The sequence below is a fragment of the Streptomyces sp. S063 genome (assembly GCF_002832675.1).
Lineage (GTDB): Bacteria > Actinomycetota > Actinomycetes > Streptomycetales > Streptomycetaceae > Streptomyces > Streptomyces sindenensis.
The window spans coordinates 7466270-7523940 of sequence record NZ_CP021707.1; the positions used below are offsets into that span (position 1 = coordinate 7466270).

43 protein-coding genes and 7 pseudogenes (2 of these 50 running past the window's edge) are annotated in these 57671 nt (G+C 67.5%); 32 read left to right on the top strand and 18 right to left on the bottom strand.

Annotated elements, in window-relative coordinates:
• The 6 genes from CCZ36_RS33935 to cas6e all read left to right on the top strand — a co-directional run.
• A protein-coding gene (locus CCZ36_RS33935) for a CRISPR-associated endonuclease Cas3'' (RefSeq protein ID WP_128819304.1) crosses the window boundary here: on the top strand, positions 1-26 show its 3' portion. The gene continues 2854 nt to the left of window position 1, outside the view; 26 of the gene's 2880 nt are visible here — the last part of the coding sequence; its start codon lies beyond the left edge, outside the window; the stop codon is at positions 24-26.
• A 322-nt stretch (positions 27-348) separates the two neighbouring features.
• On the top strand, positions 349-1914 hold the full coding sequence (gene casA / locus CCZ36_RS33940) for a type I-E CRISPR-associated protein Cse1/CasA (protein WP_237302788.1): 1566 nt from the start codon (positions 349-351) through the stop codon (positions 1912-1914).
• Positions 1914-2582 carry a type I-E CRISPR-associated protein Cse2/CasB gene (locus CCZ36_RS33945; RefSeq protein WP_128819305.1) on the top strand — a complete coding sequence of 223 codons (669 nt, stop codon included), beginning with the start codon at positions 1914-1916 and terminating at the stop codon, positions 2580-2582. Before casA ends, CCZ36_RS33945 begins: the two co-directional genes overlap by 1 nt.
• A 234-nt stretch (positions 2583-2816) precedes the next feature.
• A complete protein-coding gene (cas7e, locus tag CCZ36_RS33950; protein WP_128819306.1) occupies positions 2817-3974 on the top strand; it encodes a type I-E CRISPR-associated protein Cas7/Cse4/CasC in 1158 nt (385 codons plus the stop codon).
• Positions 3971-4780 carry a type I-E CRISPR-associated protein Cas5/CasD gene (cas5e, locus tag CCZ36_RS33955; protein WP_128819307.1) on the top strand — a complete coding sequence of 270 codons (810 nt, stop codon included), beginning with the start codon at positions 3971-3973 and terminating at the stop codon, positions 4778-4780. The genes cas7e and cas5e overlap by 4 nt, the downstream gene beginning before the upstream one ends.
• A complete protein-coding gene (gene cas6e / locus CCZ36_RS33960) occupies positions 4777-5421 on the top strand; it encodes a type I-E CRISPR-associated protein Cas6/Cse3/CasE (RefSeq protein WP_128819308.1) in 645 nt (214 codons plus the stop codon). Before cas5e ends, cas6e begins: the two co-directional genes overlap by 4 nt.
• A 298-nt stretch (positions 5422-5719) precedes the next feature.
• Here cas6e and CCZ36_RS34985 read toward each other — a convergent pair whose 3' ends face one another.
• Entirely contained in the window at positions 5720-5932 is a 213-nt protein-coding gene (locus CCZ36_RS34985) for a hypothetical protein (protein ID WP_164873587.1), read from the bottom strand.
• A gap of 323 nt (positions 5933-6255) precedes the next feature.
• On the opposite strand from CCZ36_RS34985, the gene CCZ36_RS33965 reads away from it, so the two are divergent.
• The gene (locus tag CCZ36_RS33965; protein WP_164873588.1) at positions 6256-6993 is read left to right on the top strand and encodes a Mu transposase C-terminal domain-containing protein; all 738 of its coding nucleotides are present in this window, start codon (positions 6256-6258) and stop codon (positions 6991-6993) included.
• The gene (locus CCZ36_RS33970) at positions 6990-7790 is read left to right on the top strand and encodes an AAA family ATPase (RefSeq protein WP_128819310.1); all 801 of its coding nucleotides are present in this window, start codon (positions 6990-6992) and stop codon (positions 7788-7790) included. The genes CCZ36_RS33965 and CCZ36_RS33970 overlap by 4 nt, the downstream gene beginning before the upstream one ends.
• Before the next feature lie 242 nt (positions 7791-8032).
• Here CCZ36_RS33970 and CCZ36_RS33975 read toward each other — a convergent pair.
• Positions 8033-8463: pseudogene (locus tag CCZ36_RS33975) on the bottom strand (transposase); the annotation flags it as partial.
• Positions 8464-8746: 283 nt separating this feature from the next.
• On the opposite strand from CCZ36_RS33975, the gene CCZ36_RS33985 reads away from it, so the two are divergent.
• Positions 8747-9868, top strand: coding sequence for a DUF4037 domain-containing protein (locus CCZ36_RS33985; protein ID WP_128819311.1), 1122 nt, complete (start codon positions 8747-8749; stop codon positions 9866-9868).
• Between the two features lie 36 nt (positions 9869-9904).
• Here CCZ36_RS33985 and CCZ36_RS33990 read toward each other — a convergent pair.
• Positions 9905-10618 (bottom strand): annotated as a pseudogene (locus CCZ36_RS33990) (transposase family protein).
• Between the two features lie 404 nt (positions 10619-11022).
• Here CCZ36_RS33990 and CCZ36_RS36205 point away from each other — a divergent pair.
• The 4 genes and pseudogenes from CCZ36_RS36205 to CCZ36_RS34005 all read left to right on the top strand — a co-directional run bounded on the left by CCZ36_RS36205 (position 11023) and on the right by CCZ36_RS34005 (position 14813).
• Positions 11023-12258 carry a NucA/NucB deoxyribonuclease domain-containing protein gene (locus CCZ36_RS36205; RefSeq protein WP_164873589.1) on the top strand — a complete coding sequence of 412 codons (1236 nt, stop codon included), beginning with the start codon at positions 11023-11025 and terminating at the stop codon, positions 12256-12258.
• 112 nt (positions 12259-12370) lie between these two features.
• Positions 12371-13021 (top strand): DUF6461 domain-containing protein, encoded by a 651-nt coding sequence (locus CCZ36_RS37085; RefSeq protein WP_443069855.1) that lies wholly within the window; start codon positions 12371-12373, stop codon positions 13019-13021.
• Between the two features lie 222 nt (positions 13022-13243).
• Positions 13244-13936 (top strand): annotated as a pseudogene (locus CCZ36_RS34000) (transposase family protein).
• Positions 13937-14130: 194 nt separating this feature from the next.
• A pseudogene (locus tag CCZ36_RS34005) lies at positions 14131-14813 on the top strand (alpha/beta fold hydrolase).
• A 21-nt stretch (positions 14814-14834) separates the two neighbouring features.
• Here the strand turns inward: CCZ36_RS34005 and CCZ36_RS35160 are convergent.
• Positions 14835-15416, bottom strand: a pseudogene (locus CCZ36_RS35160) (transposase); the annotation flags it as partial.
• A 48-nt stretch (positions 15417-15464) separates the two neighbouring features.
• Here CCZ36_RS35160 and CCZ36_RS35165 point away from each other — a divergent pair.
• Together CCZ36_RS35165 and CCZ36_RS34015 are read left to right on the top strand one after the other, a co-directional pair.
• Positions 15465-15671, top strand: a pseudogene (locus tag CCZ36_RS35165) (hypothetical protein); the annotation flags it as partial.
• 223 nt (positions 15672-15894) lie between these two features.
• On the top strand, positions 15895-16470 hold the full coding sequence (locus CCZ36_RS34015) for a hypothetical protein (protein WP_128819313.1): 576 nt from the start codon (positions 15895-15897) through the stop codon (positions 16468-16470).
• A gap of 115 nt (positions 16471-16585) precedes the next feature.
• Here CCZ36_RS34015 and CCZ36_RS34020 read toward each other — a convergent pair whose 3' ends face one another.
• Positions 16586-17095 (bottom strand): ATP-binding protein, encoded by a 510-nt coding sequence (locus tag CCZ36_RS34020; RefSeq protein ID WP_128819314.1) that lies wholly within the window; start codon positions 17093-17095, stop codon positions 16586-16588.
• 179 nt (positions 17096-17274) lie between these two features.
• Between CCZ36_RS34020 and CCZ36_RS34025 the strand changes: the two genes are divergently transcribed.
• Both CCZ36_RS34025 and CCZ36_RS34030 read left to right on the top strand, forming a co-directional pair.
• Complete coding sequence (locus CCZ36_RS34025) at positions 17275-17508, top strand: DUF397 domain-containing protein (RefSeq protein ID WP_069734961.1); 234 nt, start codon at positions 17275-17277, stop codon at positions 17506-17508.
• Positions 17509-17601: 93 nt separating this feature from the next.
• The gene (locus CCZ36_RS34030) at positions 17602-18534 is read left to right on the top strand and encodes a helix-turn-helix domain-containing protein (protein ID WP_128819315.1); all 933 of its coding nucleotides are present in this window, start codon (positions 17602-17604) and stop codon (positions 18532-18534) included.
• 16 nt (positions 18535-18550) lie between these two features.
• On the opposite strand, the gene CCZ36_RS34035 is transcribed toward CCZ36_RS34030, so the two are convergent.
• From CCZ36_RS34035 to CCZ36_RS34045, 3 genes are all read right to left on the bottom strand, one after another.
• A complete protein-coding gene (locus tag CCZ36_RS34035; RefSeq protein WP_128819316.1) occupies positions 18551-19372 on the bottom strand; it encodes an SAM-dependent methyltransferase in 822 nt (273 codons plus the stop codon).
• Between the two features lie 126 nt (positions 19373-19498).
• Complete coding sequence (locus CCZ36_RS34040) at positions 19499-19903, bottom strand: hypothetical protein (protein WP_237302789.1); 405 nt, start codon at positions 19901-19903, stop codon at positions 19499-19501.
• Positions 19904-19995: 92 nt separating this feature from the next.
• Positions 19996-21060: a helix-turn-helix domain-containing protein gene (locus CCZ36_RS34045; RefSeq protein ID WP_128819318.1), complete on the bottom strand. Its 1065-nt coding sequence runs from the start codon at positions 21058-21060 to the stop codon at positions 19996-19998.
• A gap of 944 nt (positions 21061-22004) precedes the next feature.
• On the opposite strand from CCZ36_RS34045, the gene CCZ36_RS34050 reads away from it, so the two are divergent.
• Positions 22005-22676 (top strand): HNH endonuclease family protein, encoded by a 672-nt coding sequence (locus CCZ36_RS34050; RefSeq protein WP_128819319.1) that lies wholly within the window; start codon positions 22005-22007, stop codon positions 22674-22676.
• Positions 22677-22967: 291 nt separating this feature from the next.
• Here CCZ36_RS34050 and CCZ36_RS34055 read toward each other — a convergent pair whose 3' ends face one another.
• The 3 genes from CCZ36_RS34055 to CCZ36_RS36210 all read right to left on the bottom strand — a co-directional run bounded on the left by CCZ36_RS34055 (position 22968) and on the right by CCZ36_RS36210 (position 25357).
• Positions 22968-23921 carry a hypothetical protein gene (locus CCZ36_RS34055; protein WP_128819320.1) on the bottom strand — a complete coding sequence of 318 codons (954 nt, stop codon included), beginning with the start codon at positions 23919-23921 and terminating at the stop codon, positions 22968-22970.
• Positions 23918-24490, bottom strand: coding sequence for an RNA polymerase sigma factor (locus CCZ36_RS34060; protein ID WP_030720052.1), 573 nt, complete (start codon positions 24488-24490; stop codon positions 23918-23920). Before CCZ36_RS34060 ends, CCZ36_RS34055 begins: the two co-directional genes overlap by 4 nt.
• A 489-nt stretch (positions 24491-24979) precedes the next feature.
• The gene (locus tag CCZ36_RS36210) at positions 24980-25357 is read right to left on the bottom strand and encodes a hypothetical protein (RefSeq protein WP_237302790.1); all 378 of its coding nucleotides are present in this window, start codon (positions 25355-25357) and stop codon (positions 24980-24982) included.
• Between the two features lie 863 nt (positions 25358-26220).
• Here CCZ36_RS36210 and CCZ36_RS34070 point away from each other — a divergent pair.
• From CCZ36_RS34070 to CCZ36_RS34080, 3 genes and pseudogenes are all read left to right on the top strand, one after another.
• The gene (locus tag CCZ36_RS34070; RefSeq protein ID WP_128808754.1) at positions 26221-26484 is read left to right on the top strand and encodes a helix-turn-helix transcriptional regulator; all 264 of its coding nucleotides are present in this window, start codon (positions 26221-26223) and stop codon (positions 26482-26484) included.
• Between the two features lie 156 nt (positions 26485-26640).
• Positions 26641-27498 carry a DUF6083 domain-containing protein gene (locus CCZ36_RS34075; RefSeq protein WP_128819321.1) on the top strand — a complete coding sequence of 286 codons (858 nt, stop codon included), beginning with the start codon at positions 26641-26643 and terminating at the stop codon, positions 27496-27498.
• Positions 27499-27574: 76 nt separating this feature from the next.
• A pseudogene (locus CCZ36_RS34080) lies at positions 27575-29043 on the top strand (UvrD-helicase domain-containing protein).
• Between the two features lie 969 nt (positions 29044-30012).
• Here CCZ36_RS34080 and CCZ36_RS34085 read toward each other — a convergent pair.
• From CCZ36_RS34085 to tap, 4 genes are all read right to left on the bottom strand, one after another.
• Positions 30013-36990: a polymorphic toxin-type HINT domain-containing protein gene (locus tag CCZ36_RS34085; RefSeq protein ID WP_443069833.1), complete on the bottom strand. Its 6978-nt coding sequence runs from the start codon at positions 36988-36990 to the stop codon at positions 30013-30015.
• A gap of 136 nt (positions 36991-37126) precedes the next feature.
• The gene (locus tag CCZ36_RS34090) at positions 37127-40429 is read right to left on the bottom strand and encodes a LamG-like jellyroll fold domain-containing protein (protein WP_443069834.1); all 3303 of its coding nucleotides are present in this window, start codon (positions 40427-40429) and stop codon (positions 37127-37129) included.
• Between the two features lie 1499 nt (positions 40430-41928).
• Positions 41929-42486 (bottom strand): telomere-protecting terminal protein Tpg, encoded by a 558-nt coding sequence (gene tpg, locus CCZ36_RS34095; protein ID WP_128819322.1) that lies wholly within the window; start codon positions 42484-42486, stop codon positions 41929-41931.
• Between the two features lie 12 nt (positions 42487-42498).
• A complete protein-coding gene (gene tap, locus CCZ36_RS34100) occupies positions 42499-44709 on the bottom strand; it encodes a telomere-associated protein Tap (protein WP_128819323.1) in 2211 nt (736 codons plus the stop codon).
• A 107-nt stretch (positions 44710-44816) separates the two neighbouring features.
• Here tap and CCZ36_RS34105 point away from each other — a divergent pair, with 107 nt between their 5' ends.
• The 9 genes from CCZ36_RS34105 to CCZ36_RS36225 all read left to right on the top strand — a co-directional run bounded on the left by CCZ36_RS34105 (position 44817) and on the right by CCZ36_RS36225 (position 51486).
• On the top strand, positions 44817-45296 hold the full coding sequence (locus tag CCZ36_RS34105) for a diadenosine tetraphosphate hydrolase (protein ID WP_128819324.1): 480 nt from the start codon (positions 44817-44819) through the stop codon (positions 45294-45296).
• Between the two features lie 138 nt (positions 45297-45434).
• Positions 45435-46082, top strand: a complete 648-nt coding sequence (locus CCZ36_RS34110; protein ID WP_237302793.1) for a DEAD/DEAH box helicase family protein — start codon at positions 45435-45437, stop codon at positions 46080-46082.
• 30 nt (positions 46083-46112) lie between these two features.
• Positions 46113-46993, top strand: a protein-coding gene (locus CCZ36_RS34115) for an IS5 family transposase (RefSeq protein ID WP_128818106.1) whose coding sequence is annotated in 2 segments (ribosomal slippage) — positions 46113-46473 and positions 46473-46993 — 882 coding nt in all. Because the reading frame shifts where the segments join, the coding sequence is not laid out codon by codon here.
• A gap of 99 nt (positions 46994-47092) precedes the next feature.
• The gene (locus CCZ36_RS36215; protein WP_237302880.1) at positions 47093-47539 is read left to right on the top strand and encodes a hypothetical protein; all 447 of its coding nucleotides are present in this window, start codon (positions 47093-47095) and stop codon (positions 47537-47539) included.
• On the top strand, positions 47536-48552 hold the full coding sequence (locus tag CCZ36_RS36220; RefSeq protein ID WP_237302872.1) for a helicase associated domain-containing protein: 1017 nt from the start codon (positions 47536-47538) through the stop codon (positions 48550-48552). The genes CCZ36_RS36215 and CCZ36_RS36220 overlap by 4 nt, the downstream gene beginning before the upstream one ends.
• A 431-nt stretch (positions 48553-48983) precedes the next feature.
• On the top strand, positions 48984-49709 hold the full coding sequence (locus CCZ36_RS34125; RefSeq protein ID WP_237302794.1) for an HNH endonuclease family protein: 726 nt from the start codon (positions 48984-48986) through the stop codon (positions 49707-49709).
• A 243-nt stretch (positions 49710-49952) separates the two neighbouring features.
• Positions 49953-50279 (top strand): hypothetical protein, encoded by a 327-nt coding sequence (locus CCZ36_RS34130; RefSeq protein ID WP_128819326.1) that lies wholly within the window; start codon positions 49953-49955, stop codon positions 50277-50279.
• Positions 50280-50704: 425 nt separating this feature from the next.
• A complete protein-coding gene (locus CCZ36_RS34135) occupies positions 50705-51226 on the top strand; it encodes a hypothetical protein (RefSeq protein ID WP_237302795.1) in 522 nt (173 codons plus the stop codon).
• An 11-nt stretch (positions 51227-51237) separates the two neighbouring features.
• Positions 51238-51486, top strand: a complete 249-nt coding sequence (locus tag CCZ36_RS36225; RefSeq protein ID WP_237302796.1) for a hypothetical protein — start codon at positions 51238-51240, stop codon at positions 51484-51486.
• 11 nt (positions 51487-51497) lie between these two features.
• On the opposite strand, the gene CCZ36_RS34140 is transcribed toward CCZ36_RS36225, so the two are convergent.
• The 3 genes from CCZ36_RS34140 to CCZ36_RS36230 form a co-directional block, all read right to left on the bottom strand.
• Positions 51498-51713, bottom strand: coding sequence for a DUF6207 family protein (locus tag CCZ36_RS34140; RefSeq protein WP_128819327.1), 216 nt, complete (start codon positions 51711-51713; stop codon positions 51498-51500).
• Positions 51714-51870: 157 nt separating this feature from the next.
• Positions 51871-53970: a HEAT repeat domain-containing protein gene (locus CCZ36_RS34145; RefSeq protein WP_237302797.1), complete on the bottom strand. Its 2100-nt coding sequence runs from the start codon at positions 53968-53970 to the stop codon at positions 51871-51873.
• 570 nt (positions 53971-54540) lie between these two features.
• Entirely contained in the window at positions 54541-55383 is an 843-nt protein-coding gene (locus CCZ36_RS36230; protein ID WP_237302798.1) for a hypothetical protein, read from the bottom strand.
• 92 nt (positions 55384-55475) lie between these two features.
• On the opposite strand from CCZ36_RS36230, the gene CCZ36_RS34155 reads away from it, so the two are divergent.
• Complete coding sequence (locus CCZ36_RS34155) at positions 55476-56582, top strand: hypothetical protein (protein WP_128819329.1); 1107 nt, start codon at positions 55476-55478, stop codon at positions 56580-56582.
• A gap of 407 nt (positions 56583-56989) precedes the next feature.
• On the top strand, positions 56990-57671 hold the start of the coding sequence (locus CCZ36_RS34160) for an IS1380 family transposase (RefSeq protein ID WP_128819330.1). It continues 695 nt past the right edge of the window; the window shows 682 of its 1377 coding nt (coding positions 1-682); the start codon lies at positions 56990-56992; its stop codon lies off the right edge, out of view.

A 57671-nucleotide genomic window follows, 5' to 3' on the forward strand; every position in this document is an offset into this window, starting at 1 on the left:
GCCTCATCCACCACAAGCAGCAATGATCACCGTGCGTGAAGACCACCAGCGAAACTATTACGCCACTACTTGATCGTCGTACTTTCTCACCGGCAGTGAGGTGCCGTCGCGACGTGATTCGCTGTGCTCACGCACCGCCGAACACCCGGCCGCACATCGCACACCGTTCCGCCCCACAAGGGCCCGGTGACGACCCATGCCGCAGACGCCTCGCGCGCAACTGCTCGCGGACACCCTGCTGCCGCCTCCACCACACGGAGAACCCCGAGATCTTCTTGAGACCGGCTGCCGACCTCTCCTGCGGGCCCGCTTCCGCCGCACCCGCCTCATCACCGAAAAGACCTCCCAGTGCCATCATCACCCTCCTCCGCCGCTACGTTCAGCGCAGCCGACGACCCCTGGATCGACACCCGCACCGGCCCTCACTACAGCCAACGAGGCCTGCGGGACCTGTTCCTGAACGCCCACACCATCGACGACCTCGCCCTGCCCCACCCCCCGGCAGCCTCAGCTCTCCTGCGGATCGCGACCGCCATCACGGCCCGGATCACCGGCCTGGACGATCCTGAACTCACCGCCTCCCAGTGGAACGCCCTGCGCCGTACCTGCCTGAAGCAGGGCCGGTTCACCCCGGACGCCGTCCACGCCTACTTCGACCAACACGCCTGGGACGCATTCGACTTGGTCCGGCCCTGGCTGCAGGAGCCCGCGCTGCGCACCCAGTGCGACCACAGCAGCGGCATCAACACCTTCGTGCCCGGGCGCCCCGCCGGGAACAACCTGGCCTGGTTCAGCCCACACGGCCACCACACCGCCGAGCCCGTGCCCACCGCCGAAGCGCTGCAGATCCTGCTCATCCACCACTACTACGGCCGCTCGGGCCAGTGCACCCCCCGCACCGTGGACGGGGTCACCACCGGAAGCCAGAACAGCGGGCCCCTGCGCTCCAGCGTCTCCTTCCACCCTCTGGGCCGCACCCTGCACGAAACGCTTCTGGCCGGTGTGCCGGCCTTCACCGGCGACGAACAACTGCCAGGCACCGACGCCTGCCCCTGGGAAGAGACAACTCCCAGCCCGCAGAACCCGTCAACTCTGGTGACCTGGCCCGGCCGGCTACTGACCGGACAGAGCCAGCACGCGATCCTCCTCGTGCCCGGTCCCGGCGGGAGCACCGTCACCGACGCCTACCTCACCTGGGCCACCAAAGAGCCCGAGGAAGCCGAGGAGCCCAAAGAGCCCGAGATCAGCACTGATCCCTACCTCTCCTACCGGTTCATCACCGAACGCAAGAGCGTCACCCGGCGCCGCACCAAGAACCGCGCTGATGCGTCCCGCGCGTGGTGGCGGGAACTGGACACACTGGTCCTAGCCCCAGACGAACACGGCACATATGCCCGACCGGCCGTCTTCGACACCCTCAACGACCTTCCTGAGGACCTGCGGCGCAGTCTGCGGATCCGCGTCCACGGATTCGATCAGGACGGCAAGGTCATCGACCGCCAGTGGTACACCGCGATCACCCCGCCGCTGCTGAACTGGACCCAAGAACACGACCCGGCCAAAGCCCAGCGCATCGCCGAGTGCTGCCGGGAAGCCGAACAGACCGCACAACGGCTCGCGACCGTCGCAAAGAAGGCCTGGAAGACCGCCACCCACAGCGGAACCTCCAAGACCACGTGGGCGAACAAGGCCCTGGCCCGGTACTGGCCGAAGGCCGAGACAGTGTTCTGGCGGCTGCTGGACGAGCCCGAGACCGACGCACCCGCCGCCTTCGCGGCCGCGGCCGCGGCCGCTCTGCGGGACGTCACCGAAGCCGCCCGGATCCGCCACAACTCCGCAGCCCACGCCGTCGCCCATGCCGTCAAGGGCCTCCACCGCCGACGGCGGCCCTCAGCACCCCGAAAGACCGCCTGATGCCCACCACCGCCGAACACCGTGCCTCCTGCGACGAGTTCGTCACCCACATCCACGACCTGTGCGCCGAACCCGGTACCCGCGTCCGCCTAAGCCGGGGGAGAGGCCGACCCGTCGAGGAATGCGCCCCCATGGACCGCTATCTGGCCCGACGTACCGCGCACCGGGCCGGGCGCCGCGCCTACTACACCGTCGCCAGCCTCATCGCGACAGCAGGCCCCCAGACCCACACCCCAGGGGTGCGCCCCGAACCGGAAGACCCCACCGTCCTCATCACCGCAGGAGAAAACGCCGCCGGCACTCCCGGCGCCCCTCTCGTTGCCCCCACAAAACCGGCCCCCGCTCCGTCGGCACCCGACGCCGCCACATGGTTCGCCCGGCCGAACCTCGGCGCCACCCTCGCCGCCGCCGTCCGCACCGCCGGACACAGCGCCGGCCGCACCGAGGACACTCTGAGCGTCCTCACCCGCCTGAGCGACGACCAACTGCACCGCCGCCTGCCCTCCACCGTCACACGGCTCCTCAAGGACAACGTCACCCCCGACTGGGGGTCCTCCTCTACGACCTGGTGCAGCGCCCCTACCAACGTGACCAGGTCGGACTGCGCTGGCGCGACGCCTTCTACCTCGCCACCCCCGAACCCCGGCGCCCCTGATCCTCCCGCCTGAGAGCAGCCCCGCTGCTGCCTGCCGGTAGCCACCGGCCAGACACCCCTGGCGCAGGCCCCGGGCGGTTCCCGTCCCGACGTCCGCCCGGCCCCGGGACTCGGACCACCCCCGCCCAGGCCCACCACCTCCGCCAGCACAGCACAGACAGGCCTTGGCCCTCCCTGTAGCCCACGACTCCGTACTCCGCGGAGCGTCCCTGCGGCATGCCCGTCGCCTCACCGAAAGAGCTCTCCCATGCACGAGCCGGCCCGCTTTCTCGACCTGCACATCCTGCATCCCGTGACCGCGGCGAACCTTAACCGAGACGCCGACAACGACCCCAAGACCCTTTCCTACGGGAACGCGACAAGGGCCCTCGTTTCCCCCCAGGCGTGGAAGCGCCCCATCCGCCTCAACGTCGAACGGGATCTGGGGGAGCACGCCGTCCGCACCCGCATGGTGCCGCCCCTCGTCGCCCGGAAACTGCAAGAAGCCCAGTGGCCCGAGGACCTTGCCGCGTTCGCCTCCGCCCAGATCGTTCACTCCGCCAAGGGCGGAGGTCTCAAGCACAACGCCAAGGACGGCAACCGCACCCAGGCCATGCTCTACCTCCCCGCCGGCGTCATCGACGACCTTGTCGCCCTGTGCGAAAAGCACCGTACGGAACTGGAGGAAGCCCTCGCCGCCCACAACCCCAAAGACGACATCAGCCCGGTCCTGCCTACAAAGGACCTCGCCGCGCACCTGACCAGCCGCACCGCGAGCATCAACCTCTTCGGACGGATGCTCGCCGAACTCCCCACCGGTCACGTCGAAGCAGCCGTTCAGATGGCTCCCGCCTTCTCCGTCCACCGCAGCGATCCGCAGCCGGACTTTTTCACCGCAGTCGAGGACCTGCCCATGGGAGGCGACAGGGGCAGCGCCCATCTGGAGACCGCGTTCCTCACCACCAGCGTCTTCTACCGGTTCGCGACCATCAACATCACCGACCTCCACCACAACCTCGGACCAAGTACTCCCACCGATACCGTCACCAGCCTTGTCGAGCTCTTCGTCCGCCACTTCATCCTCAGCATGCCCGGCGGCAAGAAGACCTCCACCGCACCCCACACCCTCCCCGACCTCGTCCATTACACCGTCCGCGACCGCCGCTCCGTCTCCTACGGCGCCGCCTTCGAACAGCCCGTCAAAGCCGCCCCGCAAGGCGGCTACGCCACCCCCGCGCGCCAGGCGCTCACCAACTACGCCACCACCGTCAGCCGCCTGCTCGGCACCCGCCACCTCATCGCCCACGGCCACACCAGCACCACCAACAAACCCATCAAGACCCTCGGCACCCACCACACCTCCTTCGACGACCTCGCCGTCGCCTGCGCCACCGCAGCAACCACCACCCCCGCGGGCCGGCCGTGACCGGGCTCATCCTGCGCCTGGCCGGCCTGCTCCAGTCCTCCGGCGAACGCGGCGTCTTCCACTACCGCGACACCTGCGCCTTCCCCACCCGCTCCCAGCTCATCGGCATGTTCGCCGCTGCCCAGGGCCGCCCCCGCGAACACGCCCTCGACCCCTACCCCCACCTGCAGTCACCCAATGACACCACCGCCCCCAGCCACCGCGACCTCACCATCACCATCCGCATCGACCAGCCCGGCACCCTCTACCGCGACTTCCACACCGTCGGCGGCGGCTACCCCCGCGAAGAAGGCATCCTCACCGGCAACGGAAAGCGCCGCAAACAATCCACCGCCACCCTGGTGTCCCAACGCGACTACCTCACCGGCGCCGTCTTCACCATCGCCGTCCAGGGACCCGCCGCGCTCACCGACCACATCGCCGAAACCCTTCAGCGCCCCCGCTTCGGACTGTTCCTCGGCCGCCGCGCCTGCCTCCCCGACGAACCCCTCGTCCTCAACCCCCACAGCCCCGACCCCATCACCGAACTCCTCACCCGCACCCCCCTCACCCGCACCCCGGCACCACCACCCACCGCCACACACCTCCCCACCACCTTCGTCTGGGAACACCCGCCCCCGGGCGCCGACCCCACCACCCCGCCCGACCGGGAAAGCACCAGCGAACCCGTCAACCTCACCAGCCATGCACGACGCCACCTGCCCCGCCGCTTGTGGATGACCACCGAACGCCTCCCCGCACACCTCCACGCCGGGCCCCGGCCGCTCGACACCCTCACCGCGTACATGCACGGAGAACCCGCATGACCAGCCTCACCCGCATCGCCCTCAACCCGCACAACCGGGCAGTCAGAGCCGACCTCGCCGACGTCGACAGCCTCCACAAGACCCTCATGCGCCTGGCCCCCGACCACAACAGCCCCACCCCCCGTGCCGCCGCGGGCCTGCTGTTCCGCACCGAGTCCGGGCCGGACCCCACCCTCCTCGTCCAGACGGCCCATGTACCCGACCTCAGCGCCCTGCCCGCCGACTACGGCACCGCCCGGACCGTCGACCTGACCCCCCTGCTGAACTCCCTCACCCCCGGGCGCACCGTCCGCTACCGCATCACCGCCGCCCCCACCATCGCCCGCTCCGCCGGCAACCCCAACCGCCACCCCGTCACCGGGAAACGCCGCGGCAAGATCACCCACCTCACCGGCGACGACGCCATCACCTGGTGGCAGACCCGTGCCCAAGCCGTCGGACTTCAGCCCGCCACCGTCTCCGGCCTCCCCAGGCCCTTCCCCCGCACCAGCCCCACCCCCACCTCCCCCCACTTCACCCTCACCCAGTTCGACGGCATCGCCCGCATCACCGACACCACCCTGCTCACCCACGCCCTGACAACCGGCATCGGCAGAGCCAAAAGCTACGGAGCCGGCCTCCTCTCCCTCGCCCTCACCTGACCCCAGCCAGAAACCACGCCCAGTCATGCCACCTGCCCCTGACCTCAACTCCCTGCGCGCGGCCGCCATCCACCGCCTCTACACCCTCGAGCAGTCAGAACAGCTCACCCGCACCCGGATCATCGGCGTCGCCGACGCCTTCGGCGTCGACCCCCGCACCGTCGACCGCTGGCTCGCCAACGCCCGCGCCAACAACGGCACCTACCAACCCCCAGGCCGCACCAGCTTCACCCTCACCCCGCACATGCTCGACGCGATCGCCCGCTGGCGCGGCAACGCCACCGCCGCGTGGAAGGAACTACGCGCCGAAGGCCACCCCGTCCCCTCCCTGCCCACCTTCCACCGCGCCACGAACAGAGCCCTCACCCCCGGCATGCGCGCCGGCCTCCGCCACGGCGAGAAAGCACGGCGAGCGTTCGACGTAGCCGGCGAACGCGACCGACACCACCGCAACTACGCATGGGAAACCGACCACGTCGAAGCCAGCGTCAAAGTCCGCGTCGAAGGCCACATCCGCAAACCCTGGATCACCTTCTTCATCGACTGCGCCACCTCAGCCATCTGCGGCCTCGCCATCACACCGCAACGCCCCAGCCGCGAAGCCGTCCTCGTCGCCATCCGCGACGCCGTCCTCATCGACGAACACCACGGCCCCTTCGGCGGCATCCCCACCTACCTGCGCGTCGACGGCGGCAAAGAATTCCTCTGCGCCACCGTCAAGGAAGCCCTCGGCGCCCTGAGCACCACCATCATCGAACTGCCCCCCTTCACCCCGAAGGCAAACCCAACGTCGAAGCCGTCAACGGCGCCATCAAGAAAACCCTGTTCGCCGGCATGCCCGGCTACACCCACGCCCCCACCCTCCGCGGCGGCAAACCCGTCGACCCCGACCAGCCCCTGCTCCCCTTCGAAGAGTTCGTCCGCCTGGTCCTCGAATGGGTCCAGCGCTGGAACCACGAGAACACCCCCAAGAGCCTCAACGGCCACACCCCCCGCGAGGCCTGGGACGCCGACCCCGCCCTCATCGACACCGTCTCCACCGAAGCCCTCCACACCTACACCCTGGAGCGCCACGGCCGACCCCTGACCATCAACAACGGCGGTGTCCGCTGGCGCAAACGCAACTACATCGCCGACTGGATGCACGGCCGCGTCGGCGAAAAGGTCCACCTGCGCTACCTCCCGCACCACGACCACCGCGTCGAGCTCTACGACCCCCAGACAGGCCGCCACCTCGGCCACGCCGTCATGGCCCAGCAAGCCACCCCCGAGCAGGGCCTCAGCCTCAAACGCGCCCGAGCCCGCCAAGCCGACCGCCTGCGCACCAAGCTCCAGAAAGCCGAGAAGAACCGCAACATTCGCTACGCAGCCGTAACCCGCCCCGCACCCCCCACACCCCTGGACGCGATGCCCGAAGAAGAAGCACTCGAACACCTGCGGAACCTCGACGGATTCGACCCCGCCGCAGAAGCACTCCCCGACCTCATCGAGCTCCCCGAACCCGACGCCGGCCTGACCCTGCCCATCAACCCCCACACCCCGCCACCGACCGAACCCAAGGACCAGCCGTGAGCACCCCCGCCACCTCACCCCGCCCCACCCAGCTCCCACCGCCCAGCCAGGACCACTTCGCCGGACTCACCGGAGCCAACGCCATGGCCACCCGAGGCATGGCCGAGACCGAAGCCCGCATCCTCAAAGCCATGAAGCACAACGCCATGGTCTGCATCCACGGACACGTCGGCCTCGGCAAAACCTTCGCCGTCCACAACATCCTGCGCCGCCGCGCACCCGACACCACTGTCCGGCTGCGCTACAACAGCGGCGCCAACATGAACGAAATCCGCACACAGCTCTGGACCCGCCTCGGCCTGCCAGGAGAACCACCCCAGGCCGCCGGCCCCTGCGACCAGCAGATCCGCGACGCACTCGAAGCAGAACCCCGCATCCTGCTCATCGACGAAGCACAAGGACTCGGAACGAAACCACTGGAGTACTTCCGCACCCTCTGGGGAGACGACGCCCGCCGCGCCGCCATCATCCTCGTCGGCAGCGGCAACACCCGCCAGAAGATCCTCAACAATCCCGCCCTGCACTCCCGGATCCTGGACTGGTACCAGTTCAGCCCGCTCACACCTACCGAGGTCCAGGCCACGATCCCCGCCTACCAGAAGATCTGGGCCGCAGCACCACCCGAACTGATCCTGTACGCCGACGACATGGTCGGCCACGGATCATTCCGTAACTGGGCAAGGATCACCCTCCACCTCCACGACGCCCTGGAGGAAAACCCGAATCTCACCCTCAACAAGGACCTCATCCGCTGGGTACTCAGCCGCATCGACCCCACCACCCGCCATACTCCATAGCGCAACTGAAGAGTGTTGCCGAAGGCCGGACTTCGGCAACACCCTTGAGACGGCGGGTCGTCCATCTGGTTGCTCGGGCCGAGCGGGGTCGCGCGCAAGGCAGGCAGCCTGGCGGCGCCTTCGGCTCCGGACCAGGATCTCGCTCAAGGTCAGCAGACACAGAAGTCGCACCGACCGGCCGTCGGTGGCGGCGGCTTCCAGCGAGGTGTGGGGCCAGGGTGTCCGCCCGGCGGGCGGGCCGTTCACCCGGTGATGGCGAGGTTATGCAGTCGATCATGGCGTGGTGGACGCCGTCGCCCTTGAGTCGGCAGTCGCGCAGAATCTTCCGGCTCTTCATGCGGGTGAAGACATGCTCAACGCGGACTCTGACCTGCTTGTTGGAGCTGTTGTGTGCCTTTTTCCAGGGCGGGAGTTCGGCCTGGCCTTTCGTGCGGCGATGTGGCATCACCAGCTCGGTGCCGAGATGGCCGCCTTCCGCGATGGTCGTCGTCTTGCCCACCGCTACCTTCGCACCGGATTCCGCCCATGCTCTGCAGTCGTTACGGTCTCCGGGGAGCAGCCGGCCGACCCCGGCGACGAGGGTGGAGTAGCGGTAGTTCTTCGATTGCTCGGCCACCGCGTGGTCTCGGGTGGGCACCAGGGTGCCGTCCGCGATGAGCACGGTGTCCTTCGAACAAGATCATCTCAGCGAGTGCGAGCCAACCTGTCAGAACTGCTACCCACGCCCAAGGGCCTTGCTGAACCGGTGAGCTTCTTCAGCGTTGCAACTCCAGGGTGAGGTGTCGGCGTACACCTGAACGTCCCCACCCGCGTACGGATGAATGCGGTCGGCTTCTGGTGCCGGGCGGCGGGTTGCCTTTCGCGGATTGAGCCGGCCGTACGCGTAGTCGGCCGTGGTCTGCCTGGAGTGGAAAAGCCTTCGACCGGGCCTGCGCCGATCCGGCACGCTCCTCAGCATGACCACGCCGTCCTTCATCCCCGGACTGGAACTCTCCCGTCGCTTCTACCTGGAAGCCGTACGGCCCCTGTTGGACGAAGCCGTCCCCGGGATGCCGCACTCCGCCGCCCGTCTCGGCAGTGGCTCGGAAGTCCTCGGGTTCGACACCCCCCGCTCCGCCGACCACGAGTGGGGGCCCCGCCTGCAGGTCTTCCTGCCCCCGCAAGACGTCACCCGTCACGGAACGAGGATCACGGAACTACTCTCCGAACGCCTGCCGAAGACCTTCAGCGGCTACCCGACGCACTTCGCCGCCACTGACGAATCGGGGATCGGGGTCATGCGGACAACCGACGGGCCGGTGCATCACCGAGTCGAAGTCACCGGCCCGAGCGCCTGGTTCACCACGCAACTGGGCTTCGACCCGGGCGAGGACATCAACTTGACGGACTGGCTGGCCACCCCCACCCAGCGCCTTGCCGAGGTCACTGCCGGTGCCGTCTTCCACGACGGACTCGGCCACCTCGTACCGGCCCGAGCCGCCCTCGACTGGTACCCCCATGATCTCTGGCTCTACCTGCTCGCCTGCCAGTGGCAACGCATCTCCCAGGAAGAAGCCTTTGTCGGACGCTGCGGCGAAGTGGGCGACGAACTCGGCTCCGCCGTCGTCGCCGCCCGACTGGTGCGCGATCTGATGCGACTCTGTCTGCTCATGGACCGCCGCTACCCGCCATACAGCAAATGGACCGGCAGTGCCTTCGCCCGTACCCCCCAGGCACCCGCCCTCACCCCGGTCCTCACCGCGACCCTAGCCGCCACCGACTGGCACACCCGCGAACATCGCCTCGCGCGCGCCTACGAGACCGTCGCGGCCGCACACAACCAACTCGGCCTCTCCGACCCTGTCGACCCCACCACGCGGCCCTACCACGACAGGCCGTTTCAGGTCCTGCACGCCGAACGCTTCGCCGCGGCGCTGACCACCCGCATCGCCGACCCGGCCATCCGCGCCCTGCCAACGATCGGTGCCGTCGACCAGTTCATCGACAGCACCGACGTCCTCAGCCGTCCGGAACTGACACGCGCGGCCATCCGCGCAATGATCAGCCCTCCCCCTGAGAACTCCGCCTCCAGCCAATAGAGGGAGAGCGCAAAGCGGCCTAACCATTGGGGACGTTCATCTGTACACAGCTAAGGAGCAAAGACCGTACGCCGACATGAGGACGGCCTTGGCGATTGACGTCATGCGGTTGGGGCTGCATCGGGACCTGCGGAAGATCCGCCAGGACTTCAGGCGGGCTACGCCGCGTTCGACGGGTGCCCGTCTGGCTGCCAGGGCACGGTTGCGGGTCTTCTCGGTGGGGGCCAGTTCCTGCAGGGGCCGGCGTTTGATGCCTGTGGTCAGCTACGGGCCGGCGCCCTGGTAGGCGAGATCGGCCAGGATCGGGACGCCCTGGCGCTCGCAGATCCGGATGATCCGGTGGGTGCGGGCGGCGGTCAGGTCGTGGGTGCGGCCCGGCAGGGCGGGCGAGAGCCACAGCAGCCGGCCGCCGGGGTCGGTGACGACCTGCACGTTCACACCATGGCGCCGGTGTTTGTGGGAGTAGTCGGCCCGGCCGTCGCCGACCCGGTCGCATTCGGCGAGGGTGCCGTCGAGCAGGACGAAGTCGGGTTCGTGCTCGCGCAGCGTCTTGAGCAGGCCCGGTGCACGTGCGGCGAGCAGGTCGACGACCGCGCTGGTGTAGGCGTGGGCGGTGGACTCGCTGATCCCGAACCCGGCGGCGATCTCTGCGAGCGTGGTGTGCTCGCGCAGGTACACCAGTGCCACCATCGCGCGCTGTGACGGACGGAGCTTGCAGCGCCGGTCGCCCTCACGGGTGACGATCAGCATGGTGACCCACTCCACGAGTGCATGCGGCAGGTCGAGTGCGGCAGGTCGAGTGCGGCAGGATGAACGACCAACGAGGCCCCCGAGCAACGTGATTGAGACGTCAGACATCTCGATTAACAGCCCGGGGGCCTCGCTCGTTGCGCTTCACGGACCGTCACCCGATCGGTGGCCACATCGAAGAAGCTCAGTAGGCCGGCAGCCTGTGGCGCCCGATAGGGATGGACCCACCAGGATCAGGACCAAGATCGCTGGTTTCAAGTCACTTTGTATCGAACTGAGATCCGATTGATGACGCTCCGATAGTGTCGACGCCGCCTTGCCGATGCGAGGTTCCAATCCGATTGCTACGTGGGGGGACAGTGCGGGAGCGAAAAATTGCTGTCATTATGACGATATTTCTCGCCATGATGACGACCCTGATTTTTTCAGGGCAGGCACAGGCAAAGGAAACGAGCAACGGGCAGCGACTGGTTGGCACCTATGCTCCTCCGCAAGAGGATCCTCGTGAGTTGCGGATCGGCAGCAAGGACCAAGGTAGTGGTCCCGAATGCCATGCCGTGGCCTCCGGCGAAGCCTGTATCGAATGGAAGCCGGTATCGCAGACGCGGCGCTCGATATCACCGGCAGGCGCCAAGACGGCGGACGCGGCGGAAGCAACATGTTCAATCAGCCCAGGTAAGTGGACGTACACGCGCAAGTCCTATTGCGCAAATCTGGAGGGGACGTACACTCTCTGGGACCAGAGCAAGCCACCGAAGGTAACCGGAACGGCGATCTTCTTCGCGACCATCGGGTCGACTCTGTCGCAGACCAGCGGGAGCTGGGAAGAGAAGCAGACCATGACTGTGGCTTCGGCGACAGGGAAGGTCAATTCCCTCAGTTTCAGCTGGCTGTCCAATTGCACCCCCAGTTGCACTCCCACCAAGCCTAGCCCATGGCTGGGTTCTGTAAATCTCAAGGTGGGCCAGACGGCGGCCGGAACATCGAACTACACCGCGAATCCCGGGGCGGGTAAGCATGTTGGTGTTACCACTAGTTTTGCGATTCAGGTGGTTGTGCCCGGAGTCGCCGGAATTCATTTGCTCGCGAAGGATAACCCGAGGAAGGTTCGCTGCGACACCACCTTCTCGAACAATACGAGCACAGGCTGCGTGATCTCTGATGTCCAGCCGCAGCTGGTCCTCCCGCTTTCCGAATACGGTGCCGCAGCAGCGACGTACGCATGGGCGCAGCAGAAACTCATAGATCAATGGGGTACGGCGGGCAACCCCTTGAAGCGCCTGGGGGATGAGGCAATCGCCACAGCCAACCGTACCCGCACCTGCGGAAGCGGAGCCTCTAGGCCGTTCATCCCCCAGCCCAGCGAGGTCACGGATGACTCGTGCGACGAGTACCCGTTCGCGGGAACTCATGAGGGTGGGAAGAACGGTGCACTCTGTGCAGATGTGATTCCGAAGCTGCAAAATGGTGTTTGGAACTTCTATCAGGACCTCAATTCTCCCGCAGTCACGGGGAATGAGCCGTGCATCCGAGGCCATGTCCCTTCGGGCGAGAACAGTGCGGCCGGAGGGAAGTTCGGCGTGAACAATAGGACAGAGCGAATCATTCCAGACGAGAAGTTTCAGGTAGTAATCTCTTAAGGTTCGAGTGTTCAGCCATCTGGTGTAGGGGCCCCTCTGGCCGCAGAGGGGCCCGTCAGGAAAGGGTTTCTGTGGTTTTTGATTCGAAAAAGGAGTGGGCTGGGTAAAAGGAATGGATGGCGTTTGTGTAAATCTTACGCGCGGCCTAAGCCTGGAACGCGTAATATCTAATTTTTGCCCGAATTTGAAATCTGCAAGAATTCTGAAATTGGGGGAGGTAGACGACGCTCTTGATCGACTGGACGGTCAGTCCATCTTTAGGTGCGGAAGCATTCAGGGCTGGGTCCTTTCAATCGAGATGTACGGCACCCTCTCGGTCCAGAATGAGACGCTATCAACACTCTCCGTAAATGGCCCGTCAATTACGGTTAGTTACGGCGCAAATTCCTACCATGTAGTGAGTAGCTGGGAATTCGGCTCGCGGGTCGAGCACTTCGAACCTGGTGTGCGAACTAGCCTCAGCTCAAGTGAAATCCACCCCCTATGGGATGCTACGGAAAGACTTACGGCGGGTGCCCGCGACGGGGCAGCGGTCTTTAGTTCCCTTGAAGCTGTCAGTAAACGGGTGGGATTTCACATACCGTTTGACGTGGTAGCCGGTCCTCTGCTCAGTGCGCCATCTGCCCAGAACTTTGCCCGCCCGAAAGAGGCGGAGACCCTGGAGGGGAGCGCTCTCGGGCCCCAATTGCCCGGACTAAACGCGGAACGCGAGGCTCCAGTGCAGGGTGGCGAGGAGCCCGATCCAGGCGGCCCTGCCGCGTAGCAGCCAATGAGCTTCTTCGATGTGGCCACCGATCGGGTGACGGTCCGTGAAGCGCAACGAGCGAGGCCCCCGGGCTGTTAATCGAGATGTCTGACGTCTCAATCACGTTGCTCGGGGGCCTCGTTGGTCGTTCATCCTGCCGCACTCGACCTGCCGCACTCGACCTGCCGCACTCGACCTGCCGCACTCGACCTGCCGCATGCACTCGTGGAGTGGGTCACCATGCTGATCGTCACCCGTGAGGGCGACCGGCGCTGCAAGCTCCGTCCGTCACAGCGCGCGATGGTGGCACTGGTGTACCTGCGCGAGCACACCACGCTCGCAAAGATCGCCGCCGGGTTCGGGATCAGCGAGTCCACCGCCCACGCCTACACCAGCGCGGTCGTCGACCTGCTCGCCGCACGTGCACCGGGCCTGCTCAAGACGCTGCGCGAGCACGAACCCGACTTCGTCCTGCTCGACGGCACCCTCGCCGAATGCGACCGGGTCGGCGACGGCCGGGCCGACTACTCCCACAAACACCGGCGCCATGGTGTGAACGTGCAGGTCGTCACCGACCCCGGCGGCCGGCTGCTGTGGCTCTCGCCCGCCCTGCCGGGCCGCACCCACGACCTGACCGCCGCCCGCACCCACCGGATCATCCGGATCTGCGAGCGCCAGGGCGTCCCGATCCTGGCCGATCTCGCCTACCAGGGCGCCGGCCCGTAGCTGACCACAGGCATCAAACGCCGGCCCCTGCAGGAACTGGCCCCCACCGAGAAGACCCGCAACCGTGCCCTGGCAGCCAGACGGGCACCCGTCGAACGCGGCGTAGCCCGCCTGAAGTCCTGGCGGATCTTCCGCAGGTCCCGATGCAGCCCCAACCGCATGACGTCAATCGCCAAGGCCGTCCTCACCCTGGAGTTGCAACGCTGAAGAAGCTCAGTGATCCGCTTTGCATTCGGTGAGCCGGGACATGGACAGCTGTGACTGTGCGCGATAGGCGTCTCTCGAGCACGCTAGTGATGTGACCGGGAAGGTTTGCCGGGTTGGGGTGGCCTGAGCCCGTTGTCAGAGCCTCCCGATAGCGTTCCGGCAGCCAGATCCGACTCTTCGCCGGGAGAACACCCGTGGACATTCTGCTCATCGCCGGCCTGTGGTTCGACGGATCCGCGTGGGACGACGTCGTGCCCGAACTCACCGCGCTCGGCCACCGTCCCGTGCCGCTCGCCCTCCCCGGCCAGGGCGACGGCACCACCTCCGCGACGCTCGACGACCAGCTGGCAGCAGTACTCGCCGCCGTTGACGCGGCGCCCGGGAAGCCCCTGGTGGTGGGGCACTTCGCGGCGTCGAGCCTGGCCTGGCTGGCCGCCGACGCGCGACCGGAGAAGGTGGCCAAGGTCGCACTGATCGGCGGCTTCCCCGCCGCCGACGGGCGGGCTTGCGCCGATGACTTCGCGATTCAGGGCGGCACCATGCCCTTCCCAGGCTGGGGCCCCTTTGAGGGAGCGGACTCCGCCGACCTGGACCAGGAGACCCGGCACCGCCTTGCGTCCGCCGCTATGCCTGTCCCGAAGCGGTCGCACGGGGAGTCGTGCGCCTGACCGACGAGCGCCGCTTCGACGTCCCAGTCGTGGTCGTCTGTCCCGAGTTCACCCCCGCCCAGGCCAAGGAGTGGATCGCCGCCGACGAGAGCCCTGACCTTGCCCGTACCACCCACCTTGAGTACGTGGATCTCGACTCGGGCCACTGGCCGATGGCCACCCGCCCCCGCGAGCTCGCCCGCGTCCTGGCGGAGGTCGCGAGCTCGTAGTGCTGTGGCGGGGTTGGGTCGTCAGGCCGCTGCCGGTAGTGGTCTGCCGCCCAGAGGATGCCCTTTTCGCTGCGGATGCGGGCGCGTTCCTTGCGTTGGGCGGCGAGTATGTCGGGGTGGCGGGCGTTGGCGTTGCGCCAGCGCAGGTAGGCGTGCAGGGCCCGTGTCTGCACCGTGTGGTTCGGATGGTTCGAGTTCGCGAGGGTGAACTGCCGCAGCGGGCCAAAGTGCGCCTCGATCGGGTTGGCCCAGGAGGCGTAGGTCGGGGTGAAGCACAGCTCGACCTTGTTCTTCTTCGCCCAGCGGCGGAGATCCGTGCCGGTGTGGGCGGAGAGGTTGTCCAAGATGATGTATATAGGGGCGCCGTCGGGCCGGGCGGCACGGATCGACTTCAGTGCGGCCAGGGTGTTGGCGGTGCCTTTGCGGCGGCGGTTGACGCCCCACAGACGGTCGTCGCCGACGGAGTAGCAGCCGTGAAAGTAGGTGACGCCGTGGGTGCGGCGGTAGGTCGCCGGCAGGCGGTCGGGCTTGCCCTGCTCCGCCCAGCAGGAACCTCCGGTGGGCCGGGATCCCCAGAGGCCCGAACTCGTCGAAGGCGAAGACCCCCTCGTCTTCTCCTATGCCGGCCGACACCACTACTTCGACGGCGCCCGCCACGTCGATCACGAACTGCTCATCACCATCGACCACATGACCGCCCACCTCGAAGTCAGCGTCCTGCGGGCCGCGGACTGGGAGAAGGCGATCATGGCCGGATACATGGCCTGGCAACAACTACGCAAGCACGGCGGAGGGCAGCTGGAACTCGACCTGGACGAACAGACGCTGACCTTCATTGGACCCCCGGACGGCATCTGAGGGCCGCTATGGGGTCTTCACGAGGTTCCCGCCCTGGCTGCACGGCGTAACGGAGGCTGGTCCAGCTGGCCGGGTCATCCCTGCGTTCCGTATTCCCGTCCGAACGGCGACGGAGCAGCCCCGTTCCGGTAGTTGGCGTGCGGCTAACGCACTGCGGGTTGGCTTGATCTATGTAGGTACCATCGTCGCTACACGCCCCCCACGTTGAGAGCCGAGGACTTATATGTCTGGAAACCTTCCCGTTCAGAGTGTCACGGCCGATTACGCGCAGCGGGTCGCTGATGACCTGGCTGCGAACCGTAGCGAGCAGGAGCGCGTGCGCAGCGAGCTGGCGCGGTTGCAGGATGAGCTTGTCCGTCTGGAGGACAGCGAGCAGGTCCTGACGAAGATGCAGGAAGTGCTCGGCGGCACGCCCAAGCAGGCAGCGAAGCAGCGCAAGGGCGGCAAGGGGGCCGCGGTTCCCGCGGCGCGAGGCTCCAACCGTAAGAAGGCAGCAGGGAAGGCGGCTGTCGCCGCCGGTCGCAAGGCTTCCAAGAAGACTGCGTCGCCGAAGAAGGCGGGGGAGCCGACGTGGCTGGAGCTGACCACTGCCTACCTGGGAGGGCAGAGCGAGCCTCGGTCGGCGGCTGAAGTAGCGGCCTCGCTCACTGAGGCGCATCCTGAGCGCACGGTCCAGGTGGCGGTGGTGCGCAACTCTCTGGAGCAGGGGGTCGCCCAGGGGCTGCTGGAGCGTTCCAAGCAGGGACGTTCGGTCTTCTACAGCCCCACCGCCCCGGCCTCAGTCCCGTCCGGCTCCTAGTCAGTGCCGGTTGCTTCAGACGGGTAGTGGGCAAACCCGCCCATACATCGAGAAGCCCTGACCGACTGCCGCGAGTGCTTCTCCCTCCAGCCCGCAGGAATATGTCCAGGGCTTCTCAGGGCTTCCTGCGGGCCGCAGCGGGAGGTAACGCCAGGCGCGCCCAGACGGCTTTGCCGGTGGCGCCGGAGGGTTTCCACCCCCACCCCTCACTGAGTGCCTCGACGATGGGCAGTCCGCGGTGGTCCTCGGCCAGGGGAGCGGGTGGTGTGAGACGTGGTCTGCGCTGGCTGGGGTCGTACACCACGCAGAGCAGGCTGTGCGGGCGCCGGGTCAGGGCCAGCCATACGACGGGAGGGCTGCCGTCGGGCAGGGGGGTGCGGCGTTTGCCGTGGCGTACCGCGTTGGCGACGAGTTCGGATGCGATCTGCACAGCGTCCTCGCGCACGGGGTTCAGGTTCCAGCGGTGGATGACGTCGGAGGTGAACTTCCGTGCGTCTTTCAGGCACAGGGTGTTCGTGCTGATGCGGTGGGCGGCGAAGGGGGGTGCCGCGAGTGCGAGACGGGGCGCGGCCCCGGCGTGGCCGCGGGTATTGGGGTGCTGGCGCTGATGTGTTCGGTTTTCCATGAACGGTTTCCCCGTAAGTGAGCGTGTCGGCGGCTCACTGCATCTTGTCCCGCTACCTGACGCGCTAATGCTCGTTCCTGGAAGGACAGCTGAAATTTCAGCGGCCCAGGTCGCACGAATGTTCCCGCCGGCGGGTGTGGGCGGCTGCGGCTGAGGGGCCAACAGGAGGCGGATATTCAATGACAGTGCAGGTCAACGGTGTGAGTGCTGAGACGATCACAGGGGCGGTCTGGCGGAAGAGCGCGCGGAGTAACGCGGCCGGAAACTGTGTGGAAGTCGCCCGACTGGAGGGGGGAGAAATCGCCGTGCGTAACTCCCGGTACCCGGCAGGGCCCGCATTGGTCTACACCCCGGCCGAGATGGAATCGTTTCTCCTCGGCGTGAAGGACGGCGAGTTCGACTTCGCCCTGTAGCCGTTCGTGAGGCCTTGGCCTATGCATGCTTCCCCTATGTCAGGCTGACATACTGGCGACCCGGACAAGGGGGCTCAGGGGAGGTATTCGCAAATGACTGGCCAGCACGGGGAAAGCCGCTCCATACGCGGTTTCGCGCCCCGGCCCCACCTCGGTGCGGCAGCCCACCGCAGAGCCCTCGGCGAGCACCTGCGACGCTGCCGCACCGGCATCGGCATGACCGGGAAGGCGGCGGCCCGCCACATCGGCACCTCCGGGCCGACCGTGAGCCGGCTGGAGAAGGGCGAACGCACAGAGAACACCGGCCAGCACGCTACCGCCCTGCTGCGCCTGTGCGGAGTCACCGACCACCAGGAACTCTCCCACGCACAGTTGATTGCGGCTCAGGGCGAGGCGCCGGACGCCTGGGAGGCGTACGGCAACTCCATCGCCCGCTGGGTGCAGCCGCTGCTCGCTCTCGAACCGGCCGCCCAGCGGATCATGGCCTACGAACCACAGCTCGTCCCCGGCTGGCTGCAGACTTCCGAGTACGCCCAACTCGTCATCCGCGCGGGCTTCCCCGACCTGCCGCAGGCTGACGTCGAAGCCCGCGCACGGGCCCGGACCAACCGCCTGAGCATGTTCCACCGGGACCAGGACCCGCCGGCCATGGTCGCGATCATGGATGAAGACGTGCTGCGCCGCCCGGTGGGCAGCCCCGGCGTGCTGTACCGGCAGATCCAGCACCTGATCCAGCTCCTCAAGAGCGACCTGCGGCACCGGATCAGCCTTCACATCGCTCCGCTGTCGATGGGGATGACCGGCGCTGTGGGGCATCCGATCGTGCATCTGCGGTTCGCCGACGCCCTGCTGTCCGACTTCGTCTACCTCGAGCAGAGTGAAGGTGCCCGCTGTGTTGAGGGCGAGGGGGAGGCGGAACGCTACCTGTCGCGTATCACCACCTTGTCCGGGATGGCCAACCCCGCAGCCCTCACCCTGACTCAGCTGGAGGACCGGCTCGACGAGCTGGACACCGGCCGCCAGTAACATCGCCGGGGCCAGTTCAGGGAACCATGCCGGCCCCGCCGAACTCCTCCCACTCAAAACTCTGCTGGGGCGGAGCGACAGGCACCTCGGCAGGGCGCCACCGGGAGACCTCCACAAGGCCCGGGTCGACAACCGACAGGCCGTTGTCCTTGAAGTAGCTCTCGACGTCAGCCCGGGTGCGTACCCGGCCCCAGTGCCCCCGGGTCTCGCGGTCCATGAACGCAGACACCTCCTCACGGACCTGCTCGCTCTCACTGACCAGCTGGCAGATGACCATGACACTGCCACTGGCCAGCCGGCTCCGGACCCTGCGGATGAGGTCAACAGGCCGGTCCGCATCGGGAATGCAGTGCAGAACCGAAACGAACAGCGCAGCGACCGGCTCCCGGAAGTCGATCAGCCGCCGCACCGGCTCACTGTCGAAGATCTCCTGGGTGTCGCGCATGTCCGCCTGCAGAACCGCGGTCCGGTCATCGGTCTCCAGAAGCGCCCCGCCCACACTGCGCACGATTGGATCGCTGTCCACGTACACGACCCGGGAGGCAGCGTCGACGCGCTGCGCGATCTGGTGAACGTTGTCCTGCGTCGGCAGCCCTGACCCGTGGTCGATGAACTGACGGATGCCGTACTCCTGGGCAAGGGTCCCTACGACCCGCTGAAGAAAGGCCCGGTTGTTCAGGGCGAGGTCCTTCATGCTCGGGACCTGCTGTAAGAGGTGATCGCATGCCGCACGGTCGGCAGCGAAATTGTCCTTGCCGTCCAGGAGATGGTCGTACATCCGCGCGACGCTCGGAGTCCTGACGTCCACACCGTACGGAAGCTGATCATCGGCCGTCATCGCGTCCCCCGGGAAGAATTCGTGGCGTGGCCGGATCGACCCCGCACCGGAAGAGACACAGCGTAGTGAAATTTCAGAATGCGCACGAGACCACGATCGGCTGAAAGCAGCCGCACCATGCCTGTCTCAGGCGGCGTCGGAGGGTTGCTGGTTCCCGCAGCAAGCATCCGTCGGGCGGTCGGCCGAGTTCAGCGCGACGAGGAATTCGCCACGCGTCAGCCCCATGAGGTCGGAAGCCCGGTCGATATCCATCCTGAGATGGTCCCGCAGCACGTGGGCGTCGCTGCCGCATATCCGGTTCCCGGGGCAGGGGAGCGGTGTTCCTTCCGCGTCATCCACACAGGCGGCCAACAGGCGCCAGGCCATCGCAGCGGGGTGGGAACAGCCCAGCGTGGCAGACCAGCGGACCGCGAGCGCGGTGAGGGAGTCCTCCACCACCCGCTCCGCCAGCTCGTGCGTGCCCAGCCGTGCCATGGCATAGGCGACGTAGCCCGCCCGGTACATGTCGCGGAAGGCACGGAACGCGATCACCGCAGTGCGGTCACCACCAGCCTCGTACACAGAGGGAGGGGCTGAGGCGGCTGCCGGCCGCTTAGGCGTCATATCCTGGACCGTTCCCGCGCTCATCCGGTCGTCTCGCTGACCAGATCACCGACGCAAGGGTCATCCGTCATCAGGAAGCTGTAATGGATCGCCTCCCACAGCGGCTTGAAATCAGCGGCCTGCCCACCCAGGGCAGTGACCAACGCCCCCACAACCTCCCACTCCGGAACCGCGTCCCCTCGCAGAACCTGCGCAATGACCTGCACCGGCACCCTGCCGTGAGTGCGCCGGTGAATCTCCTCAGCGGTGGGCCGTGCAACAGCCAGGTGCAGCCCCCGCAACGCAGCTGTCAGCGACGCGATGCACTCCGTGACCGTCTGGCGAGGAGGCTGCTCTACCCCGTGGGCCGCCTCGCACAACAGCCTGAACTCCCCAGGTTCGTGGCCCAGGATGCTGCACAGATGACACACCAGATCCCATGAAGGAGTCCGTTCCCCCGACAGGATCCTGGAGATGAACGAAGGGGAGAGCATCGTGCGATCAGCGATCACACGAATACTCAAGCCGCTCTTTCGCTGCAGGTAGGACAGGGCTGCCGCCAACCGCTGACGCGCGGTGACCGCCATCGGCCTCAACGGTTCCTGCCCCTCGCCCTGCTGGAGCGGGAACACCGCAGACCGAGGAGAGGGAAGCGGCGCGGCTTTCTGAGCGACAGCACGATGGTCCAGCAGTCGCCGCACCCGGTCCTGACTCCACTTGTTCCGGGCTGTCTCAGCAGTGACATTCACCGCCTTGGCAATGTCCTCCCACCTAGCACCCCGAGCGCGATCCGCACCGACCTCGGCCGCGAGAAAGAAGTCGACCTCCTGCTGGACAGCCCGGGCACGCTGCACCAGTTCCCCCAGACCCTCACCCGCGTACGCCGCCTCCAGCAGAAGGCCGGCCAGCCGATGAGCCTCAGCAGCGATCTCATGCCCCGGAGACCTCCCGCCCTGACCGACGGCCGGCCTCTCCCGTTCCCGCAGCCTCTGCGCCTGGCGCCGATGCCCCTCATCACAGTAGGAACGGCGCCGCCCCGGGCCGCTGGCGGCAGGAAGCGGCGCCCCACAGAAACCACAGACACGACCCGCAGCATCCTTCGTCACCGCATCCTCCTTCGCGCTGATAGCCGCCACCGGCATCCCTGCTGCCGGACTCAATTACTCCCCGTCCTGAGGGGCACCTTTCGCTCCGCCGGCCCGGGACTCCCGCCCACATGGCACCGAGCTGCCGCATCCAGGCTGTGCAGCCTTCAGTCGGCGCGGGCCCACAGCCAGGAGAATCGCGAATCACGGCACGCCCAGGCGATCACTCCGGACCCTCCCAGCACATACGCCGCCGCCCAGGTCTCCTCGGCCGGGCCGAGAAGAAGAGCGGCGAGGGCCAGGACCCCTCCGAGATTCAGCGTGACAACGCAGGCACGGAGCCGCGCGAAACCCGCCCCACCGCCGCTACCGTTAGCACCACCCCGAGACGCCACGGCGCCACGGAACGCATATCGAGAAGGCATGAGATTCCTCCAAGGGAACTCGTAACTGAACGAATGCGGTAGGGGGCTTGGTTCCTAGGTTTGCGGCCGGGCCCAGGCCCCCTCCTGACCGCGACACTAGCCCGGCCGAAGCCTCAAGCGCCACGCACTCATGCCGTAATCCGATATATCTACCCGCCCCCAACCTGAGAAACGCTCACCGATTCGATTCTGGCACTCCGTTGCCAAGTGAGCTGTCAAAAGGGGCCCTTCGATGCGCGAATTACTGCACAATCTGTCTTGAGTTGATCGGGGCTGATCGGGGACGGGGAGCCTGCAGCAAGAACCGGTTCTCTGGAATTTCAGTTCGACGCCAGCCCTCAGTCGGCAGAGCACGAGGCTGACCGACAGGCCGCGTTCGGTGACCTCGCGGACGCCGACTACCCCGAGCTGCCAGCCCTCGCCCGCACATCGGAATATCCGGATGCGGAAGCGTTCCTGCGGTGAACCTCTTCCCCCGGGTGGGTGAGCACAAAGGGCAGGGCCTCACCGTGGGTGGGGTGCGGCCGGTACAACGCGGTGGTGATCAAGAACTTCGTGCGCGGCTTCGGCGCACTCTCCCTTGCCCTCATCCCCCTTCTCTCCGCTCCTGCCGTGCAGGCCGCTCCGGCGGCGGAGGTGACGACGCTGGCCGACGCGGTCGGCCTGGTGCAGGCCGTGGAAGAAGACCGCACCGGCTACACCCGTACCAAGTTCAAGCACTGGAACGCCGGCGACGACACGGGCGACGGGTGTAACACCCGCGCCGAGGTTCTGATCGCCGAGGCGGTCGTCGCGCCGACGGTCGAGGCCGGCTGCAAGCTGACCGGCGGCACCTGGGTCAGCTACTACGACGGCCAGGAGGTCATCAGCGCCGGGGCCCTGGACATCGACCACATGGTCCCGCTCGCCGAAGCATGGGACTCCGGTGCCTCCACCTGGACGGCGGAACGGAGGGAGGCGTACGCCAACGACCAGGGCGCGGACGTGTCCCTGGTTGCGGTGACGGCGCGCAGTAACCGGCAGAAGTCGGATCAGGACCCGGCGGACTGGATGCCGCCTTCCCCGGCGGCTCAGTGCCGGTATGTGGGGGAGTGGGTGGCGACCAAGCTCCGCTGGCAGCTTACCGCGGACGACCGCGAACTCGACGCGCTGAAGGTCTATGCCGAAGGCCCGTGCGAGGACACCATCGTCCGTTACACCCCGGCCGCCTAACCTATGCGCGGACGGGAGCGTTCGAGGAGGCGAGCTTTCTCCGGCGCTCCCGTTCCGCTGGTGCTGTACCGGTGCTCTTCGAGCCGACTTACTCCTCGTCCCCTCGTCAGGGCCAAGAGTTGAGCACGGCCCGCCCACCTGACGGTGTACCAGCCATATCTCGAGAAGTGGCGAGCGCACGTCTCCGCACGCGAGATACACGCCGGTCCTCATCTCCCCGCGGCACCGCCTGCGGCCCAGCGATTCTGGGGATTCACCAGCCCTGCCTCGTTCAGCCGCCGCTGCGCCTTCTCAGATGTCCACCGGGACGGTGCTGTCTCGGGGGTCCGCGCCGACGACCAGTTCCCCATGTCCCGTGCTGGCGGCCAGCGAGGTCCTCCAGATACGTTCCTTCCACTCCGGGGGCCAGTTGGTCGCCGTGTCCCACCGGATGCCTTCGAGATCGACTCCATTCAGGTCCACCGATTGAAGGTCGGCCCCCCGGAAGTCGGTGCTGGCTTCTTCCACGGCCGTCACTGCCGTGGACAGCGCCAGCGCCTCCCGGTAAGCCAGGTCGAGGTCGTCGGCCAGGTCCTGCGATACCTCGAGCGCACCGAGCCAGGACATCTCCGGCCAGCGGAAATGAAGAAGGAGCTCGTTGTCGAGCAACTGCTTGGAGCGGCGGGTCTCTGCCACGAGCCGCAACGTGCACGTGGCCAGGAAGCCCTCCACCTCTTCCATGTAGTCGAATCCGCCCAGAGCCGGCTGGGGTACATGGTCCGGCTGCGGAAGAGCGAGCACCCGTCCCATGCCGCTGCTTACGCGCAGGAGCTGGTCACGGGCGGTGTCCGGAAGTATTTCCTCCTCCAGATCGGCGATGAGCTGCTGCACCGTGTCCACCGCATCCCGGATGACCCGAACGGCATCCAGAGGCCAGTACCGCCTGGCACAGTTCAAGGCCTGCTCCCGGTACTTGAGCCGCACGAACGCAGGGCGCCGCATCAAGAGACCCTCGGAAGGCCGTTCCCGGTCGGCCACGGCACGCTCGCGAGGCACTCTGCGTCCCGTCCGGGCCAGACGCCCCACAACGGCATCCCCCGCCTGGCGATGTGCCGCCGCGAGCAGACGCCCCAGCGTCTGATCCGGATCCCGCAGTTCCGGCGGCCCGCCGCTGCTCATCAGACCGTCGTACACGGCGATCCCCAGCTGCCTGTGCGCTCGCGCCAGCAAAACCTCAAGCTGTTCGGACGCCCTGTCGCGGCTCATCGATCCTCCTCTGCAGCCTCGTAGCCCGATCCTTCGAGTCCCAGCCGGGCCTTGAGCGTCGCCCGCGCCCGGGAAAGGTTCTGCCGAGCGGCCTCGGGCGAGATACCCATCGCAGCAGCGCTCTCCTGTGTCGTGAATCCGTCCAAGGTCCAGGCCAGCGCCGCACGTTGTTTGGACGGCAACGACAGCAGCATCTCGATCACACGCCGTTCTTCGACGCCGAGTTCCACGGCATGCGCGGGCGAATCCCAATGAGCAGTCGGCCGGTCCGGAACCTCCTCGCAAGGCTCTTCCCGCACCTGCTGACGTAACCAGGAGCGCCAAGCCACCGTGCGCAGCCACGCCTTGGGGTAGCGGATGCTCGTCCCTGGCCGGCACATCTGGGTAAAGGCATCCTGCGCGGCGTCCTGTGCCTCGCTCCAGGACGCCCCGTGCAGCAGCAGGAAGCGAACAAGACCCGGGAACTCGGCATGGTGAAGATCCTCAGCAAGATCTCTCCCCTGCAGGTCGTCCACCGGGGAGAACCGGTCAAGCGGATCACTCACCCGAAGTTCAGCCGCGTCCTCCACGATGGCTCACCCCGACCTCCGCAAGGCAGCCTGAGCCACAACCCACCGAGGATGAACGCAGACTGTTGTGAGCGTGTTCGGCGAGGAGCCTGGATACATGAAGCCCTACTTCATGCCTCAGCCGCTTTCGAGCGAACCGCAGGGTACTGCTCACAGCCCCCAGAAACACGATCGCTACGCTCGTGATCAACACCGGATCCACCCTTGCGCTCCTGCCTCTTCGAGCATGGGCGGCGCCCGGGCGGGCGCCACGTTAACTAGTGCTGGCGGCCGGTCGTGCTGTGACATCCAGGGCTGTGATTTCTCAGCAGTCCGGCCAGAACCCGAGCCCCGGCAGGACTCAGGCAGGAAAGGTAGTCCCCGGAGCAGAGTCCGGGGATCGGCCGTGCAGCAAGCGGTGCTGGAAGGACTGGAGCCAAGGCCGTCTGCTGGCCGAGCTGAAGATTGTGGGGATCACTCTGCATCAGGGTCTTCAGCCGGGCCGGTACGTCAGGTCACACGGTCGGCCTCAAGGCCTGAGAAGCTGCCGGTGAGTTGGGTGCGCCCGGCGAGCTCCCAGTGCAGGTCTTCGGGGACAGCGCCGTGCGCCCAGGAGCGCAGGAAGCGCGTGGCGACAAGCATGTCGAGCAAGGGGGTGAGCTCTTGGAGCGGGAGGCCGCACATGCGCGCGAGGGCTTCCTGTTCGGCTGCTGGCGAGCCTGTTTCGACCGGGAGGTGCGCGGCGAGCGCCAGTGCCAGTAGACGCGGGGTTGCTCCTAGTTGGCGAATTTCGCTCATCTGGCAGGTGAGCAGGATCCAGTTGGCCGCCCGGGCACGGTCTGCGCGAGCCGGCGCCTGCATCCGCACCGCGGTGTCCAGGAGTTCCATCGAGGTACCTGTGTGCGCCGGACCGGTGGGGAGCGCAGCCAGCCGGCAGCCTCCAGTTCGGTGAACGCAGACGGTTCCGAAGCAATCCGCATACCGCGGATCAACCCGGCGGGGATGTTCACCTTCCCGGCGGTGGTGGAACGCAGGGCGCACTGCAGGGCCAGCAGGCGAGCAGCCGCACTGGTCCGGGCGGGAAGAGCAGCAGCCAGATAGCTGAGCATCTCCCGCACGCGCACCTGCTCCGAGGGACCGTGCGGAACCTTCCTGCGCTGCCGTTGCCGGATCCGATTCACCGACGCTGCCGGAGAGGCCGTGGCGAGGACGGTATCGGGCACGACCGCGGCATGGTCAGTGGCTGCCGCGCAGGCGGCGCAGGTGTCGGCGAGCCGCCAGAGCCGGCCGCCGCGCTCGCGGGTGAGGACGAGCAGGACGGGCCCGGAGCAGCCGCGGTGGCGTGAGTGCCACCGGCAGCCGTGTGAGTGGCACTGGCAGGTCCGAAGGTGCCTGGGCAGGAAGTCATGGCGGGCGTGAGCGGCCAGGTGGGTCAGTGCCTGGGACGGCGCGGTCCGCATGGTCGGAGCGGAGGGCGAGCACTGCAGGCAGCTCAGCATGGTCCCTCCGTGTTCAGGGCGCAGCTCCACGGTCCAGATGCGTCGCACCACCGGGTGCGTCGTGCAGAGCCTCATCTGATCGGTCTTTCTCCTGGTCCTCGGCGAGCTTGATCTGCTGGAGCGGGGGTGGGGGAGTGGGGCGGCAGCACACCGTAGTGCAGACCTCTGCCCTGTGCGGAGCGGCGGCGACCTGCGGAAATAGGGCAGAGGTCTGCACTGACAGGGCAGGTGTCTGCACCTTCGGATGGTCAGGTGACGATCTTCCCGCCCGACCCGAACCTCACCGCCCTCCGCCTGGAACTGGCACGGCTGAGGAGCGAACGCGGCTGGACCTACGACGAGCTCGCCCACCGAACCGGCCTGGCCAGGCGCACCCTCATCGAAATCGAGCAAGGCCGAACCATCGGCTCCCTCAAGACCTGGCACGCCATCGCCCACGCCCTCGACGTCCCCGTCGACCACCTCTTCGCCCGCCTCTGCGAAGGCCACGAACCCCCGGCCGAACCCACCCCCTGAGCACCCGGGCCACAGCCTGGGAGATCACCCGATCCAGTCATCAAAAGGAACTCCCGCGCGAGAGACCGCACACGGGTTCCCTGCTGTTGGGCCGTTCGCAGGACACTCCGGCACGCTCCCCGCAGCACCGGCGTGTCACCTGCCACCTTCACCGCCATGCGCTCCGCCAACGCCCCAACCCCTCGCCGGTGGGACGGCACCTCCGCCCGCCCCCCACGCTCACGGTCCCTGCGCGTCGACGCCGACAGCCCCACCCGCCTCGTCCGCAGCGCACAGCCCGGCCGCTGTCCTGACTGCGGCAACCGCGTCGACTGGCATCCCCGCACGGACGGCGACGGCCGACCCGTGGGGCTCCACCCTCAAGAACTCCCCGCCGCCGCTGTCCCTGCCATCAGCCGCTGGCACGTCAGCTCCGGCGTCGCCCACCCCGCCCACGACGGCACCCCGTGGTGCCGCATCCCGCACACAGCCCTGTGCCCCGCACAAAGCGCACCCGCAACCCTCACCCCACAGCTCACCACGCTGCGCCGCCACCTCGCCCTGCACACCCGCCGCCTGATCAACAACGGCACCCTCACCGCACCGGCCGCCCCACCATCCGAACGAACCGAACCCTGCAGGCCCGCCCGCCCCATCGCCCACCTTCTAGGCGTCCACTACATCGCTGGCCGCCCCATCGGCGCCATCCAGTGCGTGGCCCAGACCCGGCAGCGGCGCCGCTGCACCCGCCCCGTCCTCGACGACCAAGCCCCGCACGGAACCTGGACCCTGGCCCCCGCCACCCTCATCAACCACCGATCCCGCCCCGGGGAAACGATGGCTGTCTACGACCTGACGCACCTGCCCTACACCGAGCAGATGCGGTGGCGTCACCAGCACTGCGCCGGCCACGCTGCCTCCTCAGCCGCCGATCTCGCCCTCACCGAGTGGGAACCCTTCGACGCATGGCTCCACCACCAGCACATCCACCAGCGCCTGTCGCGCGCCGGACGCAAGCAGCACCACAGGCCATAACCCCCACCCCGCACCCATTCCGGCAACGCCCGCCCACCAGCTTCCGGCGCACCAGCCCCAACCCACGGAGACCCCGGTGCCTTCCCCCACCGACGAACAGACTGCCGCCGCCGACCGCTTCCATGCCGGCGACCACCTCGCGCTCCAAGCAGGAGCAGGCGCCGGCAAGACCAGCACTCTCGCGCTCCTTGCCCACGGCACCAGACGCCGCGGCCGCTACATCGCCTACAACAGAGCCATCGCCCACGAAGCCGCCACCCGCTTCCCCTCCACCGTCACCTGTAAAACAGCACACGCCCTCGCCTACGCCGCCGTCGGCCACCGCTACCGCGCCCGCCTCAACAGCCCCCGCCAGCCCAGCTGGAAAACCGGCCACCACCTCGGCATCACCAAGACCCTCCGCATCGGCGACCGAGACCTCTCACCCCGCGCACTGTCCTACGCGACCCTGCGCACCATCACCCGCTTCTGCCACTCCGCGGACCCCGCCATCACCGGCCACCACGTCCCCCCACTGCGCAACCTCGAAGACGCCGGCCACCACCGCGAACTCACCGCACTGGTCCTGCCCTTCGCCCGCAAAGCATGGGCCGACCTGCAAAACCCCGACGCCGGCGCCGTCCGCTTCGACCACGACCACTACCTCAAGATCTGGGCACTGACCGAACCGAGAATCCCTGGGGACTTTCTCCTCCTCGACGAAGCCCAGGACACCAACCCCGTCGTCGAACAGGTCTTCAACGCCCAGCGCAATCACACCCAGCTCGTCATGGTCGGCGACTCCGCCCAAGCCATCTACCAATGGCGCGGCGCCCGCGACATCATGACCGCCTTCCGCGGCACCGAGCTCACCCTGTCCCGGTCCTTCCGCTTCGGCCCCGACCTCGCCGCCGAGGCCAACCGCTGGCTCTCCATCGCCGCCGCACCCCTCCGACTCGCGGGCACCGACGCGATCCCCACCACCCTCGGCCCCGTCGACCAGCCTGACGCCATCTTGTGCCGCACCAACGTCGGAGCCATGCGCCAAGTCATGCAACTCCTCGACACAGACCACCACGTCGCCCTCACCGGGGAGGGGAATCCCTGCGAGCACTCGCCCGCGCCGCCGACGACCTTCGTGCCGGCCGACGCACCTTCCACCCCGAACTGCTTCTCTTCCCCACCTGGGGAGACCTGCAGGACTACGCCGCGAACGATCCCGCGGGGCGAGACCTCCAGCCACTCGTCGACCTCGTCGACACGCACGGAACCGACGCCATCCTCAACGCCGTTCACCGCCTCTGCCCTGAGAACACCGCCGACATCACCGTCTCGACCGCCCACAAGTCCAAAGGGCGGGAATGGGTAAGCGTCAAAATCGCCGACGACTTCACCCCACCCCGCGACACCGACAAGAAGGACGACCACGGACAGCCCGTCCCCGGTCCTGTCGACAAGGTGGAAGCGCGCCTTGCCTACGTCGCCGTCACCCGAGCCCGCCAACGGCTCGACCTGGGCGGCCTGTCATGGATCAACGACCACCCTGACGGATCGCCTCCCGCATAGCGTTCCGTGGGCTTCGGTGTTACCAGTCGCCGTGTTCAAGCTCTTCCAGCGAGAGGTTTCACTGCGATTCATCGACCGCGAAGGGACGCAGCTCGGCCGCGAGTCCGTGGCACACGGCAGCCCTCTCCGCCGGAGCTGAAGCTTGTGCATCGCTGCCTGCGCACGGTCCAAAGCCAAAAGTGAAGCCTCAGGACTCATGCACCAGGGTGACGAGGTCCACGGCGTACGAGGCACTGTTAAGGGTGATTCCGCCGTAAGCGTTGCCCGAGATCGACCGGTTCTCACATCCCTCATCAGCGGTCCGTCGATGCCTTCGCACCCGGTGCCCCCGGATCACCGGCAACAGGAGGGGAGCTATACCGGACCGAAAGTAGGAGGTCCCATTGTTGAGCCACGAACAAGATGACGCGGGTCCATTGTGGCCGCCTCCCGGCGGTCGGTAGCGGTGAGCAGCAGTAGCGACTTCACCGCTCCCACATAGTACGTATGGAGGTTTCGACCGTTAGGTCGTTTCGTTGCATAAAAAAAGCCCCGCCAGTCCGATGACTGGCGGGGCTTCACCGCAGGCTTTTCAGGGTCGAGGATCTTTCGAGCTCGAACTTTTGATCTTAGATCGGCACGGAAATCAGATGCCGAAATAGGTAAGCCCGATCGGTTTTGTGGCAACCCGGGATAGGCTATGAATTTTCATCCATTAGCCTTTCTAGGCTATCATGCAAACGCTCGCTTTGTAGTCTGTTGGATGACCAAGCCTGGCTGGTATGCACTAGATGCTTGGCGTCTCCTCGACTGCTCAATCCGAGATCTACGACGGCACGAATACATTCGACCTGAGAGAGGCCTGCCTTCTTCAGCTTGATCAGGATTGCCTCACGGTCAGCGTTGTCGACAAGGTCCCCACGAACTGAGCTTAGTGCGCTCAGGTACCTATCCATGTGGATACTCTTCCCGTTGGTTGGTGAGTTTTCGCTAGCATCCTTTAGGGAGGTCGATATCCCATTTTCCCGACTTACCATTCTCGGGGCCTGAGCTCGTGCGAAGCCAGTTTACCTCAAGCTTCTCGAATCCTTGGGCTGTCGCCGCATCGGTGACCTTTCTTTTAAGGGCCAAGAAATCACTTGCGCCGACAGAGCCCCGGGGGAGATCTCCGTTTGCTCCATAGATGGATATATTATCCAGCACGATCTTATTTCCATCGATTTCGACGAAGGCTCCGACGTCTATGTCGCCTTTTGCTGTGCTCAGAACCGTATGAAAGTAGGCTCCGCCTCTAAGGTCATCGATTGATGCGATACCTGAGCTGTTGTGCACGAGTACTGGTGTACTGCCTGCGAGGACATAGTACGTGTGCAGGTCTTCGACGGTCAGGTTGCGGACCTCGGCAACCTGGGCCCAGTTCTTGGTGCCCACGACGCGTGCGTGTGATCCACCGCTGGTCAACAGTGATTGCCCCGCGCGAATCTCTGCGGCATCAACCCATCTATTTTGCTTTGGAATCCAGAAGGGGTGGTTAGCCGTGGTTGTGATCGTCGTGTCAGAAGTCGAGGTTTTGGTATGTTCTACGGTGATCTCGACGAGAGTCTTCTGGCCGTTGCCGAGGATTTCCCTGGTGATCTTCTTCGGTTTGGTCTCGCCAGTTTTTGGATCAGTGGCCAGGACCTCGTCCCCGACTTCTACTTCCGATATTTCCTTGTGTGTTCCGTCCGCCATGAGGACTTTGGTGTCCGGGAGGAAACTGTTGCAGTCGGGGGCTGACTTAGCCAGCTTCGCGGCCTTCGCGGCCTTCGCGAGCTTGGCGACCCAGCCTCCAATCGGAATGAATCCCACGGCAGTCCAGATGCAAGCCGTTCCGCTGCCTTTCGCGCAACGTTCCGCGTCGCGGACTCCCAGGATCTCAAGCATGTCACCCTTGCCTGGGCTGATCCACCCAAGTTCATGGGCCCTCGCACAGAAATCGCTACTGGGGTCGGCCATGCACTGGCCGTCGGCCCATTTGACGATCATCTCTGAATAGGAGACGTCGAGGTCGCCCATCGAGTAGTTCCGTGCGTAGAGCTCGGCCTTTGTTGGAAGCCGTACGCCTTCGATGACCGGCTGGTCGTCGACGGGCTTGGGCTTGTCAGTGCCTCCGTTGTCGCCTTCGGTGTTCCCTGATCCGCTGTCCTGGGGCAGCGAGGATTGGGTCTGGGTTTCTTTGTAGTCCCAGCCGTCCTGGGTTTTTGTCCAGTTGCCGGTGTCGGCTCCGCAGGAGCCGGTTCCGCCGCAGGCTCCGTCGGGGCGCAGCCCGGTCGGGTCGGAGAGGGTGGTGGGGTTGTTGTTGGCGTAGTTGTAGCCGTTCATCTGCTGGGGGTCGGCCAGGTCGAGGATCGGGTCGACGGAGATGAAGCGGCCGAGGTCGGGGTCGTATTCGCGGGCGCCGAGGTGGGTGAGGCCGGTGGTTTTGGTGTCGTCGGTGCCGCCGACGAAGCCTCTGGTGCCGGGCCAGGTGGTGGGTGTCTGGCCGCGGATTTCACCGAAGGGCAGGGTGCGGCGCTGGGTGATGGCGAGGGTGTTGGCTTGGATGGCGATTTCGCCGGTGCCGTGGTGGTCGGCGACGGTGAAGGAGAAGGTTCCGTCGTCGCTGCGTATGGCTGTCTGTCCGCCGCCGAGGTCGAAGTACCGGGTGGCTTCGGCCTTGTCGGCTCCCTTGCGGACGGTGACTTCGGTGTGGCCGAGGTAGAGGGTGACCTCGGTGGGGGTGCGGCCGATCAGCCGGTTGCCGCCTGCGTCGTAGAGGTAGCTGGTGGTTTTGCTGTTCTCGGTGACGGTGGCGAGGTGGCCTTCGGTATCCCAGGTGAGTTTCTGGCCTGGGCGGGTGGTGGTGTTGCCCGCGGGGTCGTAGGCGTAGGACTCGGTGTTGGTTCCGGAGGGGCCTGTGGTGGTGCGTGAGGTGAGGCTGTGGGCGTTCTTGGCGCCGGCCGCGGGGTAGGTGTAGACGCGGCTGATGTCTTTGGCGGTGTTGCCGGTGCTGTCGTGCTGGGTTTCGGTCTTGCGGTTGCCGGCTTTGTCGTAGGTGAAGGACTGCCAGTAGGGTTCCGGGCCTCCGAGTTTGTCGGCTGCTGGTGCCGCGGCACAGGTGGTGACGGGCTGGGTCCAGGCCTCGGTCAGCCGGGTGAGGTAGTCGTAGGTGAAGCACTGGTTGTCGGTGCCGGTGCGGGAGACGTCCGCGATTGACAGGATGTTGCCCGCTTCGTCGTACTGGTAGGTGGCGTGGCGGTCCACGCCTGCCTGTTCCTCCCGGTCGACACGCGTTGTAGCCAGTCGCTGGGTACCGGGCTCGTAGGAGTTGGTGATTCTGGTGAGCTTGCCGCCGTCGGTCAGAGCGACATCGTGCACGAGCGGCTTGCCGGTGTAGCTGTAGGAGGTGGTGCCGGAGATGCCCTGCCCGTAGACCTGGATCGGTCTGAGGGTCTGCTCTTCGTAGGCGTAGCCCACGGAGCCGCCCGGCAGGCTGCCGGCGGCGGAGTAGTTGGTTCCGTCGGGCAGGCCGGAGGGCAGGAACGTGGATCCGGTCTGGTAGGTCCCGGCGAGTTTGCCTTCATCCCCCTCTGCTGCGGGGATGACGACGGAGGTTCTGACCGCACGGTAGAGAGCGTCGTACTGTGTGACCTTGGTGGTGTACTGCTTGCTTCCCACGTAGCGCGTGGAGGCGGCGAGATGTCCCTTGGCGCGGCTGACGGTGTCGTACTCGTGCTTGATGCGCAGGGTGCCCGTCGCTGAACTCTCACGCACCTCAATCTGGCGTCCGAGACCGTCGTAGACGTAGGCGAGACCGGGGACGTCCGTGCGTGAGCCCTTGCTGAACACCAGCTGGCCGCGGTCGTTGTAGGTGCTTTCGGTGGGACCCTTGTCAGGGTCGGTCAGCTTCGTCTGGCGCCCGAGCTGGTCGTATTCGTAGGTCCAGCTGTTGTTGTCCGGGCCGGTGACCTTGCTGAGCTCTCCTCTGCGCGTGTGCTGGTAGAGCGTGCTGTCGTACGGGGCACTGGCGGAGCGGAGGTGGTGCTGGCGCAGTTCTGTGGTCTTGCCGCGGGCGTCGGTGAGGGTCGTGGTGGCGGTGGCGCCGACGGGCGGGATGACCGTGGTCCGGTCCCCTCCGTAGATGGTTCTCGTGGTGCTGAGAACCTTCCCGCCGTCGCCGTTTCCACGGACCTGCTGTGTTTCGACGGCACGGTTCAGGCCGTCGTAGGCGGTGTGGGTCTGTGTTTCGACGGACCATGCGTTGTCGGGCTTGAAGATCTTGGCCGACGGTTTCGTGGTCGTGTAGTAGGGGGCGAATGCCTTGGTGGGCAGCCCGCGCTCGTCGTAGAAGGTGTCGCTCAGGACGCTTCCGCCCTCAGGACCGGGAGCCTGAGTCTGGCGCTGGCGGAGGTATCCGTCATACAGCACCCACGAGGTGACCTGGCCGCCCTTGTTGTCCAGGGTCTTCGCGGCCACCGCGACCGGCTGGCCTTCGGCGACCGTGTACTCGAACTGTTCGGTCGGCGTCTGGCTGGTCGTCCGGTTCGCCTGCCAGACCTTGGCGGTGCGGCCCAGCGCGTCGTACGCGATCTGGGTGGAGTTGTTGTTGGCATCGGTCTGTTTGACGGTGCTGTTTCGCCGGGGGTCCACGGTGGTGGTGGACGTCAGGGACGATGTCGCGACACCGGCTGTGGCGGGCGGTGTGGTCACCTTGATCTGGGTGGGCAGACCGGTGGCCGGGGTGTAGGCGGTTGTTGTGGTGAGGCCGCCGCTGCGTGCCGTGCGTACGGGAGCCGAGGTGCCGGTGACCGTGACGTCGGCAGACAGGTCCACCATGCTGGTCTGGCGCCCGTAAGCGTCGTGGGTAGTGGTGCTTTCCAGGTAGGTGGCCTTGGTCCCGTCGTGGCTCTTCAGCTTGGCGCCGGCGGTGAGGTCCCCCTTGGTCGGCGCGGCCCCGTAGGCGGCACCGTCGTAGGCGGCCAGCGCGTCGGAGACGACGTCCTTGGCCCGATCGATCTGCGTGACGTCACATGCCTTGGCCACCGTCTCGACGCGGTAGGTGAGGCCGAGGATGTTCTTGCTCGTCACCGGGGGATAGGTCGTGCGGGTGCACTGGTCGTCGGTGGTTATCGCGTCGTCGCCGCGGTCCTCGACCTGCACGACCCGGCCGGCGATGGTGTCCTGCCTGGTGGATTTGGACATCGTGCGCCACTGGGCACCGGCTCCGTTGTCCAGGGAGACCCACTGCTTGGAGAGCGAGGCACCGGTGAAGTTGGCGGTGACCGTGCCCCAGTCGCGGACCTTCTTCGCCGTCTCGTGGTGCCACGGGCGCTGGACGGACTTCTCCAGGACCTTGCCGCCCGGCTTGTCGAACGTCACCGACTTGTAGGTGAAACCGGCGGCGGACTCGTGATCGGTGATCGGGTCGCCCTCACCGGCGCCCAGGGTGACGGCAACGTTCTTGGAACCGCCGCTCTTGTCCTTGCGGTCGCCGTCCATACCCCGCAGGAAGTAGGAGTCCTGCTGCGTCTTGAGAGGGACGTCGCCTCCGTCCCCGCCGGTCTGGACCCGGACCTGGCCGTAGCCGCGCCACTGGGACCAGGTCTTTTCCTTCTCCTTGGTCAAACCGTCATCGTCGTTGTAGTGCCAGGCGGCGTTGCCGAGGTACTGGTAGTGCGTGACCTCGTCGGGTGCGCCGCCGGTGCGGTCCTTGGTCGTGACCGACGTGGTCACGTACTTGTTGAACCAGTGCAGCTCCGCGGGCTCTGAGCTCGTGCCGCCGAGATACTGCGGGAAGCAGCGTGTGGTGTTGGTCTCCGGGGTGGGTAGCGCGGACCAGCTGCACGCGGCGGTTGAGTAGTTGGCTACGACGCTGGAGCCGTATTCGTCGTCGATGTGGTTGAGGCGGTCCTTGACGAACGGTGCGTAGCCGTCACCGTTCTTGTCCAGCCGGTTGGCGAGCTGGGTGTAGCTGAAAGTCGTTTTCGGCAGCTTGATGGTGGGAGTGGCGGATTCACCGGTGCGCTGGATGCTGTCCAGGAGGAGCTGGTAGTCGGTGTCGGCCATGCCCCACCGGTGTTCGAGCTTCCAGGAGTCGACCTTGTCATAGGTGCCGCTGCTGTTCAGAACCTGGGAGGTGATGCCGGTGAGCCGGTGGCGGGTCCAGAACGAGGGGGAGAGCCTGCCGTTGTCGCAGCTGGTTCCGGCCTTGCAGTTGAGGTCCCAGGGGGTGTCGTACCAGTAGAACGACTTCGCGTCGATGGTGTCCGGGGCACAGGTGACGCCCGTCTGCGGCAGGCAGCGCTCCGAGTTGTGGAAGACGACCTGCGAGAGAGGCTTGGTGGCGTAGAGGTCGTTGGACTTCTGCCCGTAGTCGATGCGCTTGAGGACGCCGCCACGGGTGTACGGGGTGTCGTCGTCGGCCTTGAGGTTCCGGCCGTAGGAGTTCTCTTCCTTGGTGTAGTGGTAACTGACCGTGTTGCCGTGGGTATCGACGGCGTAGTCGAGGTTCCACCGCCACGCCTGCTGGCACCAGGAGGTAGCGAAGGTCGTGCCGTGGCACTTCTCGCCGGAGTTGTTGCCGTATACCGGGTGCGTCCAGGTCGAGTCCGTGGTGGGCTTTCCGGCAGCCCAACCGGGCAGCCGGTTGTAGCCGAAGAAGTACTGGGTGCCGTTGGACGTGGTCAGGCGCCAGTACTCGTTGTCGTTGTCCCCGTTGGCCCGGTCGGCGGATGCCAGCCGGGCGATGCGAGTGCCGTCGTCCTTCTTGAGCTTGAACTCGTCCTTCCCGGCGGGGACGAGCTCACCACTGGCACCGTTGAAGGAGATGAACGCATTGTCGTAGGCCCAGCACATGTCACCGGGCTCGCTGCCGTCAGCGTTCTTGACCCCGTCGTCCACGCACGGCTTGTAGCGGCGCTCGATGAACCCGGGCCACAAGTCGAACCCGTCACCGACCCAGGAGCCCTGGTTGTTGGTCCCCCCGGTCCGCCCGTCGATGGCCCCGGAGGAGTAGGAGAGGCCGATCTGGGGCTTGAAGCCGCCTGGTACCTCGGGGACGGGGATGTCGTAGGACCAGCTGAAGTCGCCAGTGTTGAGGCTGGTGTCCCAGCTCGACGAAGGCGACAGCGTCGTTGCCTTGAAGTCGCCCTTGTCCCCAGTAGCGGCAGCCGTGGCAGCGAGCACCGTGGGTGCCCCGGTCCGCAAGGTCATCAAGTCCGCGGTGAGCGACTGACCTGCTGTGTCATTGGTTGCCTTCAGATCCGTGGCTCGGCGGCAGTCCGCCTCGTCCGGGGTCGTCAGCGCGCAGGCGGGCAGTTGCACCAAACGCATGCGTGAGGCATACGAGCCACCGTAGGACTCCGCGAATGCCGAGTAGTCCACCGTCACGGCCGCAGGCACGCCGGACGGAGGCCTCGCAGCGCGATTTTCCAGGGCTGGTGCCTTCGGAGTCAGCGCGAACAGCGCGCCGTTCACACCTGCGCGCCGGGCGTGCTTGCTCCCGAGGACGCGCGATGTCACCTCTACCGGGCTGGAAGGCGCTGCCGGAGCTGTCTGAGCCTCCCCGTTCGCCTTCTTGGCCCTTTGCTCTTGCCGGACAGGAGCGATACCTACAGGTTGCCCTTTCGGCCGGACGAAGCGAGCAGCTCCCCCTGTTCCGGCCGCCGGGAGCGTAACTGAGATTTCGCTGGATGCGGGCGCAGCCGCGCGAGGATTCTCCTCCGGAACACGAGGCCCCTTGGCCGCCTTCCGCGGCAAAACCTTGCTGACCTTTGCCCCAGCGACGGGCTTCTCCGAGGCGGGCATGCCGGGGAGGTTCGACGAGGCAGCCATGGCGGCGACCGGCAGGGCTGCGGCTTGCAGCAGGCCGGCGATCAGCACCGTCGACAGGACCAGCGAGGTGCGGCGGAGGGTTCGTGCTCCTGGATGCGATGTGCGAGCGGATCTCATGGGTGGGTGTCCATTGCTCCTGGGTGTTCCGCCGGGCAAGGGGCCGAACACGAAACGTCGTGAGGAAGGCGAAGAAGAGGAGAGACTCCTGGGGTGAGTCCGGCCAGTGGGCCGGACTCACCCCAGGGCGTGCCGGTCAGCTGCCGGCGGGTACTTCCGTGGGTGTGTCGAACCAGGCCCGGTAGAGCTCACCGATCTGGCTGTCATTCAGGGCGCCCTGGAAGGTCCAGACGTCGTCGATCGCCCCTGCGAAGTACTGCCCGGGGCTGTCTCCCTGGGCGCGTCCCACCTGCAGCGACTTGGAGGCTTTGAAGGTCAGTACGTCCGATGCCCAGGCCACAAGGTCCTGGCAGCCGCTCTCGTCCGCAGCTCCGTCACCATCGGCGTCTTGGCAGGCGACCTCCTGAAGGATGCCGTTGACATAGAGACTGGCTTCCTTGCTGAACCCGTCGTAGACCACGGCAAGGTGATTCCAGTCCCGGACATCCGAGAACTCGGTATTGGGCACCTGCTTAACCGCGGATCCCGCGGCGTCCTTGTCGGCGACTGTGAGCTCCCAGCGGCCCTTCCCCTCCGGGTCGGAAGGATCGGGGTGGAAGCGGACCTCGAGGGCGCTACGGGATGCGCCGCCGGCGCTGAGGACCGCCATGTCGTGGTCCGGCACAGCGGCCGCCTGAGCCCAGGCCGTCATCGTGAAACTGGTACTGGTGTCGACCGGCATGGTCGCCGTCGCGGCATAGGTGTCCGTGCCGTTGAGCTGGAGACTGCTGTTGTCCACCATGCCCATCCCCAGTTGCGGTGCCCCGTACAGGCTCAGACGGTTCCGTTCCTGGGAGGAGTCTGGGGTGGTCACCGGGGAGCCGGCAGTCGTCTCCTCGAAGTTCCAGCGGCTTTTGACCAGGGGGCGCTGGCGGAAGATCTGCTGGACTTCCTCCGCCGATACGGGCCGCTCGAAGAGACGGACGTCATCGATCGTCCCCGGGAAGAAGCTTCTGACGGCCGTGCCTGATGCCCCGGCGCCGATCAGCATCGACTGGCTCGCGTAGAACGCGTCGCCGAGGGTGACGGACTGGGCCTTCTGCCCGTTCACGTAGAGCGTCAGGGTTTTGGCGACGGTGTCGTGAACACCGGTGAGATGGGCCCATTCACCTGCCCGTGCGCTGGAGCCGTCCGGCTGCATGGTCCGGACCGGTGTGGCATCGGCGGTGTCGGCTGAGTACTGGTTGAACGCCCACCGGTCGTGTGTGGCCGAGTAGTACAACTCGAAGCCGGGAGCGTAGTTGCCGGTCTGCGAGGCGATGACCGCGGCCTTTGTGGGTTTCGTGGTGTTCAGCTTGGCCCAGGCGCTCACACTGAAGCTGCGTGAGGTGTTCACGTGCGGCCCGCTGGTCTGGCCGATCTTGGCGTAACCGGTGGTTCCGTTGAACTGGGCAGCCTTGCTGGCGATACCCGGGACACCGGTGGTGACACCGCCGTTGTACTTGGCCGGCAGGACGCCGCCGTGACCGCGGATCTCCTTCGAGCCGGGCTCCTCGTCGAGCTCGAAGACTGCCACGGCGGGGCGGCCCGGATCACCTACGGTCTGCTTGAGGTACAGCTTGTTGACCTCCGGCTGGGATATCACTTTGTCGAAGATCTGTAGTTCGTCGACCGTGCCGGGGAAGAACGCCTTCGTCACGCCGCTGTAGCTGCCGGCGCCGATATGCAGGCCCCGCCGGGCATTCCACGGGCTGGACACGGACGCTTCACCGGTGAGCTTGCCGTTGACGAACAGGCTGAGCTTCTTGGCGACGCCGTCATACGTTCCGACCAGGTGTGTCCAGGTGCCTGCCGTTACCCCGCCGGGCTGGGCCGCCATGGCCCGGATCGGTGTGGCATCGGCGGTGTCGGCCGAGTACTGGTTGAACACCCACCGGTTCAGGCTGGCGGAGTAGTACAGCTCGAAGCTGGGGCTGTGATTACCCGGCTGGGCGGCCACGATCGCTGCGCTGGAAGGCAGCCGGGACAGGTTCACCCACGAAGAGACAGTGAAGCCCCGTGTCGTGTCGATCACCGAGAGGTCGGAGGAGGCGTAGGCATCGACACCGTTCAGTTCGAGTGCGGTGCCCTTCGTTCCCGGTGCCCCGGTGACGGCTCCGCCCTGGAGGCCAAGTGTCCTGGGCGGGGTCCACCCGTCCGCCTGGGCGGCACCGGAAGGTTCGTCGAGTTGCCACGTTGCGCGTTCTGGCTGGCCGGCCTTTACCCGGAACTGGTACGTACGAATTTCCGAGCCATTGCCCGCAGCGTCGAAGGCCTGGGCGGTGACGAAGTTGAGCCCCGGCTTGGAGGGAAGGAGTTGCATGTCCTTGGCCGCACCCCCGGTCGTGGTGAGCTGCCGGGCCGAGGTCGGATCGTTGTTGATCCCGTACCAGTAGCGGGTCACGTCACTCGATGACGTGTCGAAGGTGAACGTGCCGTACTGGCCCACGCCGTCGAGCCACGGATCGTTCGGGTCCTCGGGGCGGGACGCGGGGTACTCACCGGAAACGATGCTCGGCGCCGCCGGGACGGTCTTGTCGTAGACGAAGTAGCACGCCGTAGCGTCTCCTGCGGAGGACCAGGGCGAGTACTGCCCGCCGAGCTCCGATCCGGGTACTCCGTCGAGGGAGCGGACATGCCAGCTAACCGTCTTGTTCTGCGGAATCGTGGAGGGGAGGCTCATGTTGAAGCTCGCCCCCGACCTGGCGAAGCCGGTCCGTTTCGACTTCCACCGCACGATCGATCCCTTGCCGTCCCCCGCGTCCCACGCAGCCTGGACCTCAACGGCGATGTTGTCGCCGTCCGGGTCCGTGACGTTGTTGATGTGGATCCTTCCGAGCGTGCGTGCTCGCGCGGCATTGTCAGGGCGTTTGCAGACCCCGCCGTACTCCATGACGAGCTGCGACATCTTCACCTGAGGCGGCGGCCTGTTGTAGATGACCCTCAGGTGCGCCTTGTCGGAGAACCTCTTCCAGGCGTAGCGGTCCGACTCGTTTGCGGCACGCAACCCGAACGTCATCGTCGACGACTTGCTGTTCGCAGCCTCCTGCACCGCCGACCTCACGTTGAACTCGGCATCCTTCGCCGAACAGCCGTCGTAGCCGTACGCGAATGACTCCGAGGCAATCTGCTTGATCCAGAACCCGGATGCGTTCTGCGAGTTCCAGGTCGTCGATGACGAGATGTCCTTGGTCCGCCACAACTCGACCTCCCTGGCCGAGCAGGACGCGGCCCAGGTGCTCCGCACGACGAACGTCGCTGACAGGATCGACTTGCCTGCGAAGAGCGATGTTGAAATCCGGTACATCAACCGCTTGGTGTCATGCGGTGCGCAGTAACTCCACCCGCAGTAGCCCATGCCGGCGGTGGACTCGCCATTGAACTTCCATTGCGGTGATGACGCCCAGTACTTCGAGGCCATCGTCCACGCGGTGGCCTTGGGTGCGTACCACTGAGGGTCGATGAAGACCGGGTAAGTAGTGTCCTTGCCCCGCAGCACTTCGGCGTCGGGAGTCAACACCAACTCCTTGCCATGCTCCGGAAGGGTCACCCCGACCGGGGCCAGCTTTCCCGACTCCGTCGGAGCCGGGTCGCCGACCTCCTCGCTGGCGAGCAGCGTCTTGGTTCCTGGCAACGATTGGGCTGAAGCTGCTGAGTTGGCTGGAGCACTGGAGGCGGGAGTGCTTGAGTCCCACATCACGGGCTGGGGTGCCTCGAACACCGTGCCCTGAGCACCGTTGTCGATCGCCTCAAGACCGCCCGAAGCGATCTCTTTTACCTGCATGCCATCGGCAGCCAGCTTCAAGCGCAGCTCGGAAAGTTTCTCGTTCGCCGCAGCCTCCGCGGAGTTGACCACCAGCAGCTGGGTAAAGCCATCCTCCTGTGCCTCCATGCGCAGGTCGACGTCCGGCAACACATCGCGATAGGTAGCCCGGGGCCCATCGAGTTCAGGCTCCGGCAACTCACTTGGCCAGGAAAGCGCAAGCTCCCTGCCTGCCTTGGCTATCCGGACCAAGGGCTCACTGCCGCCTCCGGAGAACGACAGGCCGACCGTTGCCGCTTTGGGCGTAACACTGCCGTCCGCTGAGCGGACCAGGTCAGTCTCGACGGGCTGCCACACGCCCTTCACACGGGTCCGGATCGGCCGCAGGTACTCCCGCGCTTCCAGATTGCCCTCAGGCGTCGCAAAGACATCAGTGCTTTCACCGCGCATCGATGTCACCTCAACCGGGCGACCGGTCTGTTTTGCGGACATCTGAGCAGCTTCCAGATCAGGTTTGCCATTACTGGCAACCTCGGCAGCGGCAGCCCCCTCCTCAGCCGGTCCAGCCATCGCCTGGGGAGCTGGCCCAGTCAACAAGGCCACTCCGACTCCGACTACTACCAGCGATGTTGCACCACGAGCACGCAGACGCCTCCACACAATCCCCACCCCACTCGAAGAAGAAGCAGATCCTCGAGGATGAGGAGCCCAGCGGGACTCTATGAAGATCCTGTGTGAATATCTAGAGGGTTCGTGAGTCCCTAAGCGGCGGAAACCCGACATGCGGTCTGTGAACCAGCTCACCTTGCAGCAAGCGCAGCCTGAGGTCGAACACTGTCAGGGAGCGGTCACCAACACGGCTGCCCAAGATCTCTGACCGTCGGGCAGCCGTCTTTGACCAGCGAAAGCTGGTGCACAGGCTTACTGAAGGACTCCTGCCTCGAAGCCGATGCCGGGAGCTGGCGTCGAAGGCAGGGCGCGTAGAGGGAACGGCACATGGCGCCGAGAAACCCCCGCTTTGTCATGGAAGCGGCAGGGCGTTGTCCGTCTCAAGGCAAGGCCTCCGCAGACCCGACCGCCCTGGAAGCCGACAGGCACCGTCGCCGTCAGGTCCGCGCGGGGCGGCGCTCGCGCAACGCTCTCGGGAGACCCTGTGTTTAGAGCCGGAACTGGAGGTCGAGGAGGTCGGTGAGTTCGACTTCCAGGCCGTGCGCGCGGCGGCCGTTGTCGCGGAAGTAGGTTTCTCCGAGGGCTTCGGCGGTGAGTTGGAGCAGCTGGTCCTCGTCCGCTCCGGCGGTCTGGGCGTCGAGGAGGCGGGCGGCGTGGTGGGGTGGGAGGGCGAGCGTGAGGTGGCGGATGCGGGACTGGTCGGTGGACCCGGCGGCGGCGGTGTAGCCGAAGCGGGCCTGGACGTCGATCATGATGCCGTCGGTGCTGGCTGCTTTCTGCCGGGCCCGGGCTCTGACCTGCGGCTGCCACCGCGTGCGGACCTCCCTTTCCAGCCGGGTGGCCAGGTGCGGGCGGGGGTGCTTGATCCGGCCCTTCACATACCGTTCCACCGTGCGCCGGCTGATGCCGAGCAGGTCGGCGACGTGCTGGGTGCTGCCCCGGTGCCGGCGCACCAGGTAACGCATCTGGGCTCCGGCGGACTTGGGCACCGGGCGCGTGAACGCCTGCTGTACGGCCCGGCCGAGCTCTTCCTCAACGGTGACCATCCGCCGCGCTCCCTATTCCCCGGTGTCCCGGGCGATGACCTCACCGGTCTTGATGTACCGGGCGAGGTTGGCGACCTTGCCCTCTGCGCCGAGCTGCTCCAGCACTCCGACACCCCACAGGACGTCCTGGGTGCCTTCGTGCTTGACCATGCCGGGGGAGACCCCGAGGCGGAAGCTGCCGGGCACGGTCTTGCCGTCCGCGTCGTAGGGCAGGACGTCCAGGGGGCTGGGGCCGTTCGCGGTGTAGACGGCGCAGTCGGAGAGGACCGCGACCGGGTAGCGGCCGGTGGCGGCGGCGAGGGCGATCATCTTGCGGTGCATGTTGATCCGGGCGCGGGAGATGACAGCGGCGCGGATGTCGGGGCGCCACGTCGGCCGGGCCAGCGCGGGCCACGCCTGCCCCGGCACCCACCCGCCGCCGCGGGCCTTCTCCTGCAGCTTGCCGATGCCGCCCTTGACGGTCATCTTCACCGCGTCCACCACGATCCCCAGCTCAGGATCCCGCCCCTTGTATCCGTCCATCGCCGCCAGGAAGCCGCCCGGGGAGAGTTTCTCCGCCACACCGAGGTCGGCCATGGTGGCGACGTAGGCGTCGCGCAGCCGCTTGTACCAGCCGTCCAGGAACCGCCCGCTCCGAGGCCGCACCCACGCCTCAACAGGGGTGACGTCGTAGCCGAGCTCGACGGCGTACGCCACGGTCGGCGTCGCGTACCAGGCCGGGCCCTCGGGCTGTTCGCCGGTCGGGGTGAACGGGCTGGGCAGCAGACCGCCTTCAAGGTCGCGCCACTGCTTTGCGACCTTCACCCGGCTGAGGTCGACGTGGGAGAGGTCCACCAGCCACGAGCCGGGCACCGCCGGGTCGAAGACCGGGCCGGTGACGTGCTCGGGCGGTGCGTCCAGGCCGACGACGGCGCCGTTGGCGGCCGCACCGAACGCCAGGTTCACGTCGATGCCGACCAGATGGGACTGCATGCACTCCGCGTCGGTCAGGTCCCGCGCCCAGTCGTAGGCCTCCTCGAACAACCGCTCCTCGGGCCCGCGAATGTGGAAGCGGGGCAGGTGGGCCAGGACGGGGTGCCCGTCGATCGCCTCGCACGGCGCGGGATCGAGGGCCTGGGTGCCCAGGGAGCCGGGCCGGTGCTCGGAGTGCCGCTTGCCGTCCTGGTCCGGCTCACTGGCGCGGGTGGGCGGGTTGAGCGCGGTCATCAGCTCCAGCCCGCTCACCGCCGTGGACCCGACCGGTGTCATCACCCGCTGCGCGTACACCCCCAGCACACGGGCCAGCTCCGCCGGCTCCAGCTTGGCGGCATGCCCCCAGGCGCGGTCGTCCAGAGCGTTCCAGGAGGGGATGCACAGCTGAACACACTGGCGCCGCCCACCGGTGACAGGGCGGTAGATCCTTGCCCACGGGCCCAGCCCGCGCCGGGTCAGCTTCCACCCCGCCCGCTCCAGCAGCTTGATGACCTGGTGGCCCTCCGGGAGCCGCCCGGCCGACCGCTCCGTATCCGACAGCGCAGCGGGCAGGCCGTAGCGCTCGCACGCCGCTGCGGTCAGGACCAGCAGTGGGTCGGCGTCCTTGCCCGACGCGTGCAGCTTCTCCGCCCCCACCCGCGCCTCAGCCAGCGCCCATTCCACCAGGGAAGGCAGGGACCCCGCAGGCACGTCCAGGAGCAGGCCGCCGGTGCCGAACCCGGTCACCTGCCGCTCGTCATCGGCGTCCAGCACGAGCAGCGGACCGTGGGCGTATACGCCAGACCCTGCGGGCGCGGGGGAGCTGGCGGCAGCGGCCCGGGGCGCGCCGGGGCGGCGTGAGCCGCGTGCCGGGCGCGGGGCGGCAGTCGGCGACGGCGGTGTGGCCGCAGGAGCCGGTACGGGAGAGGCCAGTACGGGGGCGGCCACCGCCACCACAGGCGCGGAAGGCGCTACCTCGACGACGGCGGGGGGTGCCGTGGCAGCCGGGGTGCCGCCCTCGGCGGCCGTGGGGGAGGGGTAGAGGCGGGCGAGCTGCTTCAGCAGGTGGGCGTAGGGCTCCCGCTGGGGCGGGCGGGGTTCGGTCCTGCCCGACTCCCACGCGCCCACGGTGGCCCGCCGCACGTCCAGGGTGGTGGCCACCTCTTCGAGGGTGAGCCCGTGGGCCTGCCGCAGGCGCTTGCGCTCGGCGGGCGGGGGCAGCGGCGACCGGGACGCGACGAGCGCGTCAATGGCATCGAACAGCTCGGACATGGTGAACCTCCGCCACCCACTATACCCGCGAAACGCACATACACAGTACAACTACCGTTCGAATGACGTACTTTGCGCGTACTAACCCTGGCGTGTAGGTTCTGGCCATGACGGGTGACTGGCGGTCGGACCGGATCGGCGCTGCGCTGAAGGGGGATAACCCGACCGTGCTGAGACGGTTGGCGGCGGGGTTTGCGGTGATCGGGGACGTCCAGTTCCTGCCTGGCTACTCGGTTCTCCTGGTGGACGAGCCGGATGTGCAGCGACTGTCTGACCTGCCGAGGCCGAAACGGCTGTCGTTCCTGTCCGACATGGACCACCTCGGCGAGGCGGTCGAGAGTGTCTGCCGACGGATGGATCCAGCGTTCCGACGGGTCAACCTGGAGATCCTGGGCAACACCGATCCCTTCCTGCACGCGCACGTCTGGCCGCGGTTCGAGTGGGAACCGTCCGACGTGGTGAGCAGGCCGGTGTGGCTTTATCCGCAGGAACGGTGGACCGCCGAGCAGTTCAAGCTCGGTCCGCAGCATGACGCGCTGCGCGATGAGATCAGCAACGAACTGGACCAACTGCGCTCGATGCCCTGAGCCTGAGCCTGGAGACACCATGACGGCGGCACGACACACAGCCCTGGCCCAGATGGATCGCCGCGTGTTCGCAGAGACTTGCCGTGACACCGCCCGCAGGCCGTCACCCGCTACCCGCGCCACCCCCAGGAGAGCTGTATGACCGTGGCTGCCGCCACCCCCGGCCTGCCGGAGAAGCGGGCGCTGTTCCCCGACCAGGTGGAAGCGGTGAACCGGCTGACGCGGCATCTGCGGCGCCCCGGGACACGAGGGCTATACGTCGCGGCGACCGGAACGGGCAAGACCCTGGTCTCGATCCGCGTGGCCGACGAACTCCAGGCGCGCCTGGTCCTGTTCGTCGTGCCCACCCTCGACCTGGCCGCCCAGACCGCACTGGCATGGCGGCGCGACGGCCACACCGAGCACATGGTCATCGTCTCCTCCATGGACGCCGCCGGCCGCGACACCCTGGTCGCCGCCCACATCATGTCCAGCAGCGACCCCGTCACCCTGGCCGCCCTCATGTCGGTCGTGGGGGAGAGGGAGGACCAGATCCCGGCCCTGACACTGATCTGCACCTACGACTCACTCGACAAAATCCAGGAAACCCGCAACACCGCATACGCGGTGCCGCCATTCGACCTGGCGATCATGGACGAGGCACACCGCATCGCCGGACGCCCGGACAAGAAGTGGGCCGCCGTCCACGACAATCAGCGCATCCGAGCCGACCGACGCCTCTACATGACCGCCACCCCCCGCATCTTCGCCGCCCCCGACCTAGGCAGTGTCCGGCGGATCATGTGACTGTCGGATTGCTGGCTCGTTGTTCCCGGCATGGGGCGGGGTGATCTGACGAATGCCGAGTGGGTCCGGCTGGAGCCGTACTTGCCGGCGTCGGGGCAGCGTGGCGGCCGGTGGAGCGATCACCGCAGGGTGATCAACGGGATCTTGTTCCGGGTGCGGACGGGCATACCCTGGCGGGATCTTCCGGAGCGTTTCGGCAGTTGGAAGACCGTCTATGAACGGCACCGACGTTGGTCGGCGGACGGTACGTGGGACCGGATCCTGCGTGCTGTCCAGGCGGACACTGACCTCGCGGGCCGGATCGACTGGAGCATGGTCAGCGTCGATTCGACGTCCTGCCGTGCCCATCAGCACGCGGCAGGGGCCCGAAAGAAGACGCCGCGTGTCCCGAAAAAAGGACAACGCCCCGGCACCACCGCCCCGATGAAGGACTCGGACGGTCCCGGGGCGGTCTGACCTGCAAGATCCATCTCGCCGGTGAGGGTGGGTGCCGACCGATGGCCTTCCTGGTCACGCCCGGCCAGTGGGGCGACGCTCCGCAGATGATCGAGGTCCTCGAACGCATCCGCGTTCCCCGTCCGCAGGGCGGTCGCCCCCGCACGCGGCCGGACCACCTGGGCGGCGACAAGGCATACAGCTCACGTCGGAACCGGCGCTACCTGCGTAGACGCCAGATCAAGCACACCATTCCCGAACCGAAGGACCAGCGGGGCAACCGCAAACGGCGCGGCAGCAAGGGCGGCCGGCCCACCGGCTTCGACAGCGAGATCTACAAACGCCGCAACGAGGTCGAGCGGACGATCAACCGGCTCAAGAACTCCCGGGCCGTCGCCACCCGCTACGACAAGAGGGCCTACGTCTTCCACGGCACAGTCACCACCGCGGCGATCCGCTTATGGCTCCGGCCATGATCCGCCGGACACCCCCTAGCCGAGTCCGCCGACACCACCCGCCCCCGCCGCCACACCCCCAACCTCCCGGGCCCGGCGGCCGACCTGTTCGCCAACTCCATGAACAACGAACAGGTCTACGGCAAAAAGATCTTCGAATATCCGCTGGCCCAGGCGATCGAGGACGGCCGGGCACCGGACTACCGCATCGTGGTGCCCACCCTCACCGACGACGACCTGCGCCGCCGCATCAACCTCCCCGCACCCGACCCCGACGGCGAGGGCGAGGGACCGGACCAGGCCCTGCGCACCACCGCCCTGCACCTGGCCGTGCTGCGCGCCATGGCCGACCACGGCCTGAAGAAGGTGCTCGTCTACTTCAACCTCACCTCCGACGCCCGCCTCTTCGCCCGCGAACTGCCCGACACCCTGCGCCAACTCGCCCGCACGGCCCCCCACCTCGTCCCCGCCACCTTGCCGGAGACGCTGTTCGTCCACGGCGAGGACACCCCCAACGGCGCGAGGAGACCTTCACCCGCTTCGCCCGCGCCCACACCGCGATCCTGACCAACGCACGCCTGGTCGCCGAAGGCGTCGACATCCCCAGCGTGGACGCCGTCGTCTTCGCCGACCCCACCCGCAGCGTCATCCGCTGCGTCCAGGCCCTGGGCCGCGCCCTGCGCCTGGACGTCTCCGGCAAGACCGCCAGCCTGATCGTCCCCGTCTGCCTCCCGCCCGACGCCAGCCCCGAAGACATCCTCGGCACCGCCTACGAACCGGTCTGGGCGATCGCCTCCGCCCTGGCCAGCCACGACCACCGCATCCTGGAACGCCTGCCCGACAAGGCCAACCGCCTGCCCAAGGAGACCAGCGACGTCATCGAACGCCGCTGGCACTTCGACTTCACCGTCCACCCCGAACGCATCGCCCAGGCCATGGACCTCGTCTCCTTCGACCCCCGCGACCCGACCACATCCCGCTCCCGCCGCCTCGGCCTCGCCGCCGCCCAGGCCTACCACGACCAGCACGGCCACCTCGACGTCCCCGCCGACTACACCGACCCCACCGGCCACACCCTGGGCACCTTCATCACCACCATGCGCGACGCCCGCAAAGCCGGCCGCCTGGAGGCGGACTGGATCGCCGAGCTCGATGCCCTGGACATGATCTGGGACAAGCACGACGCCGCCTGGCGCTCCCACCTCACCGCGGCCGCCGACCAGCACCGCACCCACGGCCACCTCGCCGCCCCCGCCACCACCCCGCTCGGCGCCTGGCTCGCCGAACAACGACATCTCGACGCCACCGGCCAGCTCGCCCCGCCCGCGCCGACGCCCTCACCGCCATCGACCCGCACTGGCGCCTGCCATACGGTCCGGACTGGCACCGCAAGTACCACCTCCTGCGCACCCACCTTCAAGCAGGCAACGACCCCACAGCCCTCACCGCAGACACCCGCATCGCCGGGGTCAACATCACCTCCTGGCTCACCCGCCAGCTCACCCGCTGGACCACCCTCAACCCCGGCCAGCGCGACCTGCTCACCGCCCTCGACCTCACCCCCGCCACCAGCCCCCTGACACCCGCACGCCGCACCCGCCGCACCTTCGCCCAGACCGTGCAACTCCTGGAACTCTTCCTCCACCGCCACGGCCGCGCCCCACCGCCCGCGAAACCCTCCGCGTCGACGGCGACACCATCCAGATCGGCCCCTGGTTCGCCAAGACCCGCACCAAACACCGCGAAGGCCAACTCCCCGCCAACCACCAAGCCCTCATCGCCGCCCTCTTCGACGGAGACTGGTGCGCCCCCGACCCCACCCCGGCCGCCCTGGCATAACCTGCCCCTCCCCGACACCCACCCCACCCCCCCCCCCCCCCCCCCCCCGCGCGGGCACCCCCGCCTCGGCATCCGATCCCCGGCGGACCGCCAGCACATATGACCGCCTGTCACAAGGCGCTGCACTCCTGGGAACATGAGGCAACCCCACCGCCTCACCCCGGGAGCCCGAGTGACCCACCGCCCCCTTCTTCCGCTGGCTGCCGCCCTGCTCGCCCTGTCGCTGGCCGCGTGCAACCCGCAGACCCCGGACGACGATGCCAAGCAGCCCGATCCGGCTCCCACGACATCCACCGCCCCGCCCGGAGCCGCAGGCGGACCCCCGGAAGGCGCCCTCAACCTCACCGACGCCATCGCGAAGATCCCGAAGGGCGACGAAAAGCGCGACGGATACGAACGCGACACCTTCAAGCACTGGACCGACGAAGACCAAGACGGGTGCCCCACCCGCGCCGAAGTCCTCATCGAAGAAGCCACCACGAAACCCGAACAAGGCGAACGCTGCACCCTCACCGGCGGAGCGTGGATATCCCCCTACGATGGCGTCGAGGTCACCGACGCCAAGCGCCTGGACATCGACCACATGGTCCCCCTCGCCGAAGCATGGGACAGCGGCGCCCACGCCTGGAGCGACGAGCGCCGCCAGGCATACGCCAACGACCTCACCGCACCCCGCTCCCTGATCGCGGTCACCGCCAAGACCAACCGCTCCAAGGGCGACAAGGACCCCGCCGACTGGCTCCCCCCGGCCACCGACGCCCACTGCACCTACGCAGCCGACTGGACCGCGACCAAGCTCCGCTGGCAGCTCAACGCGGACAACGCCGAACGCACCGCCCTGCTCAACCTCGCCGGCCAGTGCCCCGACACCGTCGTCGAGTACGAACCCGCCCCCTGACACCGCACACGCGCACCGCGGCCACCCTCACCCCAAGCCGCTCCGCCGCCCCACGGCGTCCCACTCGTTCGGCCCCGGACCCCGCTGCGCCGCCCACACACCCCGGGGCAGATGCCGGATCATGACGGGCGGAGCCCGGCCGGGCGCCCTCGCACGTCGACCGGCCGGGCCACGCCCATCCGTTCAGAAACGTTGAGTACCTCTGCGGATGTTCACGGCCAGGGGCAGGGGCAGCCTTGGCACATGACACCGCAGTGGAACCGCCTGGAGGACGCCCAGCTGGCCCTTGGAACGACGACAGCAGCGGGGGTCCTCACAGTGGTGACAGTCGGCTTCGCGCTGCGCCTGATGTTCATCAAGCGCACCCGTTGGGCCCGTGCGCGCGCTGCCTGCGAGACAGCCCTTTTCCTGGGGATAGCTGCGACGGCGGCCAGCATCCCCTTCCTGTCCATCCGGTACGCCTGGGACAGGGGCCTCTGGATCACGCTGGCAGCCAACGCCGCTCTCCCTCCCGTATCGCTCTGGTGGGTGCGTTACCGCTACGGATGGCCGAGCCACAGGAAACACTGACGCCACACCGACCGGGCGGAGCCACGCCCGGAGAACCGTAAGTGAGTGCTGGGGATCCTGAGCGTTGTGGCGTAGTAGCAGCTGCAGAGCGATCACCTTTCGTCCGCACCATCCGGACCCTGCTCACCGCCGCCCCCGGGCCCCACCGGCCCCTCGACACCCACTCTCCGCAGCGACGCCGCACCAACAGCTCCTCCGCCCCGGACCGGGAAGCACCGTCCGCCGAAGCCAAGGAGCAAGCCCTGGGGCAGACCGGCTCAGTCACCCGCTACTGAACCCGTGCACCGGGCGCCCCAGGGGAAGCTTCCTTCCCCACCGGGGTCCCTGCATCCCTGTACGCCAGGCATCTCTTTGGCCTGATCTGGCACACCGACGGGCCGCTGACGGTAGAACCAGCACGTGAGAACAGGACAGGGGGACAGGACATGGTGGAAGCCGTAAGGGTGCTGCTGCTGTTGATGGTGGGGGCAGGGATCTGGGCGGCCTGGCGGCGCAGCCTCTTCCCCGGCACGTGGGCCCACACCTTCCACACGGCATACGCCGAAGAGCGCGCCCTGCTTACCCAGGCGCGCAGCGAACTGCGCGCGGTGGACAAGGACCAGCGCCGGGCGTACAGCGAGGCGGACGCGAAGGTCGGCTCGGTACGCGGGGAGTACGAACAGCGCGTCGGCAAGCTGAAGCGGGAGGTGGCGCTGCTGGAAGATCCCGGCCGGGGCACGGAACGGGGACGTCTGGGCGGGCTCGTCCTGTACGAGCACGCGGTCCTCATCTTCCCGGAGGGCAGGCAGCTGCCGCTCGCCGGACTTCAGGCCCGAGTAGTGAGCGGGATCTGTGGCTGTACATCCACCCGGCCGACGACAGCCCCGAACTGGTGCGGCTTCCTCACCGCCGGGACCCGGCAACAGCCCCGGACGAGATTGTCGAGATCTTCGACGAAGGACAGGTGAGGGGTTTCGAGATGAAGATCAACGCGGCTGCAGCGGCCGAGAAGAGGTTCCGCGACGGCCTGCCGGCACAGCTCGCTCAGGCCCGGGAAGAACTGGCCGAAGCACGCAAGGACACCGGCCCGCTGAAGACCGCCGAGCAGAGCCGGGCGGACGTGATGGACCGCAACCGCACCGACCCCCGCCGCAAGGAAGCCCTCGCCAATCTGACGGCCGAGCGCAACGCGTGGCAGGACCTCACCGGGCGCCGCCCGCCGAGGTAGCCCGACACTTCTCACCCATCCTGCGCCCCGGTGCGGCGGATGTCCGCGTACACCCGGCTCGTAACGCCGGCCCGGCCCGGCACCCGCCGCACCAGGGCCGGGCCGGACGTCGCCCACCGCTCCTCCAACTGGGCCACCACCAGCCCAAGGGTGTCCTCGTCCGCCGCGGTGATGTCCAGCACCACCAGGCCGGGCTCGCTGATGTGCTGCTCGCCGATCTCCTTCATGCCGTCCCTGACGCCCAGCCGATCAACACGGTTCGCGCCCGGGCGACCCTTCACCCATCCGGCGGACGGGGGTGCTGCGCGGCTCGGACGCCGGGCAGGAGGCTCCGTCGACAGGCGGAGGGGCCCTGCTGGAGGCCTTCCTGCGCAGGGGCGTTGCTCAGGCGCGGGCCGTGATGGAGCGGCAGGCGGACTGCAGTTCCTCGTCGTGGGGGATGCTGCGGAATCGGCCACTGCGGCGCAGGAGCGTGAGCTCTTCCCGGACCCGGGGGAGGGCCGGCCGGGCGGCCGGTCCCATGCGGTTCAGGCAGGCCAGGACATGGTTGGACGTCGCGTCGTTCTCCGCCCACGCTGTCAGGAGCGTCCCCACGACGGCGGGCGCCTCGGCGTCACCGCCGATGTCCCACAGGGCTGTCGCGGCGTAGACCCGGGTCCACTCGTAGCCCGCTGTCAGCATCTTCCGCAGACGCGGCAGGGCCGGTGCGGCAGCCTGCCCGATCCGCCCCAGGACGGCGGCTGCTTCGTCGTTCTCGTGGGTGTCAAGAAGCTCAACCAGCCTCGGCACGACGCTGGCCGCATCGCCCTCAAGTCCCCACAGTGCCGCGGTCGCGGCCGCCCGGACGGTGACGTCCTGCGCGTCGGCCAGCGGGCCAACCACATCCAGGGCGAAAGCGGCCTCACGGCCGAAGGAGGCCAGGGCCTTCAGGGCGGAAGCGGCCGTATGCCACTGCTCCTCACGCACGGCTGCGACTATGGCCGTGGTCAGCGCCGGTGCAGCCGTCGGGTCACCCAGCTCTCTCAGGGCGGACACCAGAGCATTGGCACTCATCGACTGCGACGCATCCGAGAAGTCCACCTCCGCCAGGAGCTTCGACAGCCTCGGCGTGAGGTCACCGGCCGCCCTGCCCAGATGCCCGGCCACCTGCACAGCACGCCAGGCGTCGGTGCCCTCGTCCAGCGCCTCCAGCACACAGGGCAGCGCCCGCAGATCCCCCAGGCACGCCAGCGCCCTGACGGCTTCCTGGTGAGTGCGGCGGACCAGCCGCTCCCGGGCCGCCCACACGCGTGGCCCGTGTTCCGCACGGCACGCTTCTACATAGGCGGCGAGGGCCTCCCGCGCCGGCTCGCTCACCGGCACGAGCGCTCCGAGAGCCTCCGCCGCCGCGGCGGAGGTGTACGCGTCCTCGGGCAGGAGACAGCCCGCGATCAGCACCACCAGGCCGGAGTGATCCCCACGCCACTGGCCGATCAACTCCTTGGCCATACGGATCGCGTCGTAGCGCACCCCAGGGTCCGCGCTGCACAACTGCTTGGAGAGCAACGCGGTGCGCTCAAGCACACGATCGCCCAGCAGCGTGTGCAAGGCACCCAGCACAGAGGTCGTCGGCGCGTGAACCCGGCCGTGCCGCTCCAGATCCTCGAACGCCGCGGCCACCTGCGGCGGCACACCCGGGGAAGGCGTCGCGCCAGCGGCCACATCCAGCTCCACCTCGGCCCGGCAGGGCGCATCGTCATCCCCGCCGGTCTCCTCCGGAGCGATCTCCCGGATCAGACCGACCGCCGCCGGCACCACAGCGTCACCGAGCTCCCCCGGAGCGCACCGGACCCTTTGCACGAGAGCAGCGAGCCGCACCTCGGGCACTTCTGCCGTGTCACCGGCCAGAGCGTCCAGCCAGCCGACGGCCGCACCGTGCACGGCCGCATCCCGCAGCGCCACCGTAGCCACCGCCCTCACAACGAACAGCCGCTGCACCATGCCGCTCCCGGGAAGCAGACTGCGCAGGACCTCCAACGCGCGTGCACTGTCGGCGAGGAAGAGGCCCAGGCACTCGATCGCGGGCCGCCGTACCTCCTCATCCGGGTCCATCACCCAGCGGACGAACACCTCGGCACGCTCACCTATCACCGCCAACGCGTCCACATGGGCTCTGGACTCGGTGCCGTCCGGCGTGAAGTACACCCCTTCGGGATCCATATCCAGGCACTCCTGCCCGATGCTGAGCAGCAACTCGATAACCGAGCCCCGGTCAGGGGTCGCGGGGCTGTCGGCCATCTCGAACAGGAACGGCAGGCTGGCCGCCGTGCACGGATAGACGTCCCCCTGATGGTGCGCCGCACTGTAGAAGTTGCTGAACGCCTCGTCCCGTACACCGGGGTCCGCCGAAGCCATTCCCTTCAGCCAGCCCGGAACATCGCTCGCCGGACCATAGGCGTGGCCCATGGACTCCCAGTCCACGCCGTCGATTTCATTGATCATCATGCGGGGCACTATGCCGAACACCACTGACACCACCCGGAAGTCGCTTTGGCGGAACCTGGAGGAGCGAAGCTCCCTCGCAGGTCAGCGCCCCGCCGCCGGTGACGCGCCCCTCGGCCGTCTGACATCGCCGTTGCCTACCCCGCGCTCACCCGTAACGAGGGCGCCCTCCCGCGCTCGGGTCGCCCCGGAGCGGAAGCTAGGCTGCCCGGCAGCCCGTGCCGACATGGAGCGCGTGGGTCAGATTCCGGTCCCCGTGACGGGACGAGGAGTACGGCCGGAGTCGCCCGAGGCCCGGTGCCGCAGGCGGCCCTGCCTCGGCACCAGGCCGCGGTCTTCTCCGTTCCACACCCTCCCCGGCGACGCCTACACCGCCGCCCGCCTGCCACACCCTCCGCTGGGACTGCCGGCGTTGACATCGCCAGCGCCCGAGCCCCAGCGATTCCATAGCAAGCACCAGGGAGCTGGTGCTCGACTGCTCAGCATGCGTACATCGGCGAGGTGCCGGGTTATCCCCACAGGCCGGGGCCGAGACAGGACTCGCCGGCGCTCGGGCAGCTGACTGACTGCTCCTCAGGGTGTTCGGACGACGGCGCCGGAGGTGAACCACTGCACGAGGGCGGCCGCGAGGTGCACGCCGGCCCGCGCGGCTTCCAACGTCTCGGGCACGGTGCCGGTCTGTTTGCCGTGCCTGGACGTCTGCCCGTCCCACAGGGCGCGCATCATCGCTTCCATCGGGGCGATCGGGTCCCCGTTCGGAGAAGTGGAGATGGCGGTGGTGAACTTCGCCCGTGCGTTCTTGATCTCGCCCAACATGGTGCCCAGGGTGGCCCGGCCGTGGTTCGGCTGGATGACCGAGTGCGCCGCGCATTCGACGGCCTTGATGGCCTCGCTGTACGCCCGGACCGGATCCGGGTGCAGACCGTACGCGGCCCGCCAGGAGATGGACAGGTGCTCAGCTGCTGACCCGGCGCTAGGTTTGGCTTCTGCATCGGCGACGGCTTGGCTCACTGCTTCGCGAACGCCTGGGGTGATGCGTTCCTCCAGGCCGTCACCCCGGTCGTTGACCTGATAAGCGGAGCCGGCTCTGTCCAGCAGCCGTGCCAGTGATCGGTCGTCATCTCGGCCGTCCCAATCATGCTCGCCTGTGTAGCCGAGGATGGTGTCTACGAGGTCGAGGAGTTCCCAGCCGCCAGCGGTGATGAGTCGGCTGCGCGCGCTCTTGTTCGGCGGCACAGCGATACGCAGCTGCAGACAGATCGCGGTGGCGTCGGGGTCGTGCTCGGTGAAGTTGGTCCCCACCCACTGACGCAAGGGCTCCAGGAGGTGCTCGGGGACGCCGTCATACGGAGTCTCCTCCACAGCCTCGGAGATTCCGAGGTGTACGGAGAAGCGGGGGCGGGGTGCGGTGGTCATAGCGGAGAGGGTAGCGGTGAACCGGCTTGGATAAGATGCGATATCCGAGGCGGTAAAACGGACATGACCGCCCGTCAGGGAGAGGCCACCGGATGACCGCGGAACTGCACCGCACCGACGTCGTCGAGGCGGAGCTGCTGCCGGCCGCCGGGGCGGAGAGCGCCGTGGACGTCGAGGCGTACGACAGCGCGACCGCCGCGGTGCTCGCCGCGCTCGACCAAGGCGCCGAGGAGCACCTGGCGGACGCTCGGCCCAAGAAGACCCGCACCTCCTACGCCCGCGACTGGAAACTTTGGGCCGAGTTCCACCGCTGGCTCGCCGTGCAGACCGGCCACGCACTGCCGCTGACCGCGGTCACCAAGGGCACCCTGGTCGCCTTCGTGGTCTGGCTAGACGAGATGAAGAAGGCCGCGCCCAGCACCATCGACCGCCGCATCACCGGCGTCGCGGTCACCGCCCGCCGACACGGCACCGAGGTCCCGAAGCAGGCGACGAAAGCAGCCCGGGAAGCCCTCAAGCCGATGAAGGTCGACCCGGCGCGGACCGTGCGCGGCCGCGGCAAGGCGATCGCGGCCACCCCCGCGCACCTGAAGGCGATGAACACCGCGACCGCCGCCCGCCCGCAGCCCGCCGTCGGCCGCCGGCGCGGCACCCAGGAACTGCCCGAACTGGCCCGGCTGCGCGACCGGGCGCTAGCGACGCTGGCGTTCGGCATCGCCGGGCGCTCCGAGGAGGTCTCCTCGCTCGACACCGAGGGCATCACCCGGGTCGCCGAAGGACTGGAGGTGCACGTCCCCTCCGTCAAGGGCCGCCCGCCCCGCGACGTCGCGGTCGCCTACGGAGAGAACCCCGACACCTGCCCGGTCCGCTGCTGGCTCGCCTGGAAGGAAGCCGCCGGCCTCACCGTGGGCCCGGCCTTCCTGCCTGTCGACCAGAAGGGGCGCCTCGGCACCCAGCGGCTGGGACCCGACGGCTGCCGCCTCGCCATCACCCGGGCCGCCGAGCGCGCCGGCCTGGACGTGAAACTCACCGGGCACTCCGCACGCCGCGGCCTGGTCAGCACCGGCCGCAAGCGGGGCAAGCGCGCCGAGAAGCTCCGCAAGCAGGGCGGCTGGGCCGCCAACAGCCCGGTCTTCTGGGAGTACGTCGACGAGGGCGAACGCTGGGAGGACACCGCCACCGAGGGCATCGGCCTGTAGCCGCCGAGGCGGAAACGACCGATTACGCCTCCCTGCTTCAACGGATCACGGCAGCGTGATGCACGTCATACAAACAGTCTCGGGCGCCAAGTACCTGTACTTGGCGTAAGAGCGCCCTGCCGCCCCCCTGCCTCTCGGGCAGGGGCCTTGACCGTGAAGGACAACCGCAGTGAGCGAACCCAAGCGCTGGCGAAAAGGGCTCGACCAGGAGTTCCACACCCTGGGCGAGCCGTCGCCCTCGCTGTCACCAAAGGAGCGGAATCAGTGGGAGAAGGTCAGGGCTAACCTCGCGCTTTCCCGAGGTGGGGCGTCCGAGGCTTGATCAAATAAGCGGAGAGTGCTCCTGACCTGCAACGATGGGACTTGTCGAGGGTCCTGTTGGTTGCGTGGGAAGAAGCACTCTCCAGGTGAAGAAGCGTATCGGGTCGTATCCGCGTGTCCGCATCGAGGGCGGCGGCCGGGCGGTGGTCTCGCAGGCCGGGAGCGTGCTGCTGGTCGAGACCGTCCGCAAGGCCGGCTTGGACACCGCGATATCCGCGGCGCTGACGCCGTGGCGGAAGCCGCGGGCGGTGCACGATCCGGGCAAGATCCTGCTGGACGTGGCCCTGGCGGTCGCGCTGGGCGGAGACTGCCTCGCGGATGTCGCCATGCTGCGGGCCGAGCCCGCGGTGTTCGGGGCGGTGGCCTCCGATCCGACGGTCTCCCGCCTCATCGACACTCTCGCCGCGGCCGGGCCGAAGGCCCTGACCGCGATCCGGGCCGCGCGGGCTGAAGCCCGCCGACATGTCTGGCGGTTGGCCGGCCGGGAAGCGCCTGATGCGGGCGGGACGGTGACCGTCGACCTCGACGGGGTGCTGGTGATCGCACACTCGGACAAGGAGGACGCCGCACCCACGTGGAAGCGGACCTACGGCCATCACCCGCTGATGGGGTTCGTCGACCATGGACCGGGCGGCACGGGGGAACCGGTCGCGGCCCTGCTCAGACCGGGCAACGCGGGCTCGAACACGGCCACCGACCACATCACCGCCGCTCAACTGGCCCTGGCCCAGCTGCCGAAGAAGTACCGGCGCGGGCGCCGGACCCTGA

Bases quoted from the DNA above. Each gene is read 5' to 3' on its own strand.
- CCZ36_RS33945 (WP_128819305.1), top strand. From the start codon at position 1,914: ATGCCCACCACCGCCGAACACCGTGCCTCCTGCGACGAGTTCGTCACC.
- cas7e (WP_128819306.1), top strand. From the start codon at position 2,817: ATGCACGAGCCGGCCCGCTTTCTCGACCTGCACATCCTGCATCCCGTG.
- cas6e (WP_128819308.1), top strand. From the start codon at position 4,777: ATGACCAGCCTCACCCGCATCGCCCTCAACCCGCACAACCGGGCAGTC.
- CCZ36_RS33965 (WP_164873588.1), top strand. From the start codon at position 6,256: ATGCCCGGCTACACCCACGCCCCCACCCTCCGCGGCGGCAAACCCGTC.
- CCZ36_RS33985 (WP_128819311.1), top strand. From the start codon at position 8,747: ATGACCACGCCGTCCTTCATCCCCGGACTGGAACTCTCCCGTCGCTTC.
- CCZ36_RS36205 (WP_164873589.1), top strand. From the start codon at position 11,023: ATGATGACGACCCTGATTTTTTCAGGGCAGGCACAGGCAAAGGAAACG.
- CCZ36_RS37085 (WP_443069855.1), top strand. From the start codon at position 12,371: ATGGATGGCGTTTGTGTAAATCTTACGCGCGGCCTAAGCCTGGAACGC.
- CCZ36_RS34015 (WP_128819313.1), top strand. From the start codon at position 15,895: ATGTCTGGAAACCTTCCCGTTCAGAGTGTCACGGCCGATTACGCGCAG.
- CCZ36_RS34020 (WP_128819314.1), bottom strand. From the start codon at position 17,095: ATGGAAAACCGAACACATCAGCGCCAGCACCCCAATACCCGCGGCCAC.
- CCZ36_RS34025 (WP_069734961.1), top strand. From the start codon at position 17,275: ATGACAGTGCAGGTCAACGGTGTGAGTGCTGAGACGATCACAGGGGCG.
- CCZ36_RS34030 (WP_128819315.1), top strand. From the start codon at position 17,602: ATGACTGGCCAGCACGGGGAAAGCCGCTCCATACGCGGTTTCGCGCCC.
- CCZ36_RS34035 (WP_128819316.1), bottom strand. From the start codon at position 19,372: ATGACGGCCGATGATCAGCTTCCGTACGGTGTGGACGTCAGGACTCCG.
- CCZ36_RS34055 (WP_128819320.1), bottom strand. From the start codon at position 23,921: ATGAGCCGCGACAGGGCGTCCGAACAGCTTGAGGTTTTGCTGGCGCGA.
- CCZ36_RS36210 (WP_237302790.1), bottom strand. From the start codon at position 25,357: ATGGAACTCCTGGACACCGCGGTGCGGATGCAGGCGCCGGCTCGCGCA.
- CCZ36_RS34075 (WP_128819321.1), top strand. From the start codon at position 26,641: ATGCGCTCCGCCAACGCCCCAACCCCTCGCCGGTGGGACGGCACCTCC.
- CCZ36_RS34085 (WP_443069833.1), bottom strand. From the start codon at position 36,990: ATGAGATCCGCTCGCACATCGCATCCAGGAGCACGAACCCTCCGCCGC.
- CCZ36_RS34090 (WP_443069834.1), bottom strand. From the start codon at position 40,429: ATGGCCTCGAAGTACTGGGCGTCATCACCGCAATGGAAGTTCAATGGC.
- tpg (WP_128819322.1), bottom strand. From the start codon at position 42,486: ATGGTCACCGTTGAGGAAGAGCTCGGCCGGGCCGTACAGCAGGCGTTC.
- tap (WP_128819323.1), bottom strand. From the start codon at position 44,709: ATGTCCGAGCTGTTCGATGCCATTGACGCGCTCGTCGCGTCCCGGTCG.
- CCZ36_RS34105 (WP_128819324.1), top strand. From the start codon at position 44,817: ATGACGGGTGACTGGCGGTCGGACCGGATCGGCGCTGCGCTGAAGGGG.
- CCZ36_RS34110 (WP_237302793.1), top strand. From the start codon at position 45,435: ATGACCGTGGCTGCCGCCACCCCCGGCCTGCCGGAGAAGCGGGCGCTG.
- CCZ36_RS36215 (WP_237302880.1), top strand. From the start codon at position 47,093: ATGAACAACGAACAGGTCTACGGCAAAAAGATCTTCGAATATCCGCTG.
- CCZ36_RS34130 (WP_128819326.1), top strand. From the start codon at position 49,953: ATGACACCGCAGTGGAACCGCCTGGAGGACGCCCAGCTGGCCCTTGGA.
- CCZ36_RS34135 (WP_237302795.1), top strand. From the start codon at position 50,705: ATGGTGGAAGCCGTAAGGGTGCTGCTGCTGTTGATGGTGGGGGCAGGG.
- CCZ36_RS36225 (WP_237302796.1), top strand. From the start codon at position 51,238: ATGAAGATCAACGCGGCTGCAGCGGCCGAGAAGAGGTTCCGCGACGGC.
- CCZ36_RS34140 (WP_128819327.1), bottom strand. From the start codon at position 51,713: ATGAAGGAGATCGGCGAGCAGCACATCAGCGAGCCCGGCCTGGTGGTG.
- CCZ36_RS34145 (WP_237302797.1), bottom strand. From the start codon at position 53,970: ATGATGATCAATGAAATCGACGGCGTGGACTGGGAGTCCATGGGCCAC.
- CCZ36_RS36230 (WP_237302798.1), bottom strand. From the start codon at position 55,383: ATGACCACCGCACCCCGCCCCCGCTTCTCCGTACACCTCGGAATCTCC.
- CCZ36_RS34155 (WP_128819329.1), top strand. From the start codon at position 55,476: ATGACCGCGGAACTGCACCGCACCGACGTCGTCGAGGCGGAGCTGCTG.